The 56,093-nt window shown below is 70.4% G+C and carries 59 protein-coding genes and 1 pseudogene (2 of these 60 running past the window's edge); 49 read left to right on the forward strand and 11 right to left on the reverse strand.

The genetic code is table 11. From position 1 onward, the window contains the following. From QSK37_RS40500 to QSK37_RS40520, 5 genes are all read left to right on the forward strand, one after another. Positions 1 to 302, forward strand: the final stretch of a protein-coding gene (locus QSK37_RS40500; protein WP_285631943.1) for a lysophospholipid acyltransferase family protein. Its footprint begins 610 nt before the window's first position; only the last 302 of its 912 coding nucleotides appear in the window; its start codon lies off the left edge, out of view; its stop codon occupies positions 300 to 302. A 181-nt stretch (positions 303 to 483) separates the two neighbouring features. Then, positions 484 to 1,170 (forward strand): NAD(P)-dependent oxidoreductase, encoded by a 687-nt coding sequence (locus tag QSK37_RS40505; RefSeq protein ID WP_285631946.1) that lies wholly within the window; start codon positions 484 to 486, stop codon positions 1,168 to 1,170. Further along, positions 1,167 to 2,102 (forward strand): alpha/beta hydrolase, encoded by a 936-nt coding sequence (locus tag QSK37_RS40510; RefSeq protein WP_285631950.1) that lies wholly within the window; start codon positions 1,167 to 1,169, stop codon positions 2,100 to 2,102. Before QSK37_RS40505 ends, QSK37_RS40510 begins: the two co-directional genes overlap by 4 nt. Positions 2,103 to 2,180: 78 nt before the next feature. Beyond that, on the forward strand, positions 2,181 to 2,672 hold the full coding sequence (locus QSK37_RS40515) for a MarR family transcriptional regulator (RefSeq protein ID WP_285631953.1): 492 nt from the start codon (positions 2,181 to 2,183) through the stop codon (positions 2,670 to 2,672). A 107-nt stretch (positions 2,673 to 2,779) separates the two neighbouring features. Then, positions 2,780 to 3,430: a GntR family transcriptional regulator gene (locus QSK37_RS40520; protein WP_285631958.1), complete on the forward strand. Its 651-nt coding sequence runs from the start codon at positions 2,780 to 2,782 to the stop codon at positions 3,428 to 3,430. Positions 3,431 to 3,738: 308 nt separating this feature from the next. Here the strand turns inward: QSK37_RS40520 and QSK37_RS51540 are convergent. From QSK37_RS51540 to QSK37_RS40535, 3 genes and pseudogenes are all read right to left on the reverse strand, one after another. Further along, positions 3,739 to 3,957 (reverse strand): annotated as a pseudogene (locus tag QSK37_RS51540) (FAD-dependent monooxygenase); the annotation flags it as partial. Beyond that, positions 3,851 to 4,207, reverse strand: a complete 357-nt coding sequence (locus QSK37_RS40530; RefSeq protein ID WP_285631961.1) for an FAD-dependent monooxygenase — start codon at positions 4,205 to 4,207, stop codon at positions 3,851 to 3,853. The gene QSK37_RS40530 and the pseudogene QSK37_RS51540, both read right to left, overlap by 107 nt. Next, complete coding sequence (locus tag QSK37_RS40535; protein WP_285631964.1) at positions 4,204 to 4,344, reverse strand: hypothetical protein; 141 nt, start codon at positions 4,342 to 4,344, stop codon at positions 4,204 to 4,206. The genes QSK37_RS40530 and QSK37_RS40535 overlap by 4 nt, the downstream gene beginning before the upstream one ends. 72 nt (positions 4,345 to 4,416) lie before the next feature. Between QSK37_RS40535 and QSK37_RS40540 the strand changes: the two genes are divergently transcribed. From QSK37_RS40540 to QSK37_RS40575, 8 genes are all read left to right on the forward strand, one after another. After that, positions 4,417 to 4,611, forward strand: coding sequence for a hypothetical protein (locus QSK37_RS40540; protein WP_285631967.1), 195 nt, complete (start codon positions 4,417 to 4,419; stop codon positions 4,609 to 4,611). Between the two features lie 143 nt (positions 4,612 to 4,754). Further along, entirely contained in the window at positions 4,755 to 6,608 is a 1,854-nt protein-coding gene (locus QSK37_RS40545; protein ID WP_285631970.1) for a hypothetical protein, read from the forward strand. Between the two features lies 1 nt (position 6,609). Then, positions 6,610 to 9,027, forward strand: coding sequence for a glycosyl hydrolase family 95 catalytic domain-containing protein (locus QSK37_RS40550; protein ID WP_285631973.1), 2,418 nt, complete (start codon positions 6,610 to 6,612; stop codon positions 9,025 to 9,027). Between the two features lie 275 nt (positions 9,028 to 9,302). Further along, complete coding sequence (locus QSK37_RS40555) at positions 9,303 to 9,671, forward strand: VOC family protein (protein WP_285631976.1); 369 nt, start codon at positions 9,303 to 9,305, stop codon at positions 9,669 to 9,671. 189 nt (positions 9,672 to 9,860) lie between these two features. Then, a complete protein-coding gene (locus QSK37_RS40560; protein ID WP_285631978.1) occupies positions 9,861 to 10,415 on the forward strand; it encodes an RNA polymerase sigma factor in 555 nt (184 codons plus the stop codon). Next, positions 10,408 to 11,319 (forward strand): CU044_5270 family protein, encoded by a 912-nt coding sequence (locus QSK37_RS40565; RefSeq protein ID WP_285631981.1) that lies wholly within the window; start codon positions 10,408 to 10,410, stop codon positions 11,317 to 11,319. The genes QSK37_RS40560 and QSK37_RS40565 overlap by 8 nt, the downstream gene beginning before the upstream one ends. Next, on the forward strand, positions 11,316 to 12,473 hold the full coding sequence (locus QSK37_RS40570; protein WP_285631983.1) for a L,D-transpeptidase: 1,158 nt from the start codon (positions 11,316 to 11,318) through the stop codon (positions 12,471 to 12,473). The genes QSK37_RS40565 and QSK37_RS40570 overlap by 4 nt, the downstream gene beginning before the upstream one ends. A gap of 34 nt (positions 12,474 to 12,507) precedes the next feature. After that, on the forward strand, positions 12,508 to 13,482 hold the full coding sequence (locus QSK37_RS40575) for an aldo/keto reductase (protein WP_285631986.1): 975 nt from the start codon (positions 12,508 to 12,510) through the stop codon (positions 13,480 to 13,482). Between the two features lie 44 nt (positions 13,483 to 13,526). On the opposite strand, the gene QSK37_RS40580 is transcribed toward QSK37_RS40575, so the two are convergent. Together QSK37_RS40580 and QSK37_RS40585 are read right to left on the reverse strand one after the other, a co-directional pair. Then, entirely contained in the window at positions 13,527 to 14,408 is an 882-nt protein-coding gene (locus QSK37_RS40580; RefSeq protein WP_285631989.1) for an HAD family hydrolase, read from the reverse strand. A gap of 114 nt (positions 14,409 to 14,522) precedes the next feature. After that, positions 14,523 to 15,116, reverse strand: a complete 594-nt coding sequence (locus QSK37_RS40585; RefSeq protein ID WP_285578357.1) for a sigma-70 family RNA polymerase sigma factor — start codon at positions 15,114 to 15,116, stop codon at positions 14,523 to 14,525. Positions 15,117 to 15,291: 175 nt separating this feature from the next. Between QSK37_RS40585 and QSK37_RS40590 the strand changes: the two genes are divergently transcribed. The 10 genes from QSK37_RS40590 to QSK37_RS40635 all read left to right on the forward strand — a co-directional run bounded on the left by QSK37_RS40590 (position 15,292) and on the right by QSK37_RS40635 (position 26,247). Continuing rightward, on the forward strand, positions 15,292 to 17,043 hold the full coding sequence (locus QSK37_RS40590; protein WP_285631992.1) for a putative quinol monooxygenase: 1,752 nt from the start codon (positions 15,292 to 15,294) through the stop codon (positions 17,041 to 17,043). 174 nt (positions 17,044 to 17,217) lie between these two features. Then, positions 17,218 to 17,463, forward strand: coding sequence for a glutaredoxin family protein (locus QSK37_RS40595; RefSeq protein ID WP_285631995.1), 246 nt, complete (start codon positions 17,218 to 17,220; stop codon positions 17,461 to 17,463). 276 nt (positions 17,464 to 17,739) lie between these two features. Next, complete coding sequence (locus QSK37_RS40600; RefSeq protein WP_285578360.1) at positions 17,740 to 18,444, forward strand: redox-sensing transcriptional repressor Rex; 705 nt, start codon at positions 17,740 to 17,742, stop codon at positions 18,442 to 18,444. A 70-nt stretch (positions 18,445 to 18,514) separates the two neighbouring features. After that, on the forward strand, positions 18,515 to 19,783 hold the full coding sequence (locus tag QSK37_RS40605) for a glutamyl-tRNA reductase (protein WP_285631998.1): 1,269 nt from the start codon (positions 18,515 to 18,517) through the stop codon (positions 19,781 to 19,783). Continuing rightward, complete coding sequence (hemC, locus tag QSK37_RS40610; protein WP_285632008.1) at positions 19,780 to 20,688, forward strand: hydroxymethylbilane synthase; 909 nt, start codon at positions 19,780 to 19,782, stop codon at positions 20,686 to 20,688. The genes QSK37_RS40605 and hemC overlap by 4 nt, the downstream gene beginning before the upstream one ends. A 77-nt stretch (positions 20,689 to 20,765) precedes the next feature. Further along, a complete protein-coding gene (locus QSK37_RS40615) occupies positions 20,766 to 22,283 on the forward strand; it encodes a bifunctional uroporphyrinogen-III C-methyltransferase/uroporphyrinogen-III synthase (RefSeq protein ID WP_285578422.1) in 1,518 nt (505 codons plus the stop codon). 20 nt (positions 22,284 to 22,303) lie between these two features. After that, a complete protein-coding gene (hemB, locus tag QSK37_RS40620) occupies positions 22,304 to 23,293 on the forward strand; it encodes a porphobilinogen synthase (RefSeq protein ID WP_285632009.1) in 990 nt (329 codons plus the stop codon). 324 nt (positions 23,294 to 23,617) lie between these two features. Then, positions 23,618 to 24,208, forward strand: a complete 591-nt coding sequence (locus tag QSK37_RS40625; RefSeq protein WP_285632010.1) for a bifunctional DNA primase/polymerase — start codon at positions 23,618 to 23,620, stop codon at positions 24,206 to 24,208. Positions 24,209 to 24,279: 71 nt separating this feature from the next. After that, positions 24,280 to 25,569 carry a glutamate-1-semialdehyde 2,1-aminomutase gene (gene hemL, locus QSK37_RS40630; protein WP_285632014.1) on the forward strand — a complete coding sequence of 430 codons (1,290 nt, stop codon included), beginning with the start codon at positions 24,280 to 24,282 and terminating at the stop codon, positions 25,567 to 25,569. Between the two features lie 492 nt (positions 25,570 to 26,061). Then, the gene (locus tag QSK37_RS40635; RefSeq protein ID WP_285632015.1) at positions 26,062 to 26,247 is read left to right on the forward strand and encodes a hypothetical protein; all 186 of its coding nucleotides are present in this window, start codon (positions 26,062 to 26,064) and stop codon (positions 26,245 to 26,247) included. Positions 26,248 to 26,257: 10 nt separating this feature from the next. Here QSK37_RS40635 and QSK37_RS40640 read toward each other — a convergent pair whose 3' ends face one another. From QSK37_RS40640 to QSK37_RS40650, 3 genes are read right to left on the reverse strand one after another with little or no spacing between them, the layout of a single operon-like run. After that, positions 26,258 to 27,175 carry a TIGR03619 family F420-dependent LLM class oxidoreductase gene (locus QSK37_RS40640; RefSeq protein WP_285632017.1) on the reverse strand — a complete coding sequence of 306 codons (918 nt, stop codon included), beginning with the start codon at positions 27,173 to 27,175 and terminating at the stop codon, positions 26,258 to 26,260. Further along, a complete protein-coding gene (gene dapA / locus QSK37_RS40645; RefSeq protein ID WP_285632019.1) occupies positions 27,172 to 28,050 on the reverse strand; it encodes a 4-hydroxy-tetrahydrodipicolinate synthase in 879 nt (292 codons plus the stop codon). Before dapA ends, QSK37_RS40640 begins: the two co-directional genes overlap by 4 nt. After that, entirely contained in the window at positions 28,047 to 28,946 is a 900-nt protein-coding gene (locus tag QSK37_RS40650) for an EamA family transporter (RefSeq protein ID WP_285632029.1), read from the reverse strand. Before QSK37_RS40650 ends, dapA begins: the two co-directional genes overlap by 4 nt. Positions 28,947 to 29,019: 73 nt before the next feature. On the opposite strand from QSK37_RS40650, the gene QSK37_RS40655 reads away from it, so the two are divergent. The 7 genes from QSK37_RS40655 (at position 29,020) to QSK37_RS40685 (ending at position 35,911) form a co-directional block, all read left to right on the forward strand. Continuing rightward, positions 29,020 to 29,949 carry a LysR family transcriptional regulator gene (locus tag QSK37_RS40655; protein WP_285632031.1) on the forward strand — a complete coding sequence of 310 codons (930 nt, stop codon included), beginning with the start codon at positions 29,020 to 29,022 and terminating at the stop codon, positions 29,947 to 29,949. Positions 29,950 to 30,075: 126 nt separating this feature from the next. Then, on the forward strand, positions 30,076 to 30,708 hold the full coding sequence (locus QSK37_RS40660; RefSeq protein WP_285632034.1) for a histidine phosphatase family protein: 633 nt from the start codon (positions 30,076 to 30,078) through the stop codon (positions 30,706 to 30,708). 49 nt (positions 30,709 to 30,757) lie between these two features. Continuing rightward, the gene (locus tag QSK37_RS40665) at positions 30,758 to 31,333 is read left to right on the forward strand and encodes a TlpA family protein disulfide reductase (protein ID WP_285632037.1); all 576 of its coding nucleotides are present in this window, start codon (positions 30,758 to 30,760) and stop codon (positions 31,331 to 31,333) included. A 10-nt stretch (positions 31,334 to 31,343) separates the two neighbouring features. After that, the gene (locus tag QSK37_RS40670; RefSeq protein WP_285632040.1) at positions 31,344 to 32,075 is read left to right on the forward strand and encodes a cytochrome c biogenesis CcdA family protein; all 732 of its coding nucleotides are present in this window, start codon (positions 31,344 to 31,346) and stop codon (positions 32,073 to 32,075) included. Next, positions 32,076 to 33,659 (forward strand): cytochrome c biogenesis protein ResB, encoded by a 1,584-nt coding sequence (gene resB, locus QSK37_RS40675; protein WP_285632043.1) that lies wholly within the window; start codon positions 32,076 to 32,078, stop codon positions 33,657 to 33,659. A gap of 5 nt (positions 33,660 to 33,664) precedes the next feature. Then, positions 33,665 to 34,657: a c-type cytochrome biogenesis protein CcsB gene (ccsB, locus tag QSK37_RS40680; RefSeq protein ID WP_285632046.1), complete on the forward strand. Its 993-nt coding sequence runs from the start codon at positions 33,665 to 33,667 to the stop codon at positions 34,655 to 34,657. Positions 34,658 to 34,756: 99 nt separating this feature from the next. Then, on the forward strand, positions 34,757 to 35,911 hold the full coding sequence (locus QSK37_RS40685; protein WP_285632049.1) for a L,D-transpeptidase: 1,155 nt from the start codon (positions 34,757 to 34,759) through the stop codon (positions 35,909 to 35,911). Between the two features lie 63 nt (positions 35,912 to 35,974). Here QSK37_RS40685 and QSK37_RS40690 read toward each other — a convergent pair whose 3' ends face one another. Then, positions 35,975 to 36,319 carry a PLD nuclease N-terminal domain-containing protein gene (locus tag QSK37_RS40690; protein WP_285632052.1) on the reverse strand — a complete coding sequence of 115 codons (345 nt, stop codon included), beginning with the start codon at positions 36,317 to 36,319 and terminating at the stop codon, positions 35,975 to 35,977. A 222-nt stretch (positions 36,320 to 36,541) separates the two neighbouring features. On the opposite strand from QSK37_RS40690, the gene QSK37_RS40695 reads away from it, so the two are divergent. Further along, a complete protein-coding gene (locus QSK37_RS40695) occupies positions 36,542 to 37,486 on the forward strand; it encodes a hypothetical protein (RefSeq protein WP_285632056.1) in 945 nt (314 codons plus the stop codon). A 10-nt stretch (positions 37,487 to 37,496) separates the two neighbouring features. After that, complete coding sequence (locus QSK37_RS40700; protein ID WP_285632059.1) at positions 37,497 to 37,769, forward strand: hypothetical protein; 273 nt, start codon at positions 37,497 to 37,499, stop codon at positions 37,767 to 37,769. A gap of 45 nt (positions 37,770 to 37,814) precedes the next feature. Here QSK37_RS40700 and QSK37_RS40705 read toward each other — a convergent pair whose 3' ends face one another. Next, positions 37,815 to 38,021, reverse strand: a complete 207-nt coding sequence (locus QSK37_RS40705) for a BldC family transcriptional regulator (RefSeq protein ID WP_285578380.1) — start codon at positions 38,019 to 38,021, stop codon at positions 37,815 to 37,817. A gap of 188 nt (positions 38,022 to 38,209) precedes the next feature. Between QSK37_RS40705 and QSK37_RS40710 the strand changes: the two genes are divergently transcribed. Together QSK37_RS40710 and QSK37_RS40715 are read left to right on the forward strand one after the other, a co-directional pair. Continuing rightward, entirely contained in the window at positions 38,210 to 39,193 is a 984-nt protein-coding gene (locus tag QSK37_RS40710; RefSeq protein ID WP_285632062.1) for a threonine ammonia-lyase, read from the forward strand. 62 nt (positions 39,194 to 39,255) lie between these two features. Then, a complete protein-coding gene (locus tag QSK37_RS40715) occupies positions 39,256 to 39,498 on the forward strand; it encodes a DUF4229 domain-containing protein (RefSeq protein WP_285578382.1) in 243 nt (80 codons plus the stop codon). A gap of 12 nt (positions 39,499 to 39,510) precedes the next feature. On the opposite strand, the gene QSK37_RS40720 is transcribed toward QSK37_RS40715, so the two are convergent. Further along, entirely contained in the window at positions 39,511 to 40,215 is a 705-nt protein-coding gene (locus QSK37_RS40720; protein ID WP_285632065.1) for a class I SAM-dependent methyltransferase, read from the reverse strand. A 279-nt stretch (positions 40,216 to 40,494) separates the two neighbouring features. Between QSK37_RS40720 and QSK37_RS40725 the strand changes: the two genes are divergently transcribed. The 15 genes from QSK37_RS40725 to nuoN all read left to right on the forward strand — a co-directional run. Beyond that, a complete protein-coding gene (locus QSK37_RS40725; protein ID WP_432705646.1) occupies positions 40,495 to 41,775 on the forward strand; it encodes a geranylgeranyl reductase family protein in 1,281 nt (426 codons plus the stop codon). 119 nt (positions 41,776 to 41,894) lie between these two features. Then, positions 41,895 to 42,254 (forward strand): NADH-quinone oxidoreductase subunit A, encoded by a 360-nt coding sequence (locus tag QSK37_RS40730; RefSeq protein WP_285578384.1) that lies wholly within the window; start codon positions 41,895 to 41,897, stop codon positions 42,252 to 42,254. Between the two features lies 1 nt (position 42,255). Next, positions 42,256 to 42,813: a NuoB/complex I 20 kDa subunit family protein gene (locus tag QSK37_RS40735; RefSeq protein WP_285578385.1), complete on the forward strand. Its 558-nt coding sequence runs from the start codon at positions 42,256 to 42,258 to the stop codon at positions 42,811 to 42,813. Between the two features lie 67 nt (positions 42,814 to 42,880). Further along, entirely contained in the window at positions 42,881 to 43,627 is a 747-nt protein-coding gene (locus tag QSK37_RS40740; protein WP_285632068.1) for an NADH-quinone oxidoreductase subunit C, read from the forward strand. Further along, positions 43,624 to 44,973 (forward strand): NADH-quinone oxidoreductase subunit D, encoded by a 1,350-nt coding sequence (locus tag QSK37_RS40745; RefSeq protein WP_285578387.1) that lies wholly within the window; start codon positions 43,624 to 43,626, stop codon positions 44,971 to 44,973. The genes QSK37_RS40740 and QSK37_RS40745 overlap by 4 nt, the downstream gene beginning before the upstream one ends. Continuing rightward, a complete protein-coding gene (gene nuoE / locus QSK37_RS40750; protein WP_285578388.1) occupies positions 44,970 to 45,641 on the forward strand; it encodes an NADH-quinone oxidoreductase subunit NuoE in 672 nt (223 codons plus the stop codon). The genes QSK37_RS40745 and nuoE overlap by 4 nt, the downstream gene beginning before the upstream one ends. Beyond that, positions 45,638 to 46,939 (forward strand): NADH-quinone oxidoreductase subunit NuoF, encoded by a 1,302-nt coding sequence (gene nuoF, locus QSK37_RS40755; protein WP_285632071.1) that lies wholly within the window; start codon positions 45,638 to 45,640, stop codon positions 46,937 to 46,939. The genes nuoE and nuoF overlap by 4 nt, the downstream gene beginning before the upstream one ends. Beyond that, positions 46,936 to 49,404, forward strand: coding sequence for an NADH-quinone oxidoreductase subunit G (locus QSK37_RS40760; protein WP_285632074.1), 2,469 nt, complete (start codon positions 46,936 to 46,938; stop codon positions 49,402 to 49,404). Before nuoF ends, QSK37_RS40760 begins: the two co-directional genes overlap by 4 nt. Further along, positions 49,401 to 50,795 (forward strand): NADH-quinone oxidoreductase subunit NuoH, encoded by a 1,395-nt coding sequence (gene nuoH, locus QSK37_RS40765; RefSeq protein ID WP_285632077.1) that lies wholly within the window; start codon positions 49,401 to 49,403, stop codon positions 50,793 to 50,795. Before QSK37_RS40760 ends, nuoH begins: the two co-directional genes overlap by 4 nt. Next, positions 50,788 to 51,312, forward strand: a complete 525-nt coding sequence (nuoI, locus tag QSK37_RS40770; protein WP_285632080.1) for an NADH-quinone oxidoreductase subunit NuoI — start codon at positions 50,788 to 50,790, stop codon at positions 51,310 to 51,312. The genes nuoH and nuoI overlap by 8 nt, the downstream gene beginning before the upstream one ends. Further along, complete coding sequence (locus QSK37_RS40775; RefSeq protein WP_285632083.1) at positions 51,309 to 52,238, forward strand: NADH-quinone oxidoreductase subunit J; 930 nt, start codon at positions 51,309 to 51,311, stop codon at positions 52,236 to 52,238. Before nuoI ends, QSK37_RS40775 begins: the two co-directional genes overlap by 4 nt. Continuing rightward, a complete protein-coding gene (gene nuoK / locus QSK37_RS40780; protein WP_285578394.1) occupies positions 52,235 to 52,531 on the forward strand; it encodes an NADH-quinone oxidoreductase subunit NuoK in 297 nt (98 codons plus the stop codon). Before QSK37_RS40775 ends, nuoK begins: the two co-directional genes overlap by 4 nt. A gap of 10 nt (positions 52,532 to 52,541) precedes the next feature. Next, positions 52,542 to 54,473 (forward strand): NADH-quinone oxidoreductase subunit L, encoded by a 1,932-nt coding sequence (gene nuoL, locus QSK37_RS40785; protein ID WP_285578395.1) that lies wholly within the window; start codon positions 52,542 to 52,544, stop codon positions 54,471 to 54,473. A gap of 1 nt (position 54,474) precedes the next feature. Then, positions 54,475 to 56,010 carry an NADH-quinone oxidoreductase subunit M gene (locus QSK37_RS40790; protein ID WP_285632086.1) on the forward strand — a complete coding sequence of 512 codons (1,536 nt, stop codon included), beginning with the start codon at positions 54,475 to 54,477 and terminating at the stop codon, positions 56,008 to 56,010. Then, on the forward strand, positions 56,007 to 56,093 hold the 5' end (the start) of the coding sequence (gene nuoN / locus QSK37_RS40795; protein WP_285632089.1) for an NADH-quinone oxidoreductase subunit NuoN. 1,476 nt of this gene lie beyond the right edge of the window; only the first 87 of its 1,563 coding nucleotides appear in the window; its start codon is at positions 56,007 to 56,009; its stop codon lies beyond the right edge, outside the window. The genes QSK37_RS40790 and nuoN overlap by 4 nt, the downstream gene beginning before the upstream one ends.

Below are 56,093 nucleotides of genomic sequence, written 5' to 3' on the forward strand. Positions count from 1 at the left end.
TCGTCGGGGCCGAGGAGATCTATCCCAAGATCGCCGACCTGAAGCCGCTGGCCCGGCTGCTCGGGTTCCCGTACTTCCCGGTGACGCCGACCTGGCCGCTGTTCGGCCTGCTCGGCCTGGTGCCGCTGCCCTCGAAGTGGATGATCGCCTTCGGCGAGCCGATCCGCACGGACCGGTACGACCCGGCGCAGGCGGACGACCACATGACGGTCTTCAACCTGACCGACCAGGTGCGCGAGACGATCCAGAACATGCTCTTCGACGTCCTCCGCCAGCGCGGCCCCGCGTTCCTCCGCGCCTGAGCCACAGAGACCCTGCGGGCGTCTCGATCAGCTGAAGCCTGCCCTCCCGGGCGCGTCGACGCCATGGATGTGACCAGCGTCATGTCGTATGCGGTGAAGATAATATGAATCTCATATAGTCTCCATTAGAGAAACAGTGTGCGGCCGTCGATGTCGGACGGCCGGAGGGAGGCCACGAGCAATGAAGCTGACGATCTTCGCGGCGACCGGTGGTATCGGGCGGCAGATCTTCGAACAGGCCGTCGCCGCGGGCCATGAGGTCACCGCGGTCGCACGCGACCCGCGGAGCCTGGCCGGAGAGGCTCGCCTCGTCGCCGCCGACCTCACCGCGGCGGACCCGGCGGTGCTCGCGTCCGCCGTCGCCAAAAGTGACGCCGTCCTCTCCGGGCTCGGGCCGCGCAAGCCGAGGACCGAGGCGGGGATCACCTCGCGGGGCACGAAGGCCATCCTCACCGCGATGCGGACCGCCGGTGTACGGCGACTCGTCGTGGTGAGCGCCGCGCCGGTCGGCACCGTGCCATCGCCCGGCCGCCCGAACCCGCCGAAGCACGACCCGGGCGACGGGTTCTTCATGCGGCATCTGGGCAGCCGGTTCGCCCACGCCATGCTCGGCGCGCACTTCGCCGACCTGGCGGTGATGGAGGACCTCGTTCGCGAGAGCGGCCTCGACTGGACCATCTCACGACCACCACAGTTGACCGACGGGCCTCTGACCGGCGACTACCGGACGGCGTACGGGCGCAACATCCGCGGCGGTACGCGCGTCTCACGCGCCAACGTCGCCCACCACATGCTCGCGGTCATCGACCAGCCCTCGACCATCAACAAGATCATCGGCATCGCCGACCAGCGGGGAGGCGCACGATGACGGAGCGGAAGAAGGTTCGGTTCCTCAGCGGTGAGCACGAGTGCGCCGCCTGGCATTATCCGGGCACGAACAACGCCTGTCTGATCATGGCCGGCGGTACCGCCGTGACCAAGGAACCGGGAACCGACCTGTTCGCGGCACGATTCCAGGACGCCGGCTTTCACGTGCTCGCCTTCGACCATCGACGTTTCGGGGAGAGCGGCGGCCGGCCCCGGCAGGTCGTCCGCATCGGCGAGCAACTGGCCGACTGGCGCGCCGCCATCGCGTTCGCCGCCACGCTGGAGGGCGTCGACGCGGACCGGCTCGCGGCGTGGGGCTTCTCCCTGGCGGGCGGCCACATGTTCCCGGTCGCCGAACAGAACCCGCGGCTGGCCGCGGCGATCGCGCAGACCCCGCTCGCCGACGGCCTCGCGGCCGCGAGAGCGGCGGCGCGTCACCAGCGACCGGCGGCGATGCTCCGCTTCACCGTCAGAGGCCTGCTGGACGCCGCCGGTGCCCTGATCGGGCGATCACCCCTGCTGGTGCCCCTCGACGGCGAACCGGGTACGGTCGCGATGCTCACCACTCCGGACAGCCGCGACGGCGACCGGGCGCTGAACCCGGGGAACCGTCACCGGGACTGGCAGCAGGCGGTCGCGGCCCGTGCCGGGCTCAGGATCACGATGTACCGCCCGGGCCGCCGCGCGTCCCGCGTAGCGTGTCCGATCCTCGTCGTCGCCTGCGAGCAGGATCAGTCCGTCCTCTTCGAGACCGGGGCCCGGGCGGCGGAACGGGCGCCGCACGGGGAACTGGTCCGCCTGCCGGGCGGACACTACGCCCCGTTCCTGGCAGCGCACGAACAGGCCGTCGACGCCGAGGTGGCGTTCCTGCGCCGCCACCTGCTGGACCAGCCGCTCGACAGGTCCTTGTCGCGGTCCGGCCGGCGTTCGTGAGTCGATGACCGGTCTGCCTCTCATACAATATCCGGGACATATCACATCCGGGACGGGAGGCGGACCCGCATGACGTCCATGACGCCTGATGAGGATGCGAACCGGGCGCGGCGTCGGCGGCGAGGGGTCGTCACGATCAAAGAGTCTCTACGTGAGCTCAGCATCCAGATGTCCCTGCTCAACCACCAGGTCGGCACGCACGCCGGCCTGAAGGACATCGACCTTTACTGCCTCGATCTCGTCAACCGGCACGGCCCGCTCAGCCCCAGCGCCCTCGCCCGCCGCGCCGGCCTGCACCCGGCCACCATGACCGGCGTCCTCGATCGGCTCGAACGCGGCGGCTGGGTCGCCCGCCGGCGCGATCCGGACGCCCTCGACCGCCGTGCCGTCGCCGTACACCCCCTGCTCACCCGAAACCCCGAGCTGTTCGAGCTGTATTCGGGGATGAACACCTCCATGGACCAGATCTGCGCCGATTACACCGATGAGGAGCTGGACCTGCTCGCCGACTTCCTGCACCGCACGATCGAGGCCGGGCAGGGCGCCACCGGAGAGTTGGCGAACGACTGACGCGGGCGTCCCGGCGGCTCGATCGATAGTCGATGTGCCCGGCTAGACTGCGCCATGGGATGCACCCCCTCTTGGGTCAGGTCGTCGCGAAGGAAGGCGGCAACAGCGTGACCGATGTCGCTCCGCTGCGGACCGGTTTGCTCTCCGACCAGGTCTACGACCGCCTGCGTCAGGCGATCATCGACGGCAGCCTCGGGCCCAACACCCGCCTGGTCGAGTCGGACCTGGCGCGCCGATACGGCATCAGCCAGGCGCCCGTACGCGACGCGATCCGCCGCCTGGCGCACGAGGGGCTCGTCAGCCACGTTCAGCGCCGGGGCAGCTACGTGGCGGAGATCTCGGCCGAGGACGCCGCGCGGGCGCGGGAGATCCGGGTCGTGCTCGAAGGGATCGCCGCTCGTGAGCTCGCCACCGCCTGGACGCCAGAGGCCGAGCAGGCGCTCACCGAGGAGGTGGAGCGCATGCGGGCCGCGGCGCGGTCGGGCAGCCAGTCCAAGCTGCGCCAGGCCGACCTGGCCTTCCATCGCCGGCTGTGCGCGCTCGGCGGCGACACGCTCGTACAGCGCCTGTGGGGCGTGCTCGAACCCAGCCTGAACCTCCTGCAGGTCGTGGGCGACCCGTTCTACAAGGGTGACCTGGACGAACTGCCCGAGTGGCACGCCCGTCTGGTCATCGTCCTGGCCTCCGGAGACGCGGAGCGCGCCGAAGCGGCGGTCCGCGACCACGCGGCCGGCAAGTCACACGGCCTGATCACCTGAGTCCGCGGCCCAGGTCGCGGAGCGCTTCCCGCAGGGACTCCTCCGTCGCTCCCCGCCAGGCCACGAAGCCGTCGGGTCGGCTCGCCACCGGCGGTCGCCCGGGCCGGTGAACAGGGTCCAGCGTGAGCCGGCCAGGTCCACAGTGGAGATCCTGCCGGCTCCGGCGGAGGGCACCCACCGGTGCGGGAACAGGTAGCCGACGGCGATCTTGTCGTACAGAGCGTTCGGGTCTCCGTCCAGCGACTGGTAGCCCTGGTGCGTTCCCCGTGAGAGGGCCAGGGACGCCTGGGCGGCGGCGCGCGGCGCTCGGTCTCGTACGTGTCCAGCAGCGCCGGGGTGAACGATCCGTCGAGAATGGCGGCGATCTTCCAGGCGAGGTTGTGGCCGTCCTGGATGCCGGTGTTCATGCCGAGTCCGCCCTTACACCGCGTCGTTGCGCACGAAGCACATGTGCGTCCCCCACTCCCGCAGGACGGGTCCGAGATCGGCACGGAAGAACGCGGTACTGAGGTGCCCGATGACCTCACGGCCGGGCATGGTGACACCGAGGGCCGCCCGAACGTCGCTGCTCGCCCCGTCCGCGCCGACGACGTGGGACGCCCTGACCCGCCGTTCCTCGCCCGTGGCGACATCGATGACCTGAGCCCGCACGTGATCGGCCTCGGGGACGAGGCCGGCCAGCCGTACGCCGAACCGCACGTGACCACCACGGCGTCGCAGCTCATCAAGCGCGAGGCGCTGCACCTGGTCATGCGTCAGGACGAGACGGGGATTCACCGGGCTGCAGGTCTGGAGTATCGCGCCGGCAGCCCACCTCGGTTCAGGGTGACACCGAGCGCCCGGTCCTTGAACACCGTCCGCATCGGCAGGCCGCCCTCCCAGCCGACCTGCTCCAGCGCGGACATCAGCCCCACCGAGCGGAACACCTCGAGCGTGCGCAGGCTGTTTCACGGTGATCGGCGTCAACCGTGCACGCTCAAGCCGACTTGAGCGCAACATTCTCAATCGAGGCGATCAAGAGCCGGATCGATGACCTCCAGGCCGCCCAGGAGCTCCTCGAACACCTGCTGACCTGCCCGACGGCGGATCCAGTCCGCGAACGCGCCCATCTGCGGACCGAACTCGGCCAGGCGGTCGACGACGCGCTCGCGGAGCGCGGTTCCCGGCCGGGCGGCGCCTAGCCGGGCACCGGCATCGGGGCATCAAGGCCGAAACCGGCACATCGCGGAATATTGACCGAGCGCCCTCCGCTCGTTACGGTCCGGCTAATCGATCGAATCCAATCGATTAGCGTTTATCCTTCGCCGCCGGAGGAGTCTCCTGCATGGTTTCCCTCACGCACCGCCTCGCGCTGGTCGCCGTCGCCGCGCTCGGGTCGCTCGCCGCCGCCCCCGCGGCCGCTTCGGGTGCCGCCGCCCAGACCGCGCCGTGTCACCCCACCGAGTTCTACGTCTCACCGGACGGTGCCGACTCCGCCGGCGGCACCGCCCGCAGCCCGTGGCGCACGGTCCAGCACGCCCGCGACCACATCGCCGGCCACGGCCTGAACCGCCACATGCACTGCGACATCGACGTCAACCTTCGCGCCGGTGACTACCCCGTCGACCAGACGATCGCGTTCACCGGCGCCGACTCCGGCAGCAACGGGCACCGCGTCGTCTACCGCAGCTCCGACGGTCCCGGGAAGGCGCGCCTGCTGGGCGCCAAGCCGGTCACCGGCTGGCAGCCGTACAAGGACAAGATCTTCCGGACGCAGATCGGCACCGGCCACCCCATCCACACGCTGTACGAGGGCGACCGGCGCGCGACCACCGCGCGCTACCCCAACCGCGGCACCGACGAGACGTGGGCGCCCTACCTGCGCGCCACGCTCGACCCGGAACGGCGCAACAGCCAGACCTGGCTCACCTTCAAGCCCGGGGTCTGGGACCAGAACTGGGACCTGCACGACGCCCAGGTGGTGACCTGGTCGGGCGGGAAGTGGAGCTGGTTCACCGACACCGATCCGATCAAGAACATGTCGTGGAACAAGAATCTCGCCACGCTGCTGTACCCGACGCGGTACTCCATTCAGACCGACGACCCGGGCTCGCGCTACTTCATCCAGAACTCGCTGGACTTCCTCGACCAGGCGGGCGAGTACTACTACGACTCGGCCACCGGCTGGCTGTACTACTGGCCTCGCGACGGGAAGATCGACACCACGGTCTGGGCCCCGACCGTCCAGACGATCGTGTCGGTCACGGGCGGCTCGGCCAGTGCGCCCGCGCACGACCTGACCTTCGACGGGCTGGCGTTCGAGTACTCGGACTTCGTCGACTGGTACCGCTTCGCGTGGAACTCCGCCGGCGACTCCGGCACCGCGCACAAGTACCAGGACTACGACCGGCAGATCGAACTGCCCCGTAACCGCTTCGGCGCGATCACGCTGACTCACACGACCGGTGTCGACCTGCACGCCCTGCACGTCACCAACACCGGGTGGGAGGGCGTCTACCTGACCGGGCGCGCCGACCACGACACGATCTCCGACGGCTACTTCGCCCACATCGGCGGCGACGGCGTCAAGATCGAGGGTCCGTACCCGGGCGAGGGCGATATCGCCAACCACAACGTGATCACCGATGACTACTTCGACTACTACGGCGAGCTGGTGCCGGGCGACGCCTCGGCGGTCGAGCTGCTCGACAGCGGGTCGAACGTGGTCAGCCACAGCGTCATGCAGCACAGCGCCCGGTACGCGGTGAGCATGCGCGCGGTCACGACCGCCGCCAACGCCGACGACTACGCCCAGGGCAACGCGCTGTCCTACCTGAAGATCGCGCACGTCGGCGAGGACAGCGGCGACACCGGCGCCATCTACGCGTACGGCGTGCAGAACTTCGATCCGCACATCACGAACAGCTCCGTGGACCAGGTGACGATCGACGACGTACGGGCCGACCCGTCCATGGTGGACGCCCCGCCGCGCGGCGTGCACATGGACTTCGGCGGCTGCGGATTCAACTTCTCCAACATCCAGGTGACGAACGTCCAGGGCGACCAGTACCACGGGCCGTCGGCGGCGGAGTGCAACGAGTTCGCCAACGACAGCTGGCGGGACGGTTTCGACACCTCGAAGATGCGCTACGACCAGATCGGCCTCACCGCGCAGTTCCCCTACCCGGTGGGGCAGTGACATGCGTCTGCTAGCCCTCGTCGCGGCCGGCGCGATCGTCCTTCCGATGGCGCCGGCGGCCGCCGACAGCACGACGACGACCGCCTGGGCGCACGGCTCGTTCCACGTGGACGTGCCCGGCGTGGTGAGCCGCTCCGACGTCGTCCTGGGCCGGCCGAACACCGACCCCAAGCAGGCGATGCCGCTCGGCAACGGCACGCTCGGCGTCGCCGCGTGGGCGGCGGACGGCTTCACCGCCCAGCTCAACCGCGCCGACACGCTGCCCGACCGGCTCTCTCCCGGCCAGGTCCTGATCCCGGGCCTGGCGAAGCTCACCGGCGCGGCCGACTTCCGCGGCCGGCTGAACCTCTACGACGGGACGCTGGTCGAATCCGGCGGCGGCATGACGGCCACCGCGTACGTCCGCGCCGGCACCGACCAGCTGGTCGTCGACGTGACCGGCGCAGACCCGGCGGCCGCGCAGACGGCCCGGCTCGCGCTGTGGGCGCCGCGCACCCCGGACGCGCAGGCCGCGGGCGGTGTGGGCGCACTGGCGCAGACCTGGACCGACAGCGGGCGGCCCGGTTCCACCGGAAGGACCTTCGGGTCCCTCGCCGCGGTGACCGCGGGCGGTCGCGACGTGGACGCCCGCGTCGTCGACACGCGGACCGTCGAGGTGGGCTTCCGGCCGCGCCCGGACGGCTCGTACCGCGTCGTGGTGGACTCTCCGCACTGGACCGGCGGCGACGCCCTCGCCGCCGTACGCGGCCGGCTCGCCGGCGCCGCCGGTCCTCCCGCGGCGACGCTGCGCGCGGCGCACCTCGCCTGGTGGCACGGGTACTGGCGGCGGGCCGGGCTGATGCGCCTGTCGTCCGCGGACGGGACCGCCCAGTACCTGGAGAACCTGCGGCTGATCAACCTGTACGCGGACGCCGCGGAGCGCGGGGACGTACGGCCCGGTTCGCAGGCCGGAGTGGCCGACCTGTTCGACTCCACGCAGGACACGCACACCTGGGACCCGTCCGCGTACTGGGGCTGGAACCTGCGCATGCTCGTCACCGCGTCACTGGGCGCCGGAACGTACGGCGACAACGACGGCTACTTCGCCATGTACCGTGACGACCTGGCGACGATCGAGGACTGGACGGCGAGCCGGTTCCCCGGCAAGGCCGGCGCCTGCGTCCCGGAGACGATGCGGTTCAACGGCATCGGCTACCAGACGCACAACGACGGGGCGGGCTGGGGCGCCCGGCCGTTCCTCGACTGCAGCGGGCAGGGCCCGGCGAACTACAACACCCGGACGCTCACGACGGGCGGCGAGGTCTCGCTGTTCGCCTGGCAGCAGTACCTGCAGACCGACGACCTGGCGTTCCTGCGGAAGAACTACCCGGTGATGAGGGCCTGGGCGCGATTCATGCTCTCGTACGCCACCGTGGGTGAGGACGGCAGGCTGCACACCGGCCCGTCCAACGCGCATGAGACGCAGTGGGACGTCACCGACCCGACGACGGACATCGCCGCGATGCGGGCGGTGTTCCCGGCCATCGCCCAGGCGTCGCGTCTGCTGCACCGCGACGCCGACCTGGCGGCCCGGCTCGACGCCGCGGTCGCGAAGCTGATGCCTTACCCGCGCACCGACCAGGCCACGCGCACCCAGCAGCTACCGCCGTCCGCCGACGCCGCCGGTCAGGACGTGATCGGCATGTCGTGGCAGCAGTCGGCGGCCACGCACAACGTGGAGAACATCGGCCTGGAGCCGGTCTGGCCGTACGGCCTGATCGGTGACGACGGGCCCTCGCACGACCTGGCCGCGCGGACCTTCGCCCGCCGGCCGTACGTCGAGGACAACGACTGGAGCTTCGACCCGATCGACGCGGCGCGGCTCGGCCTCGCCGACGACATGGCCAAGACCCTGGTCGACCTCACCGAGCGGTTCCAGGACCGGCCGTCCGGCCTGGCCTCCTTCGGCGTGACGGTGCGCCAGCCCGAGCCGTACATCGAGCAGGGCGGCGTGGTCGCCACCGCCCTGCAGGACGCGCTGGCGCAGGACTACGACGGCACGTTGCGCGTCGCGCCCGCCTGGCCCGCGTCGTGGGACGCCGACGGCACCGTCTACATCCAGCATCGCGACAAGGTGGACGTGCAGGTCCGCGGCGGTGTGCCGGTGACCGTCGGCATCGAGGCGGGGTCGGACGCGCCGATCCGGGTGCGCAGTCCCTGGCCCGGCCGACCGGTACGGGTCGTGACGGGCGACGACCGGCACGCGGTCGTGCTGGCGCCGACCACGGCGTCGACGTTCACGGTGCCGGCGCGCGCGGGTGGCACCTACCTGATCGAACCTGTCGGCGCGTCGCAGCCGTCCTTCGCGCCGGTGACGGGCCGGCCCGCCACCGCGAGCCGGCGGCTCGGCCCGGTGGTGATCGGCCTGCCCGGCTCCTGATCGACAGGCCATTTCAGAAATGACAGAAAGGTTTCACTTACCCGTCCGAACAGATCATCAAGGGCGGGGGCACCGGAAACGTCTTCCGCGGCAACACCATCGACCTGTCCGGCGCCGACGGCGTCGGAATCAACGACACGGTCGGCGGCAACACCATCGCCTGCGACAACAAGGTCATCGGCGGCCGGCTCCTGGAAAAGGGCGACTGCTCGGGCTGACGGTCCGTACGCCGCACGGCCCCTGAACCGTCACCACCGGCGCCTAGTGTCCCGATCATGTTTCTTGGACTCCGCACGGTCGTCTACCCCGTCCGCGACCTGGACACCGCCAAGCGCTGGTGGTCGACGGTTCTGGGCATCGCTCCCTACTTCGACGAGCCTTACTACGCGGGCTTCAACGTCGGCGGCTACGAGCTGGCGCTGGACCCCCACGGCCACACCGAAAGCGGCACGGGCCCGATCGTCTACTGGGGCGTCGAGGACGTCGAGCAGGCAGCGGCCACCTTGATGCGGACCGGAGCGACCACCCATGCCCCCCTGACCGACCACGGCGGCGGGATCCGCACCACCACCCTCACCACCCCGGACGGAACCCTGCTCGGACTGATCGAGAACCCACACTTCTCCGCCACAGAGCCGACATGAGGAAACACCGCGTCAGTGCGTCGAAGTGATGACCTTCACCTCGGCGCAGGAGCCGTTCTGAGGGCGACTGCTCGGGCTGAGGCCTCACGCGCCCGCGAAAAAACTGGGAACAAGGCGCCCGCGTCCGGACAAGTACAGACGGACGTATCCCTCACCGCGGAAGAGCGCCATGACGAACACGAGCCAGTGGTGATCGCGGAAGCGTGTCATGACGCCGACGTGATCATCGCCTCCCTCGCCGAACCCGAGCGGTTCACGACGCTGTACCAGCGCTATGCCGGCGAGATCTACCGCTACATCGCCGGCCGCCTCGGGCCGGACGTGGCCGACGACCTGATGGCCGACACGTTTCTGGAGGCGTTCCGGCACCGCGCGCGCTACGACCCGGAGCGCGCGGGCGTCCGGCCCTGGCTCTACGGAATCGCCACCAACCTCATCGGCCGGCAGCGTCGCTCAGAGCTCCGCTTCTACCGGGCCATCGCACGGACGGGCGTGGACCCCGCGGTCGAGCCGATGGAGCCGGTGATCGACCGGCTCTCCGCCGAGGGGATGCGCCGGCCGCTCGCGGACGCGATGGCCCGTCTCAACCAGGGCGAGCGCGACGTGCTGATCCTGGTCGCGGGGAGCGGCCTCGCCTATGAGGAGGTCGCACAGGCGCTGGGTGTCTCGGTCGGGACCGTCTCGTCCCGCCTGTTCCGGGCCCGCAGGAAGATGCGCGCCACGCTGGAGGCACACCGTGGATGAGCTCGAACTGGTCGGACGCAGGTACGAGCGGATCGCCGCACCCCACCCACAGGTGATCGAATCCGGTCACGCCCGGCTGCTCGACGCGATCAGGCCGACGCCGCGGCGTTCCGCGAAGGGAAGGATCGCATTGCGCCTCGCGGTGGCCGCGACCGCCGTCGTGGCACTGGTCGCCGCGCTCACGACGGTGCGGGAACCGGACCCGACGACGGCACCGGCCGCGCCGGCGGGCAGCCCTGCGGTACGTCTCGCCGAACGCGCCCGGACCGTGGCGCGAAGCGAGCCGCTCGTCACGATGGGACCGCATCAGTGGATCTACGTGCGGAGCATGCAGCGGGACACGAAGGCGCGGTCCGGGCGGCGCGTCGTCGAGTCCTGGATCCGCATGGACGGTCGGCGACACCCGGCGGATCGGCTGCCGCTCGCGGTACACGGCACCGTGCTGACCGGCCTTCCCGAAGCGCCGGAAGCGGCCCTCGCCCGGCTCTACGCGGAGGTGGACCGCATCCGGGCGAGACCTCAGCCGAAGGGACGCGTGACGGAGTACGCCGCCGGGATCATCGGTGTGCCTCGCGACGCGGCGGTGTTCGACTTCGTCACCAGGCTGCTCGACGCCTATGACGTCACGCCGCGTTCCCAGGCAACGCTGTACGGCGCGCTGTCCCGGCTGCCCGGCGTCGAGGTGCTGCCGGACGTGCCCGACACCGCGGGGCGTCACGGAGTCGCCTTCTCCATCGCCACGAGCGACGCCTCGCGGCTCGAACTGATTCTGGATCCGCGTACCTACCGCTACCTGGGGTTGCGCGACGTCATCACGCGCGACCACGGCCGGAACGAAGAAATCATCTACGGGGTCGCGCGGCTGTCCGCGCGGCCCGTCGCACGCCCTGGAGAACGTCCTTGAAGATCAGATATCCGGCTCTGGCTCTGGCACTCGCCCTGGCAGCGGGCTGCACGAACGGCCAGGCCGCTTCGTCCGGGCGTACCGCCGCCGACGCGTCGGCGCCGACCCTGAGGATCAGCGCCTCCGGGCAGAGCGTACGTCCCGACGAGGGCGTCACGGTGACGGTGTCGGGCGGCACGCTGGAGACCGTCACCGGCGCCGCCGGCGGTTTCAACGCCGGCCGCACGTCGTGGCGCACCACCTGGGCCCTGCGGCCCGGTCACGCGTACACGGTGACGGCCACCGCGAAGAACGCCAAGGGCAGGGTCAGCACGGTCACCCGGGCCTTCCGCACGCAGAAGGCGCCCCGGACGATCGGCATCGCGGACGTGACACCGGCGGCGGGGGAGACGGTCGGCGTCGGAATGCCGATCATCGTCGACTTCACCGGGCCCGTGGCGAACCGCGCGAACGTGGAGCGGGCGTTGGAGGTCACCTCGGCCCACGGGGACACGGGGGCCTGGAGCTGGATCTCCGACCGCCGGGTCGTGTACCGCACCGAGAAGTACTGGAACCCGCATCAGAAGGTCGCCTTCACCGCGCACCTGGCCGGCGTGCGAGCCGCCCGTGACACGTACGGCGTGCGCGATGTGACCCGGTCCTTCGCCATCGGAGCCTCGAACATCACCGTGGCGGACGCCAGGTCCCACTCCATGACCGTCGACCACGACGGCACGAAGAGACGATTCAAGGTCAGTATGGGCGCGGGCACGCGACCGGACACGATCACGACCAGCGGAGTCCACCTGACCCGCGAGAAGCGGCGTTCGGTGACCATGACGGCGACCTGCCCGAAGGGCAGTTCGGGCTGTGACTACTACAAGGAGCGCGTCGAGCTGGCGGTGCGGATCACCTTGGGCGGCGAGTACGTGCACAAGAGCGTCGGCGAGTACTACTACCTGGGGCGGCAGAACGCCAGTCACGGGTGCGTCCGGACGTCCCCGGTCGGCGCCCGCTACTTCTACGACATATCCCAGCGGGGTGACATCGTGGACGTGACCCACACGACGCGACCGTTCGCGGACGAGCCGTACGCCGACGACTGGACGTTCTGGACCCGGTCGTGGTCGCGCTGGCTGGCGGGCAGCGCGCTCCATCAGGGTTCACGCGCTTGACTTAGACCGCGCTCTAAGGGGCAGCCTGGTGCGCATGGAAAAGAGAGCACTGGGACGACAGGGCCTGCGCACCTCGGCACTCGGCCTGGGGTGCATGGGCATGAGCTGGGCGTACGGCGCGCCCGACGACGACGAGTCCATCGCCACGATCCACCGCGCGATCGAGCTCGGCTGCGACTTCTTCGACACCGCCGAGGCGTACGGACCGTGGACCAACGAGAGGCTGCTCGGCCGCGCGCTGAAGGGGCGCCGCGACGAGGTCGTGATCGCGACCAAGTTCGGCTGGGAGTACGCCCCCGACGGTGAGCGGCTCGGCCCGAACAGCCGGCCCGAGCACATCCGCGAGGTGGCCGACCAGCAGCTCGAACGGCTCGGCACCGACCACATCGACCTGCTCTACCAGCACCGGGTCGACCCGGAGGTCCCGATCGAGGACGTCGCCGGCGCGGTCGGCGAGCTGGTCGCGGCCGGGAAGGTGCGGTACTTCGGGCTGTCCGAGGCGTCCGCGAGCATCATCCGGCGGGCGCACGCGGTCTTCCCCGTGTCGGCGCTGCAGACCGAGTACTCCCTGTGGGAACGGGGCCTGGAGGAGGAGATCCTGCCGACGCTGCGGGAGCTGGGCATCGGGCTGGTCCCGTACTCCCCGCTGGGCCGCGGATTCCTCACCGGCGACGTCCGGCGCGCGGAGGACTACCCGGCCGACGACTACCGTCGCAACGACCCGCGTTTCCAGGGCGCCAACTTCGACGTGAACATGAAGGCGGCCGAGGCCGTACGCGCGATGGCCGAACGCAAGGGCGTGACGGCGGCGCAGCTCGCGCTGGCGTGGCTGCTCGCCCAGGGCGACGACGTGGCGCCGATCCCGGGCACCAAGAGCCGTAAGCGCCTGGAGGAGAACCTGGCGGCGGCCGACATCAAGCTGACCGGCGCGGAGCTGTCCGAGCTGGAACTGCCGGTCTCGGGCGCGCGCTACCCCGAGGGCATGCTCCGTCTCATCGCGCGGAGCTGACCGCCGTTCCGAGGGCGTCCCGATGCGAGGGGTGCCCTCGGTGGTCAGCGGCCGCGGTGGTGGCGGCGGAGGGCCACGCCGGCCGCGACGCCGCCGACCAGCGCGCCGGTGCCGGCCGCGGCCGGGAGGGCGACCATGGTGACCTTGCGGCCGGTGCGGAAGTCGTGGATCGGCCAGCCGTGTTCGCGTGCGTGGTCGCGCAGGTCGCCGTCCGGGTTGACCGCGTGGGGGTGGCCGACCGTGGTGAGCATCGGCAGGTCGTTGTAGGAGTCGCTGTAGGCCGAGCAGCGGGACAGGTCCAGGCCCTCCTTGCGGGCCAGCGCGCGTACGGCGCCCGCCTTGGCCGGACCGTGCAGCAGGTGCCCGACCAGGCGGCCGGTGTAGACGCCGTTCTCGGTCTCGGCGACCGTGCCGAGCGCGCCGGTCAGGCCCAGGCGGTGGGAGATGATCCGGGCCAGCTCGACCGGGGTCGCGGTGACCAGCCACACCTGCTGGCCCGCGTCGAGGTGCTTGAGAGCGAGTGACCGCGTGCCGTGCCAGATGCGGTCGGCCATCTTGTCGTCGTAGATCTCCTCGCAGAGGCTGACGAGCTCCTCCACGCTCCGCCCGGCGACGAACGCCAGGGCCGCCTCGCGCGCCGTGGAGATGTGCTCGGCGTTCTCCGCGCCGCGTACGCGAAAGGAGACCTGGCCGAGCGCGAACATCGCCAGGTCGCGGAAGGTGAACAGCTTCCGCGCCGCCAGGCCCCGGGCGAAGTGGTAGATCGACGCGCCCCGGATCAGGGTGTTGTCGACGTCGAAGAACGCGGCGGCGTTCGGGTCGGGGACGACCGGCTCGGTCTCGGGCGAGGCGGCCGCGGCCGCGGCCTCGCCCGCTAGCTCGTCGGCTACTTCGTCGTCATCGGTCCATGGCCACAGTCGACGCATGCAGATGAGACTAACCAGCGGCCGTGCGCGGTGATTCGGCAACCCCGTACGCGGCGCGTCGCGGGTCGTCACCGAATGTAATCATGGCTGGAGGTAGCCGACCTCCGTGTCATCTCACCGGATATCGGCGGGAAAGAGGCGGGCCAGGGACCTGGTCGCGCGGTACTGCAACGCCTTGATCGCGCCGGTGTTCTTGCCCATGATCTCGGCGGTCTCGGCGACCGACAGGCCGTGCAGGAAGCGCAGGACCACACACTCGCGCTGCTCGTTGCCCAGTTCCCGTACGGCCGAGAACAGCGCGCGGTGCGTGAAGGAGTCGAGCACCGCGCGTTCGGGGCCCTCCTCCCAGCGGTCGGGCTCCAGGGGGTCGGCCGTGCAGACCTCGAGGCGGTAACGGCTCGACTTGAAGTGGTCCAGCACGAGGTTGCGGGCGATCGTCACGAGCCACGCGCCGAAATCCTTGCCCTGCCAGGTGAACAGGTTGATGCGCCGGAGCGCCCGCAGGAACGTCTCGCTCGTCAGGTCCTCCGCGAGGGCGTGGCCGCCCACGCGGTAGTAGACGAAGCGGTAGATCACGTCGGCGTACCGGTCGTACAGCACGCCGAACGCCTCGGGGTCGCCGGCGCGAGCCCGGAGGACGATGTCGCGCAGGTCGTCGGAGGTTTCGGGGCCGTGGCGCGCAGGGGGATCGAGGGTAAGGCTGCGCATGCAGTGCTCCTCGGGAACGGCGCGACCACGGGGCGTGTCGGAACATGCTAGATACTGGTGAGTAAGCTGGCAATGGTGGTGCCTGAGGAAAACAACGGCCTTTATCCGCTCTTTGCGCTTATGCCGTAGCTCTTCGTTACCCGCGCAGCCGTGTGATCGGGCACCATTGGGGGCGATGGTCAACGTCGCTCTGGCGCTGCTGGCGACCCTTGCGGCCCTCGGAGGCGCCGGGTTGCTCGTTTCGCGCACCCTGCCAGACCGGCGTGTGTACCTGTTCGCGTGGTGCGGCACCCTCGTTGCCCTCGGGATCGCGCTCGCCGCGATGACCATCGGCTACGCGGCGGGCTTCGGGCCGGCGCTGCTGCGGTGCACGGAGCTGTTCGGGTCGCTGATCGCTCCGCTGACCCTGGCGCTGGGCGTCGTCGAACTGATCGCGCGAACGGTACAGGCGCGGTTCGCCGCGCGGCTCATCGCGGCGTCGTACGTGATCGTCGCCGTCGTCATCATCCTGCTCGACCCGATCATCGGCACCTTCGGCAAGAGCATGCCGAAGGTGTCCGGCCACTACTCATCGCTGCCCGGCCTGGTGCTCGACGGAGCGCACCTGTTCGCCGTCGTCTCCCTGGTCTCGTGTGTCGCGGTCACCGCGGTGCGCGGCAACAGACGCGACCGACAGGCGGCCGTGATCATGCCGACCCTCGCCATGGTCGCGCTCGCCGGGGTGCTCACGGTCGCCGCGATGCGCAGTTACCTGCCCGGACCACTGGCGCCGCTGGCGCTCGGCGGATCCGCCGCCCTTGTGTGGTTCGGCGCCACCCGGCTCCCGGGCGGCCCACCCGACCCCGACGACGAAGAACCGGAGCCGTACGAGGAAATGTCGCGCCACCAGCAGCCCTACGACGACGGGCAGTACAACACCGGGCGGCGTCGCGGCAGGCGACGCCAGCAGGCCGGTTATGACGCGGAGGGCTATGACACCGGCGGTTATGACACCGGCGGTTATGACACGGGCGGTTATGACTCGGGTTATGACGCCGGTTATGACAACGGTTATGACACGGGTGGCTATGACACCGGCGGATACGACACCGGCGGTTATGACAGGGGCGGCTATGACACGGGCGGGTACGCACGGCCCCGGCGCGAGGGGCAGCCGTCCTTCGCCCCGCCGGGACGCGCGCCCCAGGCCCCGCCCGGCATCGGCCAGTACGGCCGGATCATGATCTACACGCTCATCGAAGGCCACGCGGACGCCTTCGACCGGCTCGCGGCCGAGGTCGCCCACGCGGTACGCCAGACCGAGCCGGGCACCCTCGTCTACGCCTGCCACACCGTGGACAACTCGCCGAGCCAGCGGCTGTTCTACCAGCTCTTCCGCGACGCGAACGCGGTCGAGGCGCACACCCGCCAGCCCCACGTCCAGCGGTTCGCCCGCGAGGCACGGGCGCACGTCAGCGGCACCAACGTCCTGGAACTGACCGTCAGCGCGGGCAGCCTCGCCGCTCTCGCCGGAGCCGCCGGGCAGGCCGGCCCGGCGGGCCCGGCCGCTCCGGCGATTCCGGCCGGCTCCGGCGGACCCGGCGGGTCGGGAGCGCCCACCGGGCGCGGTGGCCCGAGCGGCCGTGGCCGCGGCGGTCCCGGGGGTCCCGGGGGACCGGGCGGACCCGGAGGACAGGGAGGACGAGGACAGGGCGGCCCGGGAGGGGCCGGTGGACAGGGCGGCTTCGGCGGGCAGGGCACGCCCGGCGGGCGCGGCGGTCCCGGAGGCCGCGGTGGTGGTCCCGGCGGCCGCAGTGGCGGCCCCGGCGGACGGGGCGGCCCCGCCGGGCGCGGCGGACCCGGCGGGAGAAACGGGGGCCCGGGCGGTGGCCCGGAGGGCGGGTCGGGCGGTCCGTCGCGACCCGTACGTTGGCCCCGCGGCCGATAACGCGGGCACATGCGCGGTTGCCCCGGTGGACCGGGCGGGGCCTGCCGGGCGCGGTGGCCCGGGCGGACCTGGCGGCGGCCCGGCGGTACCGGCGGGCGTGGCGGTACCGGCGGGGATCGGGCGTTGGCCCGGAGGGCGGGGCGGGCGGTTCGTCGTGGACCGTACGCTGGCGTCATGGCCGATGACGCGCGCATTCTCCTGCTCGGCAAGCCCGGCTGTCACCTGTGTGACGACGCCCGGGCGGTGATCGCGAAGGTCGCCGGCGAACTCGGCGTCGCCTGGGAAGAACGCGACATCACCGCGTCCGAGGAGGACACCCGGCTCTACTGGGACCAGATCCCGGTGACGTTCGTCGACGGGGTCCAGCACGACTTCTGGCGGGTGGACGAGCGCCGGCTGCGTGCGGCCCTCGCGGACTGACCGCGGTGGCCGGATTCGGCCTGGTGGATGTCTGTTCGGTCACATCGTCACACGTGGCGGGGGTGACTCCGAAGGTGCGGGGGTTCGTCGCGAGACCCCCGTGAGCTGGGCAATCCGCACCCAGTACGACCTCTCCGGCGTCCGTACGCTCGGTCTCCGACTTTGTGCGCGTGTTCACAAGGGCTTAATCTGGAGAAAGTCCAGGCGGTTCGTTCGCCGTGTGGCGCAGGCACCATACGGGATCGGCCGCGTGTCGAACCCCGGAAAAGCAGGCCTGTGACCCGTCGATCCACCCTCGGTGAACGGAACCGCGGCATCCCAGAGGCGACCGTGGCCCGGCTTCCGGTCTACCTTCGCGCGCTGCACGTCCTGGCCGAACGCGGTGTCGCCACCGTCTCCTCCGAAGAGCTGGCCGCCGCCGCCGGCGTCAACTCCGCCAAGCTTCGCAAGGACCTGTCCCACCTGGGTTCCTACGGCACGCGCGGTGTCGGGTACGAGGTGGAGTACCTCGTCTACCAGATCTCCCGCGAGCTCGGCCTGACCCAGGACTGGGCGGTCGCCATCGTCGGCCTCGGTAACCTGGGCCGTGCCCTGGCCGGGTACGGTGGCTTCGCCTCGCGCGGGTTTCGCATGGCGGCGCTGCTGGACGCCCAGCCGGGGATCGTCGGAGAGGTGATCGCCGACCTGACCGTCGAGCACATCGACGATCTTGAGACGGTCATCAAGGACAATGGGATATCCATCGCCGTCCTGGCCGTCCCCGCGGCCGCGGCGCAGCCGGTGTGCGACAGAGTGGTGGCGTCGGGAGTGACGAGCATTCTCAATTTCGCCCCTGTCGTGCTTTCTGTACCCGACGGTGTCGATGTGCGTAAGGTCGACCTGTCGATTGAGCTACAGATCCTCGCGTTCCACGAACAGCGCAAGGCCGGTGGCCCGAGCGGCGTGGAAGAGGAGTATCTCGAGGCGGTAGAGGGCCAATGAGCCGTACCAGCACGTCAGCAACCGCTAACGCACGGCCCGCCGGAGCGCACCGGACGGTCGAGGAGGATTCATGAGCAGCATCCTCGTCGTCGGGTTGAGTCACCGCAGCGCCCCCGTGACGCTGCTGGAGCGGGCCGCGGTCAGCGGTGACCGGCTGGACAAGCTCCTGCACGACGTGCAGCAGGTCACGAACGTGGACGGTGCCGTCGTCGTCTCGACGTGCAACCGGATCGAGGTGTACGCCGACGTCGAGAAGTTCCACGCCGGTGTCTCCTCGATCTCCGAGCTGCTCTCGCGCCACTCAGACGTGCCGCTGGAAGAGCTGTCCAAGCACCTTTACGTCCACTACGAAGAACGCGCGGTCCAGCACATATTCTCCGTGGCCTGCGGGCTCGACTCGATGGTCGTCGGCGAGGGTCAGATCCTCGGTCAGCTGCGCACCGCGCTCAAGGTCGCCCAGGCGAACGACACCGTCGACCGGGCCCTCAACGAGCTCGTGCAGCAGGCGCTGCGGGTGGGCAAGCGGGCGCGCAACGAGACCGGCATCGACCGGGCCGGCGCCTCCCTGGTCAGCGTGGGACTGAGCCGGGCCGGTTCACTCGAGGGCCGGCGTGCGCTCGTCGTGGGCGCCGGGTCGATGAGCGGCCTGGCGGTCGCCACCCTCGCCCGCGGGGGCATCGGCGAGATCGTCATCGCGAACCGCACCTACGAGCGCGGCGCGCACCTGGCGCGTTCGGCCGACGTGCCGGCGCGGGCGATCGAGCTCTCCGACCTGCGGCAGGCGATGGCCGAGGCCGACATCGTCGTCTCCTGCACGGGCGCCACCGGCCTGGTGATCACCCCGGACATGATCGACGGACCGGCGTTCCTGCTGGACCTGGCGTTGCCGCACGACGTGGACCCGGCCGTACGCGACCTGCCGGGGGTCACCCTCGTCGCCCTGAGCGACCTGCGCGACGCCGACGACGCCCCGGCCGCGGGCGACATCGAGGCGGTACGCCGGATCGTCTGCGAGGAGGTCCAGGCGTTCCAGCTCGGACTGATCGCGGCGACCGTCGCGCCGACCGTGGTGGCGCTGCGCAGCAAGGCGGCCGAGGTGGTCGACGCCGAGCTGGGCCGGCTGGGCGGGCGCCTGCCGGGCCTGGACGACAAGGCGCGTGAGGAGATCGCCCAGACCGTGCGTCGCGTCGTCGACAAGCTGCTGCACGCGCCGACCGTACGCGTCAAAGAACTGGCCGCCTCCCCGGGCGGCGACACCTACACCGAGGCCCTGCGCGAGCTCTTCGATCTCGACCCCAAGACGCCGGAGGCCGTGATCCGGGCGGAGGACGTCCTATGAAGCTCACCTTGGGGACGCGCCGCAGCCTGATGGCGATGACGCAGTCGGGTCTGGTCGCCGACGCCCTGACCGCGCGCACCGGCCATGAGGTCGCGCTCGTGGGCGTCACGACCGAGGGCGACGTCTCCACGGCCGACGTGGCGCAGATGGGCGGCACCGGCGTGTTCGTCAGCGCGCTGCGCCAGAAGGTGCTCGACGGCGAGGTCGACTTCGCCGTCCACTCCCTGAAGGACCTGCCGACGGCGCCCGCCGAGGGCATCGCCCTGGCCGCCGTACCGCCCCGTGACGACCCTCGCGACGCCCTCTGCGGCGAGGCCAAGCTGGCCGACCTGCCGCGTGGCGCGCGGATCGGCACCGGGGCACCGCGCCGCATGGCGCAGTTGCGCGCCCTCCGGCACGACCTGAAGGTCGTGCCGATCCGCGGCAACGCCGACACACGCCTGCGCAAGGTGACCACCGGAGAGTGCGACGCGGTCGTGCTCGCCTACGCCGGCCTGACGAGGATCAACCGGCTGGACGCCGTGTCGGAGATCTTCGACCCGGCCCAGATGCTGCCGTCGCCCGGCCAGGGCGCCCTGGCGGTCGAGTGCCGGGCCGACCGGACCGATCTGCTGGAGATCCTGGCGACCCTCGACGATTACGCGAGCCGCGCGGCGGTCGCCGCCGAGCGCGCCCTGCTCGCGGCGCTCGAGGGGGGCTGTTCCGCCCCGGTGGGCGCATACGCTGCTGTGGAAGACCGAACACTGTTGCATCTGATCGGAGTCGTCACCGGGTACGACGGTGAACGACAGGTCCGATTGTCCGAAAGCGGCCACCCTGACCTGGCCGAGCGGCTGGGACGCGACCTCGCGGCCCGGATGATCGCCAAGGGGGCCGACCAGTTGATGGGGGAGCGCACATCTTGAGCCCCGCGAGCAAGAGCCCGGCCGCCGCGAGCGGCGCATCCCGTACCGGCAGGAGGCCGGCCGGGGAGCCGGGCAGAGTGGCCTTTGTCGGTGTCGGCCCGGGAGACCCGGAGCTACTAACGCTGCGGGCCACGCGACTGCTCGGCGCGGCCGACGTCATCGTGGTGCACGAGGCGACGGCCTCGCTGTTCCGCGAGTACTTCAACCCGGCCGCGGAGATCGTCGAGCCCGGCACGGTGAACCCGGTCACCCTGGCCCGGTCGGCCGGCCTGGTGGCACGGATCTTCCTCGGCGATCCGGGCGTCGGGTCGGTGCTGGCCGATGAGGCCAAGGCCTGCGTCCGGGCGAACGTCCCGTTCGAGATCGTGCCCGGAATCTCGGCGATCACCGGTGTGCCCGCCTACACCGGCATCCCGCTGACCGACGGCAAGCACCGCGACGTCACCGTCGTCGACGCGCAGGAGGGCGGCGTCGACTGGACCGCCTACTCCGGCGCCGCGACCCTGGTCATCCTCGGCGCGGAGAACACCATCGGCGAGGTGGCCAAGGGCCTGATCGCCGCCGGCCGGTCCGACACCACGCCGGTCGCGGTCACCTCCATGGGCACCACGACCGAGCAGTACACCGTCGCCTCCACGCTCGCCCGCGTCGCCTCCGCCGCCAAGAACCTCGACGAGCCCGCCCTGATCGTGGTCGGCGACGTCGTCGGCTGGCGCGACAAGCTGTCCTGGTTCGAGACCAAACCGCTGTTCGGCTGGCGGGTGCTCGTGCCGCGGACCAAGGAGCAGGCCGCCTCGCTGTCGGAGCAGCTCCGCTCGTACGGCGCGGTGCCCGAGGAGGTGCCGACGATCTCCGTCGAGCCGCCGCGCACTCCGCAACAAATGGAACGTGCCGTCAAGGGGCTCGTCACCGGGCGTTACGAGTGGGTCGTGTTCACCTCGGCCAACGCCGTGCGCGCCGTACGCGAGCGGTTCGAGCAGTACGGCCTGGACGCCCGCGCGTTCGCCGGCCTCAAGGTCGCGGCGGTCGGCGAGCAGACCGCGGCGTCGCTGGTGGAGTTCGGCATCCGGCCGGACCTGATGCCGGGTAGTCAGCAGTCCTCCGAGGGGCTCCTGGAGGTCTGGCCGCCGTACGACAAGGACCTGGACCCGATCAACCGGGTGCTGCTGCCGCGCGCCGACATCGCCACCGAGACGCTCGTGGCCGGCCTGACCGAGCTGGGCTGGGAGTGCGACGACGTCACGGCCTACCGCACCGTACGCGCCGCGCCGCCGCCGCAGCCGATCCGCGAGTCGATCAAGGGCGGCGGGTTCGACGCCGTGCTGTTCACCTCCTCCTCGACGGTCCGCAACCTCATCGGCATCGCCGGCAAGCCGCACAACGTGACCGTCATCGCCGTGATCGGCCCGCAGACGGCCAAGACGGCGGAGGAGTACGGCCTGCGCGTCGACGTGACCGCGGACAAACCGTCGGCCAGCGCCCTCGCCGAGGCCCTGGCGGAGTACGGTGCCAAGCGCCGGGCCGCCCAGGTCGAGGCCGGCGACCCGTTGCGCAAGCCCAGTGAGATGCGGCGCGGAGCGCGTCGCCGAAAGTAGCCGCTCGAGAGAAGGTCGCAGTGTCCGCGCAGTTCCCCGTCGTACGTCCCCGACGGCTTCGCCGTACCCCCGCCATGCGCCGGCTGGTCGCCGAGACCCAGGTACGGCCGAGCGACCTCGTACAGCCGCTGTTCGTCAAGGAGGGAATCACCGAGCCGCTGCCGATCGGCTCGATGCCGGGCGTGGTGCAGCACACGCGGGACACCCTGCGCAAGGCCGCACACGACGCGGCGGAGGCCGGGGTCGGAGGGCTGATCCTGTTCGGCATCCCGGCGGTCAAGGACGGCCGGGGCTCGGGCGCGGACGACCCGGCGGGCATCGTGCAGAAGGCCCTGCGCGACCTGTCCTCGGAGGTCGGCGACGCGACCGTGGTGATGGCCGACCTGTGCCTCGACGAGTACACCGACCACGGGCACTGCGGCATCCTCACCTCCTCCGGCGAGGTGGACAACGACGCGACGCTGGAGCGGTACGCCTCGATCGCCGAGGCGCAGGCCGCGGCGGGCGCGGAGGTCGTCGCGCCCAGCGGCATGATGGACGGGCAGGTCGGGGCGATCCGCGCCGCCCTGGACAAGGCCGGCTACTCCGGCGTGTCGATCATGGCGTACGCCGCGAAGTACGCCTCGGCCTTCTACGGCCCGTTCCGCGAGGCGGCCGAGTGCGCGCCGCAGTTCGGTGACCGCGCGGCGTACCAGCAGGACCCCGCCAACGCCGAGGAGTCCCTGCGCGAGGTGTTGCTCGACCTCGACGAGGGCGCCGACATGGTCATGGTCAAGCCCGCCATGACCTACCTCGACATCATCCACCGGGTCCGCGAGTCGGTCCGCGTTCCGGTCGCGGCGTACCAGGTCAGCGGCGAGTACGCCATGATCGAGGCGGCCGCGGCCCAGGGCTGGATCGATCGTGGGCGGATCATCGACGAGACGCTGACCTCGATCCGCCGCGCCGGCGCGGACATCATCCTGACCTACTGGGCCACCGAGGTCGCCCGATCGCTCATCCGGCGCTGACGGTCGCCGGGCGTACGCCGCATCACCGGGTCGTCAGCCGCTGAGAGGCCGGGTCGGCCTCCGTGACGACCCGAGCCCATCGCGTCCTCTCATCCTTCCGCGCGGCTCTATCACGCCGCTCTCAACCGGCTATGCGGCACGACGTTGAGGTCACGTGTTCGCGGCTATCCCGGGGTTGTCGCGATCCCCCGAACCCCGGCAGGTCATCATCGAAGGTAAGAGGGTGGAGGGGGAGCGATGTTGGACACATCCGTCAAGAAGTCCGTCGCGCGATCTGGTGGCAGGAATTCCGGCAAACAGTCGGGGAAGCGACAAAAAGTGCACATGGGGGCCGCGGCCCAGCAGTACGCGGCCCTCGGCTGGCCCTGTTGTCCCGGCGCGCAGCCGGCCACCGACCGGACGCGCGCCTGCTCGTGCGACCGGATCGGCTGCCCGTCGCCGGGCGCTCATCCGGCGTCGCAGGTATGGAAGCTGCAGGCCACGGTCGACACCGACCGCGTCGGCCAGTGGTGGAACGCCGCGCCCGAGGCGAACATCATCCTGCCGACCGGCCGGGTCTTCGACGTCTTCGACGTGCCCGCGGAGGCCGGGCGGCTCGCGCTGGCCCGCATGGAGCGCGACCAGGCGCCGGTCGGGCCGGTCGCGGCGATGGGCGACGAGCGCTACCTGTTCTTCGTCGCGACCAGGGGAGCGCCGGAGGACGAGGACGAGTGGTGGTCCTGCCACCTCGACACCGTGCCCGAGAGCGTCGAGGCCACCCCGGGCATGCGCTGGCACTGCCGTGACAGCTACGTCGTGGCGCCGCCGTCGACGCTGCCGTTCGGCCGCGAGGTGAGCTGGGTGGCCTTCCCCGAGAACGCCGCGCTGCCCGATCCCCTGCGCGTTCTGGAGATCCTCGCGGACGTCTGCGAGTAACGCCGGGAGCCGCCTGGGCCGCCGGGCGGGTCCCGTCAGGCGCCGGAATCCGGTCTGGAAGACTCGACGGCGTGACTTCGGACCGGATTTCGCAGGAACTCTTCACGCGGGCGGGCGCGGTCGTGCCGGGCGGCGTCAACTCGCCGGTGCGCGCCTTCCGTGCCGTCGGCGGGACGCCGCGCTTCATCGCGTCCGCTCGCGGGCCGTACCTCACCGACGCCGACGGCAACGAGTACGTCGACCTCATCTGCTCGTGGGGGCCGATGATCCTCGGCCACGCGCACCCGGCCGTGGTGGAGGCCGTGCAGCGCGCCGCCGCGCTCGGCACGTCGTACGGCGCGCCCACCCGGGGCGAGGTCGAGCTGGCCGAAGAGATCGTCGAGCGGACGCCGGTCGAGCAGGTCCGGCTCGTGAGCTCGGGCACCGAGGCCACCATGTCGGCGATCCGGCTGGCACGCGGCTTCACCGGCCGATCCAAGATCGTGAAGTTCTCCGGCTGTTACCACGGCCACTCCGACGGCCTGCTGGCCTCGGCCGGCTCAGGCGTGGCGACGTTCGGCCTGCCCGACTCGCCGGGCGTCACCGGCGCGGCGACCGCGGACACCATCGTGCTCGGCTACAACGACCTGCCCGCGGTCGAGGAGGCCTTCGCCGCGAACGGCGACGAGATCGCCTGCGTCATCACCGAGGCCTGCCCGGCGAACATGGGCATCGTGCCGCCGCTCGACGACTTCAACCTGCGGCTCAAGGCCATCTGCGCGCAGTACGGCGCGCTGCTGATCATGGACGAGGTGCTGACCGGCTTCCGCGTGTCGCGGTCGGGCTGGTACGGCATCGACGGTGTGGCCGGCGACCTGGTGACGTTCGGGAAGGTCATGGGCGGCGGACTGCCCGCGGCGGCGTTCGGCGGCCGGGCCGACATCATGGCGAAGCTGGCCCCGGCCGGCCCGGTGTACCAGGCCGGCACGCTGTCGGGTAACCCGCTGGCCACGGCCGCCGGCCTGGCCACGCTGCGCGGCGCGACCGACGAGGTCTACGCCCGCGTCGGCCACGCGGCGGAGACGGTGGCGGCCCTCGCGACCGCCGCGCTGGCCAAGGAGGGCGTGCCACACCGGCTCCAGACCGCGGGCAACCTGTTCTCGATCTTCTTCGCCGACGGCGAGGTGCGCGACTTCGCCGCCGCCCAGCGCCAGGACGTCAAGCGGTACGCGGCGTTCTTCCACGCCGCGCTGGAGCACGGCGTCCACCTGCCCCCGTCGTCGTACGAAGCGTGGTTCCTGTCGGCCGCGCACGACGACGCGGCACTGGAACGCGTCGCCGAGGCCCTGCCCCACGCGGCCCGCGCCGCCGCCGAGGCCTGAGTGTGAGGCCGGTGGTTTCTACGCCCGGCACAGCACCGTACGCAGTGCGGCTTCCAGACCGGTCGCGTCGGCTTAAGTCCCGGCCTCGGTAGGCGATGACGCCGTCCGGGCGCACGAGTACCCCGCCCGACGGGGTGAGGCCGTAGGCGGCCGGCCAGGCGTCCTTCGGGGCCTGGAGATCCCCGTCGGGGCCGATGCGGAAGCCGTCCAGCCCGACGCCGAGCCGCCCGGCCGCCGTTCGGCCCGCCTCCTGCCACGCCGTGCCTTCGCTCAGCAGCACGAAGGCGCGGCCGAACAGCAGGGTGGCCGGGTCCAAGGGCTCGGCCACGGACTCGTCTCGCAGGCCGGGCGCGTGGCGCTGGATCATGTTCGCGTACTGCTGTTCGGCGTAGGCGTCGGCGAGCGGCCGTCGCTCGGCGTCGTGTAAGTCGAGGAGCCGTGGCCCGGCGCCGCCGTTCAGTGCCACCGCCGGTGGTGGCGCGATCGGGGACGGTGACGGCGAGATCGCTCACCTCGACGGCGGTACGGATGAGCCCCACGCACCGTGCGTCGGTCGCGTCCTGTTCGTCCCCCCGCGACTACGACGAGGAGGCGCTCGCGTTGTTCGTTGAGCTGTACACCAGGCTCAACGCCGGAGCCAGGGAACTGACGGGCGAGATCGGCGCCATGGACGACTGAGATCCGGGGCTCAGGGGGCGAGGGCCTCGAGGATCTCCTTGGCGCGTGCCGTGGCCGACTCGGGAGCGATGTCCGGATTGCCGACGAGCGGGTCCCAGTTGAGGTCGTAGAACAGTTCGGTGACGCCCTGCTCACCGAGCCATTCGACGTCCTCGCGGATCTGCTCGTACGTGCCGGTCAGGCGGACGCGTCCGCCCGCCTCGTCCCGCTGTTCCTCGCCGGCTCGTACGACGCCGCGGACCACGACGCGCACGGAGTCCGGGTCCCGGCCGGCCTCCGCGGCGGCGTTCCGTACGACGGCGATCTGCTCGTGGATCCTGGTCAGGTCGGTGGCGCTGCGGCTGATCCAGCCCGCGCCGAGGCGCCCGGCGCGTTTCAGGGCGGCTTCGACGGTGCCGCCGAGGAGCACCGGCGGGCCCGGCCGCTGCACCGGCTTGGGGGCCATCCGGCTCGGCGGGATCGTGTAGAACTCGCCTTCGTACGAGCTGACCTCGTCCGCCCAGAGCGTGTGCAGCGCGGCCACGTACTCCTCGGCGCGGGCGCCACGGCGTTCCATCGACGCGCCGCTGGCGATGAACTCCTCGCGCTGCCAGCCGGTGCCCAGGCCCAGGTCGAACCGTCCACCGGACAGGACGTCCAGCGTGGCCGCCTGCTTGGCGAGATAGGCCGGCGACACGAACGGAAGGTTCAGCACGGCGACGCCGAGCCGGATCCGGGAGGAACGGGCGGCGGCGAAGGTCAGCGCGCCGAGCGGGTCCAGAACGCTGCGGTAGACCGGCGCCATCGCGTCCTTGTCGGCCGGCGTCAGCAGGCGGTGGAACGACCACAGCTCGTGGTACCCGAGTTCCTCGGCCCGGCCGGCGAAGTAACCGAGGTTGTCCGGGCCGGCCCATGCGCCCGCGACCGGGGCGCCGAATCCGATCTTCATAGGGTCCATCCTGCGTCCAACGCGGCCAGCGCGTCCATCGCCGCGTCGAGCGAGTCGGCGGCCGGAGCACGCAGCGGCGCCCGTACGGCCGGGCGGGCGATCAGGCCCTGCCGGGCCAGCACCGCCTTGATGACACTCGGCGACGGCTCGGCGAACAGCGCGCGGGTCAGCGGCAGCAGCGAACGGTGCAGCGAACGCCCCCGCTCGGCGTCCCCGGCGCGTACGGCCGAGATCATCGCGGCGAACGCGGCCGGGGCGACGTTCCCGGACGCCGCGATCCCGCCGGCCGCGCCCAGCGCGAGCATCGGGTACAGGAAGGCGTCGTCGCCGCACAGCACGTCGCGGCTGCCGGCCAGCAGGGTCAGTGTGTCGGCGTCCACGGATCCGGGGCAGTGCTTGACGCCCGCGACGTGATCGGCGGCCAGCAGCGCGAGCAGGGTCTCGGCACGCAGCGTCTTCCCGGTGCGGTACGGGACGTTGTAGACGACGAGCGGGACGCCGGTCGCGGCGCCGACCGCGGCGAAGTGCTCGACCACGCCCTCGTCGGTGGGACGCAGGTAGTACGGCACGACCGCGAGGAGCAGGTCGGCCGCCTCGGCGCGTTCCTTCGCCTGGCGTACGGAGTCGTCCGTGCCGGCCGTTCCCGCGCCGACGGTCAGCGGTGTGCCGTACGCGTCGCTGACCCGGCGGCAGACCTCGACGACGGTGCGGCATTCGGCCTCGGTCAGCATCGGCGCCTCGCCGGTCGTGCCCAGTGCGACCAGGCCGGCCGCGCCGTGGTCGAGGATGTGGTGCGCGAGCCGTTCCAGCGAGGGCACGTCGACCGCCCCGTCGTCGGTGAACGGGGTGACGAGCGGCACGTGCACGCCGTTCATCGGACGCCCACCGGCTGCGGGACGTTCTCCGGGCCTCCGACGCGGCGGCGCCGGACGCTGCCGAGCGCCACGCCGCCGACGATGAGCACGGCCGCGACCATGTCCGTGACGGTGATCCGCTCGCCCAGGAACAGCGCCGCCGAGGACATGCCGAACGGCGGCACGAGCAGGGAGTACATCGCGACCTGCCCGGCGTCGTACCGGCGCATCAACCGGCCCCAGAGCCCGAAGCCGACCAGCGTCGAGATGTAGGCGATGTAGAACAGCGAGCCCAGGGCACCGAGAGAGAGGTGGGCGAGCGCGTGCGCGTCCGCGCGTGGCCCCTCGAAGATCAGGGACAGGCCCAGCAGGGGGAGGGGCGGCACGAGGCTGACCCAGACCATGAACGCCAACGCGTCCGGCGGACCGGCCGTGCGCAGGCCGATGTTGGCGAGCCCCCACATGCCGGCCGCCACGACGCACAGCACGAACGCGAGAAGCGGGCTGCCCTGGCCGAGCGACAGGCCGATCAGCCCGATCCCGGCGAAGGCGACGACCATGCCGGCCACCTGCGTCCGGCGCGGGCGCTCACGCAGCATCACGGCCGCGAGCAGCGCGGTGAACAGGGCCTGCATCTGGAGTACCAGTGAGGACAGGCCGGCCGGCATTCCCATGTGCATGCCGATGAACAGCAGCCCGAACTGCCCGACTCCCAACGGCAGCCCGACGAGGACGAACCAGCGCCAGGGGATCGCCGGGCGCCGGACGAACAGGACGGCGGGGAAGGCGGCGGCGACGAACCGCAGACCGGCGAAGAGCAACGGCGGCAGCGAGGCGAGCCCGACGTCGATGACGACGAAGTTGACGCCCCAGATCACCGCGATCAGCACCGCGACCGCGACGTGGCGAGGTTTCATAAGGCCGATGCTGCGCCCGACCAATATTTAGGACAAGCGACTATTTATTAAGACATATATGTAGTATTGCTTCATGCTCGATCTCGACCGTCTGCGCGCTCTCAGCGCGGTTGCCACGTACGGGTCGGTGAGCGCCGCCGCCGACGTCCTGCACGTCACGACCTCCGCCGTCTCCCAGCAGGTCGCCAAGCTCGAACGGGAGACCGGACAGAAACTGCTCGAACGCTACGGGCGCGGCGTGCGCCTGACCGACGCCGCCGAGCTGCTGGCGGCGCACGCGGAGCGCATCCTCGCGATGGTCGAGGCGGCCGAGTCGGACCTGGAGGCCCAGCGCGGACAGGTGGTCGGAGAGCTGGCCGTGGCGGCGTTCCCCACGGCCGCGCGCGGCCTGCTGCCGCCGACGCTGCGCGCGCTGGGCCGCGAACACCCGCGCCTGCGCGTGTGCCTGCGCGAGCAGGAACCCCACTCGGCCGTGCCGCTGGTCGTCCGCGGCGAGGTCGACCTGGCGGTCGTGCAGGACTGGTTCAACGTGCCGCTCGCCATTCCGGACGGGCTGCTCAAGGCGGCGGTCGTCGACGACGTCGCGGACGTGGCACTGCCCGGCGACCACCCGTTCGCCGCGCGTTCGGTGATCGATCTCGGTGATCTGCACGAGGACTCCTGGATCGCCCAGTCCCCGGGCGCCATCTGCCGCGACTGGCTGGTCCACACGCTGCGCTCGGTGGACCTCGAACCCCGCATCGACCACACCGCCGACGAGTACGCGACCCAGCTGGCGCTGGTCGAGGCCGGACTCGGCGTCGCCGTCCTTCCCCGCCTGGGCCGCTGCGACGTCCCCGCGGGCGTCCGGATCATCCCTGTCCGGCCGGCCCTGACCCGGCACGTGTACGCGATCTGGCGCGCCGAGGCCGCCCGCCGCCCGGCCATCCGAGCCGCGGTCTCCGCCCTCCGCGCCTGCGCCCCGGCGCTGGTCGGCACCACCGCCGAGGACCCGGCGGCCTGAGAGGCCCGTGCGGAACCCGCCGGCTCGCGGTTTCCAAAGGTGGGCGGCGGGGTCAGGAAGACTTCACCAAGGCGCGCCACCCGGCTGGTCCGTGAGCGCCCGCCGGCCGGTAGTGTGGGGCGCGCCATGAAGACGATCGTCCATCTGCTGCGCCACGGTGAGGTGTACAACCCCGAAGGGGTGCTGTACGGGCGCCTGCCGGGCTACCACCTCAGCGACGACGGTCGGCTCATGGCCGAGGCGGCCGCCAAGTGGCTCGACGGGCGTGACATCACCGTGCTGTGCTCCTCGCCCATGGAGCGCGCGCAGGAGACCGCGGAGCCGATCGCCGAGACGCTTCGCCTTCCGGTCGGCATCGACGAGCGGCTGATCGAGGCCGGTAACCACTTCGAGGGCCACACGTTCGGGGTCGGCGACGGGTCGCTGCGCCGCCCCCAGCACTGGCCGTACCTCTGGAATCCCTTTCGTCCCTCCTGGGGCGAGCCCTACGAGCAGATCGCCCGGCGCATGCTGGCCGCCATGGCCGACGTGCGCGACGCGGCCGAAGGGCACGAAGCGGTCTGCGTCAGTCACCAACTGCCCGTCTGGGTGACCCGCCGCAAGGTCGAGGGCCGCTCGCTGTGGCACCACCCGGCCCGGCGCCAGTGCGGTCTGGCCAGCGTCACGAGCTTCACGTACGACGACGGCCGCATCGTCAAGGTGGACTACGCCGAACCGGCGGGGGCGCTGTCGCGGCGCCCCAATGTGCCCGGCGCCTGACCCCTCGGGCACAATAAGTACTACGCCCTGTAGTAGTAGGAGTCTCACCGTGATCCGACGTGTGTTCACCGTGCCGGCCGTCGTCCTCCTCGGCGGTGTTCTCGCGGGCTGCGCGGGTGCCTCGGCCGTGCAGAGCGGCGCGGGCGCGGGCGACTCGCGCTATGTCGCCGGCGACAACGTCAGCGAGATCGTCAAGGACCGCAAGCCCGCGCCCGCGGTCCAGGGCACCACGCTCGACGGCAAGCCGTTCAAGCTGTCCGACTACACCGGCAAGATCGTCGTGGTGAACTTCTGGGCGTCGTGGTGCGCGCCCTGCCGTGCCGAGGCGCCCACGATGCAGAAGATCTCCGACGAGAACAAGGACTCCGGCGTGCAGTTCGTCGGCGTGGACATCAAGGACGGCAAGGACAACGCCCAGGCGTTTCTGCGCACGTACAAGATCACTTATCCCAGCCTGTTCGACCAGGCGGGGCAGATCGCGCTGGCGTTCCGCGACATCCCGCCCAACGCCGTGCCCTCCACGCTCATCGTCGACCGCAAGGGCCAGATCGCGGCCCGCGCCATCGGCAGCGTCTCCTACACCTCGCTGCGCGACATCGTCACGCGTCTGGCGGCGGAGAAGTGAGCCGGGCGACGTGAGTACGGTCACCAGCGGCTCTCTCGTCCTGGCCTTCCCCGTAGCGGCGGCGGCCGGGCTGGTCTCGTTCCTGTCCCCGTGCGTGCTGCCGCTGGTGCCGGGTTACCTGTCCTACGTCACCGGGATGACCGGCGCCGACCTGGCCGCGCAGCGGCGTGGGCGGCTGTTGCTGGGCGTGGGCCTGTTCGTGCTGGGGTTCACGGTGGTGTTCGTCAGCGCCGGGCTGGCCTTCGGCGGCTTCGGCGCGCTGCTCCAGCGGCACGCGACCGTGCTCACCCGGGTCCTCGGCGCGGTCACGGTCGTGCTCGGCCTGGCGTTCATGGGGTTCATCCCGGGCCTGCAGCGCACGGTGAAGTCCAGCCGCCTGCCCGCCGCCGGTGTGGCGGGCGCGCCGCTGCTCGGCATGCTGTTCGGGCTCGGCTGGACGCCCTGCATCGGGCCGACCCTGGCGGCGGTCCAGGCCATGGCCTACAGCGAGGCGAGCGCCACGCGCGGAGCGCTGCTGTCCTTCGCGTACTGTCTGGGGCTGGGCGTGCCGTTCCTGCTGACCGCGCTGGCCTACCGCCGGGCGCTGGGCGCGTTCGGCTTCGTCAAGCGGCACTACCAGGCCGTGATGCGCGTCGGCGGGGGGATGCTCGTCGCGATCGGGCTGCTCCTGGTCACCGGTGCCTGGGCCGACCTGACGATCAAAATGCAAGGCTGGGTATCCGGCTTCAAGACGGTGATCTGATTGACGACGAGCACGGACGCCCCCGAGGCGCAGACCTCGCCCCAGGCCCCACGCGAACGCCCCGTGGGCATCGGCCTGCTCGGCTGGCTGCGCTGGGGATGGCGGCAGCTGACCTCGATGCGTACGGCCCTCGTGCTGCTGTTCCTGGTCGCGCTCGGCACGGTGCCTGGATCGTTCCTGCCCCAGCGCGGGCTGGCGCCCGAGAAGGTCAGCCAGTTCTTCCAGGACCACAAGACCCTCGCGCCGTGGATGAACCGGCTGTCGCTGTTCGACGTCTTCTCGGCGCCGTGGTTCGCGGCGATCTACATCCTGCTGTTCATCTCGCTCGCCGGCTGCGTGCTGCCGCGGTCCTGGCAGCACTACCAGCACATCCGGTCCCGGCCGCCGAAGGCGCCGCGCAACCTCGCCCGGCTGCCGCAGACCGCCACGTACGAGACCGAGGCGGCGCCGGACGAGGTGCTGGCCGAGGCGGCGAAGGTGCTGAAGGACCGGCGGTTCCGCGTCGACTCCCATGACGACCACGTCGCGGGCGAGAAGGGGTACCTGAGGGAGACCGGCAACCTGGTCTTCCACCTGGCGCTGCTGGTGCTGCTGTTCGCGGTGGGCTCCGGGGCGGCGTTCGGCTACAAGGGCAACGTCATCGTCACCGAGGGCGAGGGCTTCTCGAACGCGCTGACCTCCTACGACGCCTTCAAGGGCGGGAAGGCCTTCTCGTCCTCCCACCTGCCGCCGTTCACCGTCTGGCTCGACTCGTTCAAGGCCGCCTACCTGCCCGACGGCCCCGACCGCGGGCAGCCGACCGCGTTCTCCGCCAAGATCCGCTACCAGAAGGACCTGAAGACGTCCGTACGGCCGTACGACCTGCAGGTCAACCACCCGCTCAACATCGACGGCGCCCGCGTCTACCTGCTCGGCCACGGCTACGCGCCGCAGTTCACCGTGCGCGACGGCAAGGGGCAGATCGCCTTCCAGGGCGCGGTGCCGTTCCTGCCGATGAACGAGGCGACGTACGCCTCCGAGGGCGTCGTCAAGGTGCCCGACGCCCAGCCGGACCAGCTGGGCTTCATCGGGCTGTTCTGGCCCACCGCCGTCCCCGACGCGCAGGGCAAGGTCACCTCGGCGTTCCCGGCGGCCTGGAACCCCCAGGTGGCGCTGTTCGCCTTCAAGGGCGACCTGGGCCTGTCCAACGGCGCCCCGCAGTCGGTGTACCGGCTCGACACGGCCAAGCTCAAGCCGCTGCTGATGGGCAACAAGGTCAAGCCGCTCGCGGTCGGCAACACCGAGACCCTGCCCGGCGGCGCCGGTTCGATCACCTTCAACGGCTACCGGCAGTACATCACCCTCCAGGTCAACCACGACCCCGGCCGCGTGCCCGCGCTCGCCGCCGGCATCGTCGCGATCCTCGGCATCGTCACCTCCTTCCTCGTACGGCGCCGCAGGGTGTGGGTCCGTGCACGGGCCGACGAGGGCGGGCGTACGGTGGTCGAGGTCGGCGGCCTGACTCTCGGTGGCGCCACGCCCGAGTTCGACGCGATCGCCGAGCGGCTCCGCGAGGCCGCTCCCCCAACCCCTGACGAGGAGTGACGACCATGGTCGACACCCATCTGGCGAGCCTGAGCAACCAGCTGATGCTCGGTGCCGTGCTGGTCTACGTCGTGACCATGGTCGCGTACGCCGGTGAGCTCGCGTTCGCGCGGCGCCGGGCCGACGCCGAGGTGCCCGCCGACCGCCCGCGCGTGCTGGTCGGGGCGGGCGGACCGGAGACCGACGAGGCCGCCGAGACCGACGACGCCGAGACCACCGAGGCCGAGGCCGAGGAGACAGACGAGCCCGCGAGCGGGCGGCGCCAGCTCGACTGGGGCCGGTTCGCCATCCTCATGAACGTCGTCGGCTGGGGCCTGCACGGCGCGGAGATCGTCACGCGGGGCATGGCGGCGGACCGGGTGCCCTGGGGCAACATGTACGAGTTCGTGTCCGCGATCTCGTTCGCCGCAGTCACCGTCTACCTCGTGATGCTCTGGCGCTACAAGGTCAACTGGCTGGGCCCGTTCCTCATGGTCGCCGTCGTGATCGCGCTCGGCATCGCCACGATCTGGCTCTACAACGACCCGGGTCCGCTCCGGCCGGCCCTGCACTCGTACTGGATCGCCATCCACGTGACCGCCGCGGTGACCGCCACGGGGACGTTCACGGTGGCGGGCGTCGCGACCGCCCTGTACCTGATCAAGTCCTTCGTCACGGTGCGGCCGGGCGGCATCCTCTCGCGTGTGCCGAGCATGGAGGCGCTGGACACGACCGCGCACCGGGTGATCATGTTCGCGTTCCCGATCTGGACCTTCGCGATCATCGCCGGGGCGATCTGGGCGGACTCCGCTTGGGGCCGCTACTGGGGCTGGGACCCCAAGGAGACCTGGTCGTTCATCACCTGGATCGGGTACGCGGGCTACCTGCACGCCCGCGCGACCGCGGGCTGGCGAGGCCGCAAGGCGGCGGTCGTCTCGCTGATCGCCTTCGGCTGCCTGCTGTTCAACTTCTTTGGAATCAACTACCTGGTGTCGGGGTTGCACTCGTACGCCGGGTGATTTTCTAACCCTGACTGGCAAACATTTTACGCACGTGGTGCGTCTCATCCGCTGTGGGCAAAAGCTGGGAGGACTCGGGTGAGTAATAGGCGGGCGGCCGTGGCATTCGTCATGGCGGCACTGGTGGCGGGTGCGTGCGCGTGCCAGAGCAGTGAAGCGGGCACGAACGGCAAGGACGGCACCAAGGCGCCCGACGCGCAGGTGCGGATTCTGCCGGCCAACGGCGACGGGAAGGCCAGGCCCGACCAGGGCATCACGGTCACCACGTCGGGCGGCAAGCTCGAACAGGTCAACGCGGTGCAGGCGGGCAGGCCGGTCCCCGGCGCCTTCAACACCGACCACACGCAGTGGAAGTCCACGTGGACGCTGAAGCCGGGCGCCGCCTATTCGGTCAACGCCACCGCCAAGAGCGCCAAGGGCAAGACGGTCAGCGCGGCGAGCCAGTTCACGCTGCAGAAGGCCACGCAGACGTTCAGCATCAGCGACGTGACGCCGATGCCGAAGGAGACGGTCGGCGTCGGCATGCCGATCATCGTGACGTTCAACCGGGCGATCGCCAACCGGGCGTTCGTGGAGAAGGCCCTGGAGGTCAAGTCCGACAAGGGTGACGTGGGCGCCTGGCACTGGACCTCGGACACGCAGGTCGTGTACCGCACCCAGAAGTACTGGCAGCCGCACCAGAACGTCACCTTCACCGCCCACCTGGCGGGTGTGCGCGGGCTGAAGGGCGTCTACGGCACGACGGACGTGACCAAGGCCTTCAAGATCGGCGCCTCCAACATCACCGTCGCCAACGGCAAGACCCACTACATGAAGGTCGACCACGACGGCACGGTGAGGAAGTTCCCGATCAGCATGGGCATGGGGACGACCCAGGAGTACACCACCACCAGCGGCGTCCACCTCACCAAGGAGAAGGCGACGATGGTGCACATGGTGTCGCCGGGCCGTAAGCCGGGCGACCCGGGCTACTACGCCGAGGACATCCCGCTGGCCGTCCGCATCAGCGACCGCGGCGAGTACGTCCACCAGAGCCCGGGTGAGTACGGCGCGCTGGGCCACAGCAACGTCAGCCACGGCTGCGTCCGCACCTCGCCGACCGGCGCCCGCTGGTTCTACAACATCGCCCAGCGCGGCGACGTGGTCGACGTCACCGGCACCAACCGCAAGCTCGTCAACGAGCAGGGCAATGGCTGGACCTTCTGGACCCTGTCCTGGAACACCTGGCTGAAGGGCAGCGCGCTGCCTCACTGAGCCGCCTTTTCCCAGCAGAACGCCCCGGCGACGTGTCGCCGGGGCGTTGCCTTTTCTCGGGGTCTAGCTCGGGTCGTCACCGCGGAGCCGGCGATCGAGTTGGCGGAGGAACTCGGGATCGTCGTCGGGTCCGAGCGGGCCGGGGGTGGCCGGTTCGTCTCGTGACCCCTCACCCGAGAGGAGGAAATCCGGCGGCCAGGCGGTCACGTCGGCGGTGACGAAGCCGCGACGTCGCCCGAACAGGAGCCAGGCGACCGCACCGAGCTCGAAACCGAGCAGCACGATGAGGAACCAGGCGAATTTCGGCAGATGGCGCGTGTGGCCCTCATCGGTCGACAGCACCTCGAAGAGGCAGTAGAGCCAGATGCCGAGTGCGACCAGGACGAGCACGGCGGCAAGGGCGAGCATGATTCGCAGACTAGCTTGGGCACGCAAGCGGCGAACCCCCGGTGGCCGCTCCGGGCCGTCCGCTCGGCTCCGCGGTCGCGGCCGAAAATCGGGTGCCGGTGCCCTGGCCTGCCCGCCTCTCCGTCCGTCCGCCGTAGGCGCCGTACGCGGAGATGACGCGGTCATGGGGTCCGGCTTACGCTACGCCTGGGTAGTCCCGGTGAACGGCGGAAAGGGCGTTCGATGCGCTATCGGGGGAGCCGCCGGCAGGCCGAGGTGGCGGCCGCGGACAGCCGCGGGCGGCATCGGCGGTCCAAGGACGCCGGCGGGCCCGACCGTACGTCCCGGGCCGACGGCACGTCAGAGCCCTCCGCCGAGCGTCCCCGGCGGCTCCAGCCGCGCGACGCGCTCGGGCGGTTCCGGAAGATCGAGCCGGCGGACCTCCGCGCGGTCGAGCACCCGGGCGACGTCGCGGCGGACGCGCGGGCCAAGCCGCGCTACACCTGGCGTGACTTCGAGCTCGACGAGGACCTCCCGCGCGCCGCGCCGCACCCGCCCGACGCCGTCGACCTGCGGGACGGGCGGCGCAACTGCGGGACTCTGGAGTCGATCCTCTACCGGCAGTGGGCGGCCGACGGCAGGTCGGCGCCGGCCGACGCCGTGCGCGCCATCGACAGCCTGGCCGAGCTGCCGGACGCGCTCAAGGACAAGCTGGCCGACGGGCTGGACGGCATCTATGTCGGCTCGGGCGGTGTGCCCGACCTGGACGACATGCAGTATCTGCGCGGCGCTCCGCTGCCGGGCGGAAAGGCGACCTGGGACATCTGCGCCGGGGCGTACGGCGACCGGAAGATCGTCGTCGGTGACCAGCCCTCACCCACTCCGGACGTCATGTTGCACGAGGTCGGTCACGCGCTGGACGACATCGACGGAGAGTTCGTCGAAGACGGGTCCCGACAATGGCAGTCTGACAGTCCCGAGTTCCGCGCGCTGTACGAGCAATGTGTGCCGCATTTCGCGAGTGATTTTCACATCACCGGCGACGATCTGGGCCGCCATGAGTTCTTCGCGGACGCCTTCGCGGCGATCGCATCGCGACAGCGGCCCGCGCTTGTGGACATGCTCGGCGGGAACACCCGCGCGGCGCTCAATGTGATGCTTTTCTTCAACCGGAAATACGGAATATAGGGGAGGGGCGATGTACGTCATCAGACTCCCCGACGGGAACCTCCGGGTGCCCGTGGGGGTGATCGGACCCGAGCGTGCGGAAAAGGCGGCGCACGGTGAGACCGGAAACGTGATCGGCCAGGCGTACGTCGAGATCGGGCCCGATGACCCCGACTATCAACGGCTTCTCGAGCAGTCCATCACCGAGGAGGAACTCGCGGACCGGCGCCGGCGATGGCGCGCGGACGACGACGCGCTGCGCCAGGAGTTCGAGGAATTCAAGGCCGAGCAGGCCAAAGAGTGACAAGGGCACCCGGGGAGATGGGGGCTTCGGCCCTGAAAGGGGAGGTCAGCGGCCGAGGTCGGAAGAGTCGACGTTCTCCTCGCCACGCAGTAGTGCATGGACCTCCGATTCCCGGAATCGGCGGTGTCCACCGGGCGTACGGATGCTGCTGATCCGCCCGGCGGCGGCCCAACGAGTCACAGTTTTCGGATCGACCCGGAACAGGGCAGCGACCTCGCCTGGGGTCAGCAGGCGCTCGCTCGTGCTCTCCACGTTTTCTCTCCCCCTTTGTCCCGCTCTCGTCGCGGAAGGACTGTTTCTCAGTGTGCCGGTTGAAGCCCGGTTTCTCCCTTGTTTTCGGAAAACATCACGCTACGTAGTTTTGCGACATGGGGTAATAACGAAATGTAATCGCCCGGTTGCAGTTCCGTGCGGCGTAGGCTGGCCCATAGGGTGCTGGTATGTACGATCTTGTTACGGCGGAGGAGATCGAGGACGCCGCCCGGCGTCTGGCGGGCGTCATCCTCCCCACGCCGCTGGTGGCCTTTCCGCAGGCTTCCGGGGGTCCGTCTCTCCTGCTCAAAGCCGAGTCGCTGCAGCCGGTCGGCTCGTTCAAGCTCCGCGGCGCCTACAACGCGATCGGCGCGCTGCCCGAAGTCGAGCGCAAGAACGGCGTCATCGCGCACTCCAGCGGCAACCACGCCCAGGCCGTCGCGTACGCCGCGAGGGTCGTCGGCGTCCCGGCGGTACTCGTCGTGCCGACCACCATCCCGGCCATCAAGGCCGACGCGTGCCGCCTGCTGGGCGCCGAGATCGTGTACGTCGAGCCGACCATCGAGGCGCGCGTCGAGACCGCCGAGCGGCTGGCGAACGCCCACGGCTACGCGCTGATCCCGCCGTTCGACGACCGCCGGGTCATCGCGGGCCAGGGCACGATCGGCCTGGAGATCCTCGCCGACGCGCCGGACGTGGACACCGTCCTCGTGCCGATCAGCGGCGGCGGCCTGCTCGCGGGCATCGCCACCGCGATCAAGTCCCGGCGGCCCGAGACCAGGGTCATCGGCGTCGAACCCGAGCTGGCCGCCGACGCGCGCGCCTCGTTCCGCGCCGGCCGCCGGATCTCCTGGCCCAGCGCCGACACCCGCCGGACGATCGCGGACGCCCTCCGCATCGAGTGTGTCGGCGAACTCCCGTTCGAGCACCTGAGGTACGTCGACGACATCGTCACCGTGAGCGAGGAGGAGATCCGCGACGCGATGCGGCAGCTCGCCCGGGGCGCCCGTCTCGTCGCCGAACCCGGCGGCGCGGTGGCGACCGCGGCCTGTCTGAGCCGCTTCGGGGTGCCGGGCGACCGGCGCAAGTACGTCGCCGTCGTCTCCGGTGGCAACGCCGACCCCGCCCTGTACGCGGAGGTCCTCGCCGAAGGCGTCGCCCGGCAGGGCTGACCGTCACCTCCGGGGGAGGTGTCGTCCTGACCGGTGCGCCGGCGAGATAGCGTTAGGACGTCATGCGTTCCGTACTCATCTACACCCTGTCGCGGCTCGTGCTGTTCGCCGTGACCGCGGGCGTGCTGTTCCTGGTGGGAGCCCGCGGGTTCCTGCTCCTCGCGCTGGCCATCCTGATCAGCGGCGTCATCAGCTTCGTGCTGCTGTCCCGCCAGCGCGACGCGGTCTCCAACTCGGTCACCGAGCGGGCGGGCCGCATCCGGCAGAACCTCGCCGAGGGCGCCGCCCGCGAAGACGGCGACTAAGGCGCGACTGGATCAAGCCGTCGGGCGGCTGGCGTGGTGCAGGGCCACGGCCCCGAAGGTGAGGTTCCGGTAGCGGACCGACTCCCACCCCGCCTGTCGCAGCAGCGCGGCCAGTGACTCCTGGTCGTGCCAGGCGGCCGTGGACTCGGCCAGGTAGTGGTAGGAGTCCGGGTTCGAGCTGACCTTGGCCATCAGCGGCAGGCCCACCCGCAGGTGCAGGCCGTGCAGCCGGCGCAGCACCGGGTTCGGCGGGCGGCTGACCTCGCAGATCAGCAGGCGTCCGCCCGGCTTGGTCACCCGCAGCATCTCCGCCAGCCCGGCCACCGTGTCATTGACGTTGCGGATGCCGAAGGAGATCGTCACGGCGTCGAACGACGCGTCGGCGAACGGCAGGCGCATCGCGTCGCCCGCCGAGAAGGCCAGACCGCGAACTCCCGCCTGGCGGCGCACGCCCTCGCGCAGCATCCCGAGGGAGAAGTCGCATGCGACGGTCAGCGCTCCGGCCTCGGCGATCGGCACCGACGAGGTCCCGGTGCCGGCCGCCAGGTCCAGCACCACCTCACCGGGGCGCGCGTTCAGCGCGCGGACGGCCTCGCGCCGCCACCGGCGGTCCAGGCCGCCGGTCATCAGGTCGTTCAGCAGGTCATAGCGCGCCGCCGTACGGTCGAACATGGCCGCGACCTCGGTCGGCTGCTTGTCCAGGGATGCCCGCGTCATGGTCGTCGAGCCTACGCAAGAGGCGCCGCGCTCCGGCAGGCGGGCCACGCCGAATGATCGGGAACGATCGGCGCCGCCTCGCGGTTCCCGAGCAGCCCCTGAGAAGGTTTAGACTCAGCGTGTAGCCAAGCTTGTGAAGCGCTTCACAAAAGAACAAGACCCGAAGATGGCACCCCGGGTCGCACCGAGCCTCCTCCAGGGCCGTACGATCCGGCACGGCATCGAGCCCGCCACCCCCAGCAGGCGGCACCACCGACCAATGGCCCACAGAGGATGCTCGTGATCGAGACACCCGCCGCAATTCCGCAGGACACCTCCGCGACGGAGGCCGACGTGATCGTCGTCGGCGCCGGTCCGGCGGGCTCGGCTACCGCGTACCACCTCGCCCAGGCCGGGCTCGACGTTCTCCTGCTGGAGAAGACGGTGTTCCCCCGCGAGAAGGTCTGCGGTGACGGACTCACCCCCCGCGCCACCAAGCAGCTGCTGAAGATGGGCGTCGACCTCGACGCTCCCGGCTGGATCCGCAACAAGGGCCTGCGCATCATCGGCGGCGGCGTCCGCATGGAACTGCCCTGGCCCGACCTTTCCAGCTACCCCGACTACGGCCTGGTCCGTACGCGGATGGACTTCGACCAGATCCTCGCCGAGCGTGCGGTCGCCGCGGGCGCCAAGCTCCGGATGAACACCTCCGTGACCGAGCCGATCCTGGACGACACCGGCCGGATCACCGGCGTGGTGGCCAAGACCCCCGACGGCGAGGTCCGGTTCAGCGCCCCGCTCGTCGTGGCGGCCGACGGCAACTCGACCCGGCTCTCGCTCGCGCTGGGCCTGCGCAAGCGCGACGACCGCCCGATGGGCGTGGCCGTGCGCCGCTACTACACCAGCCCCCGCCACGACGACGACTACCTCGAGTCCTGGCTGGAGCTGTGGGACGGCGAACGCCTGCTGCCCGGCTACGGCTGGGTGTTCGGCGTCGGCGACGGCACCTCCAACGTCGGCCTGGGCCTGCTCAACACCAGCGACGCCTTCAAGAACGTCGACTACCGCGCGCTGCTGCGGAGCTGGCTCGCCGGCATGCCCGAAGAATGGGGCTACGTCGAGGAGAACGCCACCGGCCCGGTGCGCGGCGCCGCGCTCCCGATGGGCTTCAACCGCACGCCCCACTACACGCGCGGCCTGCTGCTCGTCGGCGACGCCGGCGGGATGATCAACCCGTTCAACGGCGAGGGCATCGCGTACGCGATGGAGTCCGCCGAGATGGCGGCGGAGGTCATCGTGCAGGCGCTCGGCCGGCCGACCGCGGCCCAGCGCGAGCGCGCCCTGCACGACTACCCGCAGGTCCTCAAGCAGGCGTACGGCGGCTACTACACGCTCGGGCGGGTCTTCGTGAAGGCGATCGGCGACCCGCGGCTGATGAAGTTCGCGACGCGCCACGGTCTGCCGCACCCCGTGCTGATGAGGTTCACGCTCAAGCTCCTCGCCAACCTCACCGATCCGCGGGGCGGCGACGCGATGGACCGGGTGATCAACGCGATGTCGAAACTCGCGCCGGCGGCGTGACACCCCGAGGAAAGAAGTGATGATCGCCGTGCCTAGGATGGAAATCCCGGTCGTGATCGACGGCCGTGCCGCGTCAGACGCGCGCTCGATGAGTTTCACCGAGAGGGGGGTGTAGAGATTTGAACCTCTACGTTCCGATTGTCGTACTTGGTGTACTAGCACTTGGTTTCGCGGTTGTTTCGGTAGTTATGGGGTCTTTGACCGGCCCGAAACGCTGGAACCGTGCCCGGCTCGAGGCGTACGAATGCGGTATCGAGCCCACCCCGCAGCCCGTCGGCGGTGGTCGATTCCCGGTGAAGTACTACCTGACGGCGATGCTGTTCATCGTTTTCGACATCGAGATCATTTTCCTCTACCCGTGGGCGGTGGCCTTCGACCACCTGGGCCTGTTCGGTCTCGTGGAAATGGTGCTGTTCATCGTCACCGTCCTCATCGCGTACGCCTACGTCTGGCGGCGCGGCGGTCTGGAGTGGGACTGAGATGGGTCTAGAAGAGAAACTCCCCAGCGGGGTCATCCTCACCACGGTCGAGCAGGTCCTCGGGCTGGCGCGCAAGAGTTCGGTCTGGCCGGCGACGTTCGGCCTGGCCTGCTGCGCCATCGAGATGATGGCGACGGGCGACCCGCGCCACGACTTCTCCCGGTGGGGCATGGAGCGCGCGTCGGGCTCGCCGCGCCAGGCCGACCTGATGATCGTCGCGGGCCGGGTCAGCCAGAAGATGGCGCCGGTGCTGCGCCAGATCTACGACCAGATGGCCTCGCCCAAGTGGGTCATCGCCATGGGCGTGTGCGCCTCCTCGGGCGGCATGTTCAACAACTACGCGATCGTCCAGGGCGTCGACCACATCGTGCCGGTCGACGTCTACCTGCCCGGCTGCCCGCCGCGGCCGGAGATGCTCCTGGACGCCATCCTCAAGCTGCACGACAAGATCCAGAACACCAAGATGGGCCCCCATCGCAAGAAGGAGATCGAGGAGCTCGAGCGCGCCCGGCTCCGGCAGCTTCCCCTCCTTGAGCAGCCCCAGCAGGTGACTTCATGAGCGAGCGGAGCGAGCGAATCAACAAGCACAGCGTTCTGATGCTCCCGCTTCCGACGAAGGAGGCCTCATGAGTTCTCAACACCCAGAGCAGCAGGCCGAGCAGGCCGCCGACCAGCTCCCCGCGCACGGCGAGGAGGAGCGGGCCGAGCAGCCCATCGCGCGCCACGGCATGTTCGGCGCCCGGACGACCGGTGACACCTCCGGCTTCGGCCGCCTCGTCGTCCGTCAGTCGCCCAAGGTCAGCGCCGAGCGCCCGTACGGCGGGCCGACGACCACCGGAGCCGAGGGCGAGTTCGACGAGATCGCCGACGCTCTCGAGGCGGCCTACCCCGACTTCGGCGAGGCGATCGAGCGCGTCGTGGTCGACCGGGGCGAGCTGACCTTCGTCGTGCGGCGCACGCACCTCCTCGGCGTCGTCCAGACGCTGCGCGACGACCCGCGGCTGCGCTTCGAGCTGTGCCTCGGAGTCTCCGGCGTGCACTTCCCGGCCGAGACCGGCGCCGAGCTGCACGCGGTCTACCCCTTCCTGTCGATCACGCACAACCGGCGCGTGCGGATCGAGGTGACCTGCCCCGACACCGACCCGCACGTCCCCTCCATCGTCGCGGTCTACCCGACCAACGACTGGCACGAACGCGAGACGTACGACATGTTCGGGCTCGTCTTCGACGGGCACCCGGCGCTCACCCGGATCATGATGCCGGACGACTGGATGGGCCACCCGCAGCGCAAGGACTACCCCCTCGGCGGCATCCCCGTCGAGTACCGCGGGGCCACGGTGCCCCCGCCGGACGAGCGGAGGTCGTACGTATGAGCCCGACCCAGCAGTACGACGCCTACGGGACGGAAGAGGCCACCGAGGGCACCGTCTTCAACGTCGCCGGGCAGGACTGGGACGAGGTCGTCCAGGGCGCCCAGGAGAGCGAGGACGACCGCCTCGTCGTGAACATGGGCCCGCAGCACCCGTCCACGCACGGCGTGCTCCGGCTCATCCTCACCCTCGACGGCGAGACCGTCGACGAGACCCGCGTCGGCATCGGCTACCTCCACACCGGCATCGAGAAGAACATGGAGTACCGGACGTGGACCCAGGGGACCACGTTCTGCACCCGCATGGACTACCTCGCGCCGATCTTCAACGAGACGTCCTACTGCCTGGCCGTGGAGAAGCTGCTCGGCATCACCGATGACGTACCCGAGCGGGCGCAGGTCATCCGGGTCCTGATGATGGAGATCAACCGGATCTCCTCGCACCTGGTCGCGATCGCCACCTTCGGCCTGGAGCTGGGCGCGACCACGGTCATGCTCAACGGCTTCCTCGAGCGCGAGTACGCCCTGGACCTGTTCGAGATGATCGCCGGGCTGCGCATGAACATGGCCTACGTCCGGCCGGGCGGCGTCGCGCAGGACCTGCCTCCGGGCGCCATCGACAAGATCGGTGACTTTGTCAAGCGCGAGCGGTACCGGTTCAAGCAGCTCCGCAAGCTGCTCGACGCCAACCCGGTCTACCTGGCGCGGACCAAGAACATCGCCTACCTCGACCTGGCCGCCTGCATGGCGCTCGGCGTGACCGGCCCGGTGCTGCGCAGCACCGGCCTCCCGTGGGACCTGCGCAAGTCCCAGCCGTACTGCGGCTACGAGACCTACGACTTCGAGGTGGCCACCCAGGACACCTGCGACGTGTACGGCCGCTACCTCGTGCGCATGCAGGAGATGGACGAGTCGCTGAAGATCATCGAGCAGTGCCTCGACCGGCTGAGCTCCGGCTCGGCCAAGTCCGGCCCGGTGATGATCCAGGACAAGAAGATCGGCTGGCCGGCGCAGCTCGCGCTCGGGCCGGACGGCATGGGCAACTCGCCCAACCACATCGCGCACATCATGGGCCAGTCCATGGAGGCGCTGATCCACCACTTCAAGCTGGTGACCGAGGGCTTCCGGGTGCCCGCCGGCCAGGTGTACGCCTCGGTGGAGTCGCCGCGCGGCGAGCTCGGCTGCCACCTGGTGAGCGACGGCGGCACGCGCCCGTACCGCGCGCACTTCCGCGACCCGTCCTTCACCAACCTGCAGGCCATTCCGGCCGCGACCGAAGGATCCATGATCGCCGACGTCATCGCGGCCGTGGCCAGCATCGACCCGGTGATGGGGGGAGTCGACCGATGAGTTTTGCGCCCGAGGTTCTCGAGCGTCTCGAGCGGGACGCGAAGGAGATCATCGCGCGGTACCCCAAGCCGCGCTCGGCGCTGCTGCCGCTGCTGCACCTCGTGCAATCCGAGGAGGGGTACGTCTCCGACGACGGCATCGAGTTCTGCGCCGACGCGGTGGGCATCACCCCGGCGCAGGTGACCGGCGTGGTGACCTTCTACACGCAGTACAAGCAGGAGCCGGTCGGCGACTACCACGTCGGCGTCTGCATCAACAGCCTGTGCGCGATCATGGGCGGCGACCAGATCTGGCGCGAGCTGAGCGAGTACGTCGGCGTCGGCCACGACGAGGCGACCGAGGACGGCAAGGTCAGCCTCGAGCGCATCGAGTGCAACGCCGCCTGCGACTACGCCCCGGTGATGATGGTCAACTGGGAGTTCTTCGACGACATGACTCCGGCCAAGGCCAAGCAGCTCGTCGACGACATCCGGGCCGGCAAGCAGGTCGCCCCGACCCGCGGCGCGGAGTCGGTGTGCACCTGGAAGCAGGCGTCCCGCGTGCTCGCGGGCTTCAACGACGGCCGTGCCGGAGAGGGCACGCAGGCCGGTTACGCGTCGCTGCGCGGCCTCCAGCTCGCCAAGGAGTCCGGCTGGGAGGCCCCTGAGCCCGAAAGAGGTGCCGAGTGACCACCCTCACGCCGATCCTGACCAAGTACTGGGACCGGCCCGACTCCTTCACTCGCTCGGCGTACGAGGCCGACGGCGGCTACCGGGCGCTGCGCACCGCGCTGGGCATGCCGCAGGACGACATCATCCAGGCGGTGAAGGACTCCGGCCTCCGCGGACGCGGTGGCGCCGGCTTCCCCACCGGTATGAAGTGGGGCTTCATCCCGCAGGGTGACGGCAAGCCGCACTACCTGGTGGTGAACGCGGACGAGTCCGAGCCGGGCACGTGCAAGGACATCCCGCTGATGATGGCCAACCCGCACGCGCTGGTCGAGGGCGTGATCATCAGCTCGTACGCCATCCGCGCGAACTTCGCCGTCATCTACGTGCGCGGTGAGGTGCTGCACGTCATCCGCCGCCTCCAGCAGGCGGTCGCCGAGGCGTACGAGGCCGGCTACATCGGCACGGACATCCTCGGCTCCGGCTACGACCTCGAACTCGTCGTGCACAGCGGCGCCGGCGCGTACATCTGCGGTGAGGAGACGGCGCTGCTGGACTCTCTGGAGGGGTTCCGCGGCCAGCCGCGCCTCAAGCCGCCGTTCCCGGCGGTGGCCGGCCTGTACGGCGGGCCGACCGTCATCAACAACGTCGAGTCCATCGCGAGCGTCCCGTCGATCGTCGCCAACGGCGCCGACTGGTTCGCCTCGATGGGCACCGAGAAGTCCAAGGGCTTCGGCATCTTCAGCCTGTCCGGCCACGTCACGCGGCCCGGCCAGTACGAGGCGCCGCTCGGCATCACGCTGCGCGAGCTGCTCGACATGGCCGGCGGCATCCGCGCCGGGCACCGGCTGAAGTTCTGGACCCCGGGCGGCTCCTCCACGCCGATCTTCACCGACGAGCACCTCGACGTGCCGCTCGACTTCGAGTCGGTCGGCGCGGCGGGCTCGATGCTCGGCACCCGGGCGCTGCAGATCTTCGACGAGACGGTCTGCGTCGTCCGCGCGGTGCTGCGCTGGAGCGAGTTCTACGCGCACGAGTCCTGCGGAAAGTGCACGCCGTGCCGTGAGGGCACGTACTGGTACAAGCAGATGCTGAAGCGCCTGGAGGCGGGTCAGGGCACCGAGGAGGACCTCGAGACGCTCCTCGACCTGTCCGACAACATCCTCGGCCGCTCCTTCTGCGCGCTGGGAGACGGTGCCACGAGCCCGGTGACCTCCAGCATCAAGCACTTCCGCGAGGAGTACATCCGGCACTTCGAGACGGGAAGCTGTCCCTTCGACGAGGCGGCTTCCACCGTTTGGGCAGGAGCCAACGCATGACGGTTACCATGAGTGGCGGCTCGGCGGCCTCTCCCCAGCAGCCTGGGGGTGTACCGAAAGAGGACCTGGTCACGCTGACGATCGACGGGTTCGAGATCAGTGTGCCCAAGGGCACGCTGATCATCCGGGCCGCCGAGCTGCTCGGCATCCAGATCCCGCGGTTCTGCGACCACCCGCTGCTGGAGCCGGTGGCCGCCTGCCGGCAGTGCCTGGTGGAGATCCCCGACGCCGGCAACGGCCGCGGGATGCCCAAGCCGCAGCCGTCCTGCGCGGTCACGGTCATGCCGGGCATGGTGGTCAAGACCCAGCTCACCTCCGAGGTCGCCGACAAGGCCCAGCACGGTGTGATGGAGCTGCTGCTCATCAACCACCCGCTGGACTGCCCGGTCTGCGACAAGGGCGGCGAGTGCCCGCTGCAGAACCAGGCGATGTCCAACGGCCGCGGCGAGTCGCGGTTCGTGGAGAAGAAGCGCACCTTCCCCAAGCCGATCGCGCTGTCCACGCAGGTGCTGCTTGACCGTGAGCGGTGCGTCCAGTGCGCCCGCTGCACCCGGTTCTCCGACGAGATCGCCGGCGACGCGTTCATCGACCTGCTGGAGCGGGGCGCCAAGGAGCAGGTCGGCCTCGCGCCCGGCCACGAGTTCCAGTCCTACTTCTCCGGCAACACCGTGCAGATCTGCCCGGTCGGCGCGCTCACCGGCGCGGCGTACCGCTTCCGCTCCCGGCCGTTCGACCTGGTCTCGACGCCGAGCGTCTGCGAGCACTGCGCGTCCGGCTGCGCCCAGCGCACCGACCACCGCCGCGGCAAGGTGACGCGGCGGCTGGCCGGCGACGACCCGCAGGTCAACGAAGAGTGGAACTGCGACAAGGGCCGCTGGGCGTTCACCTACACCACGACGCCGGACCGGCTGACCCACCCGCTGGTGCGCAACGAGGACGGCGTGCTGGAGCCCGCCTCCTGGAACGAGGCGCTGACCATCGCGGCCGAGGGGCTGGCGAAGGCCCGCGGCAAGGCCGGCGTGCTGACCGGCGGCCGGGTCACGCTGGAGGACGCCTACGCGTACGCCAAGTTCGCCCGGGTCGCCCTCGGCACCAACGACGTGGACTTCCGCGCCCGCGCGCACTCGCGCGAGGAGGCCGACTTCCTCGCGGCGACCGTCGCGGGCAGCCCCATCTCGGTCACCTACGACCAGCTGGAGAAGGCGCCCGTCGTGCTCCTGGCCGGCTTCGAGCCGGAGGAGGAGTCGCCGATCGTCTTCCTGCGGCTCCGCAAGGCTGCCCGCAAGCACGGCCTGAAGACGTACTCGATCGCGCCGTTCGCGTCCCGCGGCCTGGCCAAGCTCGGTGGCACGCTGGTGGCCACCGCCCCCGGCTCCGAGGCCGAGACGCTCGGCAATCTGATCACCGGCATCGGGCTGGACACCGAGGGCAAGGCCGCCGCGGAGCTGCTCAAGAGCGAAGGCGCGATCATCCTCGTCGGCGAGCGGCTCGGCGCGGTGCCGGGCGCGCTGTCCGCCGTCGGACGGCTCGTCGCGGCCACCGGCGCGCGGCTCGCCTGGGTGCCCCGCCGGGCCGGTGAGCGCGGCGCCATCGAGGCGGGCGCGCTGCCCGGCCTGCTGCCGATCGGCCGCCCGGTCACCGACGCGGCCGCCCGCGCCGAGGTCGCGCGGGCCTGGGGCGTCGCCGCCCTGCCCGAGGCGCAGGGGCGCGACACCGAGGGCATTCTCGCCGCCGCGCTCGACGAGAAGATCGACGCCCTGCTCGTCGGCGGCGTCGACCCGTACGACCTGCCCGACCCGTCGGGCGTGCTGGCCGCACTGGAGGCCACGCCGTTCATCGTCAGCCTGGAGCAGCGCGTGACCGCGGTCACCGACCGGGCCGACGTGGTGCTGCCGGTGGCGGCCGTGACCGAGAAGGCCGGCACGTTCGTCAACTGGGAGGGCCGCGGCCGTCCGTTCGAGGCCGTGCTGAAGGTGCGGCAGGCCATGCCGGACCTCAAGGTGCTCGCCACGATCGCCGACCTGATGGACGTCCACCTCGGCCTGCCCGACTCCGCGTCGGCCCGCCGCGAGCTGGCCACGCTGGGCGGCTTCCGGGGCACGCGGCCGGGTCTGCCGAGCGTCGCCGCCAAGGTTCCGGGTGAGCCCGCCGCGGGCGAGGCGGTCCTGGCGACCTGGCGGATGCTGCTCGACGCGGGCCGCCTGCAGGACGGCGAGCCGTACCTCGCCGGCACCGCCAAGACCCCGGTCGCGCGGCTGAGCGCGGCCACCGCGGAGGAGATCGGAGCGGACGGGAAGGTCACCGTGGCCACGGCGCACGGCGAGATCACCCTGCCGCTGGAGGTCACCGACATGCCGGACCGCGTGGTCTGGGTGCCCGCCAACTCACCGGGTTCGGCGGTCTACCGCGATCTCGGCGTCCAGGCCGGAGGAGTCGTGAAGATCCAGAACGGGAGTGGGGCATGATTGCCACACACGTCCTCGCGGAGGCGGTGGCCTCCGCCACGCCGCGGACCGAACAGTGCACCGGCAAGCCGTACGGGCTCGGCTCGTTCGGCTGCGACCCGTGGTGGCTGATCGGCGCCAAGGCGCTGGTGATCTTCGTGTTCCTGCTGCTGACGGTGCTCATGGCCGTCTGGGCGGAGCGCCGGATCATCGGCCGCATGCAGCTGCGCCCCGGCCCCAACCGCGCCGGACCGTTCGGCCTGCTGCAGTCGCTGCTCGACGGCGTCAAGGGCGCGACCAAGGAGGACATCGTCCCGCGCGGCGTGGACAAGATCGTCTTCTTCCTCGCCCCGGTGATGGCCGCGGCGCCCGCGCTGGTGTCGTTCTCGATCATCCCGTTCGGCGGCATCGTCTCGATCGGCGGTCACAAGACGCCGCTGCAGCTCACCGACCTGCCCGTCGCCGTGCTGCTGGTCCTGGCGATGTCCTCGATGGGCGTGTACGGCTTCGTGCTGGCCGGCTGGTCGTCGATGTCGCCGTACTCCCTGCTCGGCGGCATGCGCTCCAGCGCGCAGGTGATCTCCTATGAGATCGCGATGGGCCTGTCGTTCGTGGCGGTGTTCCTGTTCGCCGGGTCGCTGTCGACGTCGGAGATCGTCGACGCCCAGGCGCACGGCGGCACGTACCACTTCCTCGGCATGACCGGCCACTACCCGTCGTGGTACGTCGTCCTGCTGTTCCCCTCGTTCGTGATCTACCTGTTCACGATGCTGGGGGAGTCGGGCCGCATCCCGTTCGACCTTCCCGAGGGCGAGGGCGAACTGGTCGCGGGCTACCACACCGAGTACTCCTCGCTGAAGTTCCTGATGTTCTACCTCGCCGAGTACATCAACATGGCGACGCTGTCCGCGCTGGCCACGACGCTGTTCCTCGGCGGTTACCGCGCCCCGTGGCCGATCACCGGCATCTGGGCCGGCGCCAACTCCGGCTGGTGGCCGATCCTGTGGTTCCTGGTCAAGATGTGGCTGTTCATCTTCGGCTTCGTCTGGGTCCGGGCCTCGCTGCCGCGCGTCCGCTACGACCAGCTGATGCGGCTGGGCTGGAAGGTCCTCATCCCGGTGTCGCTGGGCTGGATCCTCTTCGTGTCGACGGTGCGCGCGCTGCGCAACCAGCAGCACGACATGCGCCCGGTGATGCTCATCGCGGCGGCCGTGATCATCGTCCTGCTCATCGTCTCGGTGGTCTGGGAACGGGCCTCCGGCTCGGGGAAGGCCGAGACGGCGGAGGAGACGGCCGAGCCGGAGCCGGATCCGATGGCGGGCGGGTTCCCGGTGCCCCCGCTCGACGCGCCGCACTACCACGGTGCCGGGAACGCCCGTGCGAACAAATCCACGGAGGCCACCCGTGCTTGATTTCCTGAACCCGGTCAAGGGGTTCGGTGTCACCTTCCACCAGATGTTCATGAAGGTGGAGACGGTCGAATACCCCGAGGTGAAGAAGCCCACCGCGCCGCGCTTCCACGGCCGGCACCAGCTCAACCGCTGGCCCGACGGCCTGGAGAAGTGCGTGGGCTGCGAGCTCTGCGCCTGGGCCTGCCCCGCGGACGCGATCTACGTGGAGGGCGCCGACAACACCGAGGAGGCGCGCTACTCCCCGGGTGAGCGCTACGGCCGGACGTACCAGATCAACTATCTGCGCTGCATCCTCTGCGGCCTGTGCATCGAGGCGTGCCCGACGCGGGCGCTCACGATGACCAACGAGTACGAACTCGCCGACGACAGCCGCGAGAGCCTCATCTACACCAAGGAGATGCTGCTCGCGCCGCTGACCGAGGGCATGGAGCTCCCGCCGCACGACATGCGGCTCGGGGAGACCGAAGAGGACTACTACCTCCTCGGCGCCTCCAAGGAACACGAGGAGGGCTCATGAATGCGATCGCGGCAGGGGCGCATCAGACCGGTGAGTCGGGGATCTTCTGGGTCCTGGCCATCGTGTCCGTCGCCGCGGCGCTCGGCATGATCTTCATGCGGAAGGTCGTGTACTCCGCGCTGCTGCTCGCCGTGGTGATGCTGTCCCTCGCGGTGTTCTACGCCGTGAACGAGGCTCCGTTCCTGGCGTTCGTGCAGGTGATCGTCTACACCGGCGCGGTGCTGATGCTCTTCCTGTTCGTCATCATGGTCGTCGGGGTCAGCTCGACCGAGTCCATGGTCGAGACGATCAGGGGCCAGCGGGTCGCCGCGGCGATCGCCGGCATCGGCTTCGGCGTGCTGCTGATCCTCGGCATCGGTGACGCGACGCTCCCGACGAGCGCCGGCCTGTCGAAGGCCAATTCCAACGGCGGCAACGTCATGGGCCTGGCCCGGCTGTTGTTCGGCAACAACGCCAACGACGGCAGCGACACCGCCAACGCCCTGCGGGTGAGCAACAACATCCAGGGCTACATCTTCGCCTTCGAGGTGACCAGCGCCCTGCTGATCACCGCGGCGCTGGGCGCGATGGTGCTGGCCCACCGCGAGCGCCTCAAGCCCAAGCCGACGCAGCGCGAGCTGTCCCAGGCGCGGATCAAGAGCGACCAGGTCTCGCCGCTGCCGCCGCCCGGCACGTACGCCCGGCACAACGCGGTCGACATGCCGGCGCTGCTGCCGGACGGGTCGGTGTCGGAGCTGTCGGTCAGCCCGGTCATCGCCCGCCGCCGCGGCGGTTCGCACGACGACCTGCACGGCGAGGGGCCCGAGTCGGCGCTCCGCCACGGCACCGCGACGGTCAAGGCGGTGCTGGAAGGCCAGGTCGAAGGCCAGGTCGAGGTCGAGCGCGCCGAGTCCGAGACCTCCGAATCAAAGGAGGAGAAGAAGTGACCGGGCATTACCTGGCGCTCTCCGCCATTCTGTTCACGATCGGCGCGGTCGGGGTGCTCATCCGCCGCAACGCCATTGTGATCTTCATGTGCGTCGAGCTCATGCTGAACGCCACCAACCTCGCGTTCGTGGCCTTCTCCCGCATGCACGGCGCCCTCGACGGGCAGATCATCGCGTTCTTCGTGATGGTGGTGGCCGCGGCCGAGGTCGTCGTCGGGCTGGCGATCATCATGGCGATCTTCCGGAGCCGCAAGTCCTCGTCGGTCGACGACGCGAACCTGCTGAAGTACTGAGGACCACTCGATGACGAACCTTCTCGCCGAAGCCGGCCCGCAACTGCACACGCAGGCGGCCACCGGGATGCAGTCCGCCGCGTGGCTGCTGATCGCGTTCCCGCTCGTGGGCGCCGCGATCCTGCTGCTCGGCGGCCGCCGTACCGACAAGTGGGGCCACCTGCTCGGCGTCGCGATGTCGCTCGCGTCCTTCGTGGTGGGCGTCCTCGCGTTCGTGCAGATGCTCGGCCAGCCCGGGGACGGCCGGACCCGGCTGGTCCACGTGTACCAGTGGGTCTCGGTCGGGTCGTTCAAGGCCGATGTGAACCTCCTGCTCGACCCGCTGTCGATCAGCTTCGTCCTGCTGATCACCGGGGTCGGCTCGCTGATCCACATCTACTCGATCGGCTACATGTCCCACGACCCGGATCGGCGGAGGTTCTTCGCGTACCTCAACCTGTTCGTGGCGTCCATGCTCCTGCTCGTGCTCGCCGACAACTACCTCGGCCTGTACGTCGGCTGGGAGGGCGTGGGTCTCGCCTCGTACCTGCTGATCGGGTTCTGGCAGCACAAGCCGAGCGCGGCCACGGCGGCCAAGAAGGCGTTCATCGTCAACCGGGTCGGTGACTTCGGCCTCTCGGTGGCGATCATGCTGATGTTCGTCACGTTCGGCTCGATCAGCTTCACCGACGTCTTCGGGCACGCCTCGGAGGCCTCCCACGGCACGATCACCGCGATCGGCCTGCTGCTCCTGCTCGGCGCCTGCGGTAAGTCGGCCCAGCTCCCGCTCCAGTCCTGGCTGCTGGACGCGATGGAGGGCCCGACCCCGGTGTCGGCGCTCATCCACGCCGCGACCATGGTGACCGCGGGCGTCTACCTGGTCGTCCGCTCGCACGCGATCTTCGAGCTGTCGTCGCAGGCACGCCTGCTGGTGACGATCGTCGGCGCGGCCACGCTGATCGCCGGTGCGCTCATCGGTTGCGCCAAGGACGACATCAAGAAGGCCCTCGCGGGCTCGACGATGTCGCAGATCGGCTACATGATGCTGGCCGCCGGCATCGGCAAGGCGGGCTACGTCTTCGCGATCGCGCACCTCATCGCGCACGGCTTCTTCAAGGCCGGGCTCTTCCTCGGCGCCGGTTCGATCATGCACGGCATGAACGACGACGTCGACATGCGAAAGTACGGCGGCCTGCGCAAGGTCATGCCGATCACCTTCGCGACGTTCGGCCTCGGCTACCTGGCCATCATCGGCTTCCCCTTCCTGTCCGGCTGGTGGACCAAGGACGGCATCATCGACTCGGCCTTCGAGAAGGGCGGCACGTCCGGCCAGATCCTCGGCTGGGCGGCGCTGATCGGCGCCGGCATCACCGCGTACTACATGTCCCGCGTGATGTTCATGACGTTCTTCGGCGAGAAGCGCTGGGAAGAGGACGTCCACCCGCACGAGTCGCCGTCGGTCATGACGATCCCGCTGATCCTGCTGGCCGTCGGCTCGGTCGCGGGCGGCGCCTTCCTGATCGCGGGCGACCGGTTCGCGAACTTCCTCGCCCCGGTCGTCGGCGCGCCCGAGGCGGCGCACAAGCTGTTCACCCCGTACACCATCGTGGTGTTCGTGCTGATGGTCGTCGGGGTCGGTATCGCGTACCTGCAGTACCTGCGGCGCCCCGTGCCACGCACGGCGCCGGCCGGGAGCTTCCCGGTCGTGGCGGCCCGCAAGGACCTGTACGGCGACGCGCTGAACGAGTCGCTGTTCATGCGGCCCGGCCAGTGGCTGACCCGCCTGACCGTCTACTTCGACGGGCGTGGCGTCGACGGCCTCGTCAACGGCATCGCCGCCTTCGTGGGCGGCACGTCCGGCCGGGTGCGACGGGTGCAGACGGGCTTCGTCCGCTCGTACGCACTGTCCATGTTCTTCGGTGCCGCCCTCATCGTCGGCGCCCTGCTCCTGGTGAGGATCTGACATGCTGACGGCGCTCATCGCGATCCCCGCACTCGGGGCGCTGCTGGTGGCGTTCCTGCCGAAGGGCCGGGACGAGCTCGCCAAGCTCACCGCGCTCGTCGTCACGCTGGTCGTCGCCGTCCTCGCCATCGCGATGGCGATCGGCTTCGACAACGGCGGGCCGCGCTTCCAGTTCACCGAGAAGTACTGGTGGATCAAGCAGTTCGGCGTGCACTACGCGGTCGGGGTCGACGGCGTCGCGCTGGTGCTGATCCTGCTGTCGGTGATCCTCGTGCCGCTGGTCGTGCTCGCCTCCTGGAACGACGCGGAGCGCTCCGGCGGCGTGGAGGCGCCGCCGAAGCGCTCGGTCAAGACGTACTTCGCGCTGCTGCTGGCCCTCGAGGCCATGATGATCGGTGTCTTCGCGGCGACCGACATCTTCCTGTTCTACGTGTTCTTCGAGGCCATGCTCATCCCGATGTACTTCATCATCGGGTCCTACGGCGGCGCGCAGCGCTCGTACGCCGCGGTGAAGTTCCTGCTGTACTCCCTGTTCGGCGGGCTGCTCATGCTCGCCGCGGTGATCACCCTGTACGTCCAGTCGGCCAACGCCGGCCACGGCACCTTCCTGTTCGACGAGCTGCGGAACCTTCACATCGAGCCGACCACGGCCAAGTGGCTGTTCCTCGGCTTCTTCGTCGCCTTCGCGATCAAGGCGCCGCTCGTGCCGTTCCACACGTGGCTGCCCGACGCCGCGGGACAGGCGCCGGCCGGCGCCGCCGTGCTGCTCGTCGGCGTGCTGGACAAGGTCGGCACGTACGGCATGCTGCGGTTCTGCCTGGAGCTGTTCCCCGGCGCGGCCAAGTGGTTCACGCCGGTGGTGCTGACGCTGTCGGTCATCGGCATCGTGTACGGCGCGGTGCTGGCGATCGGCCAGATCGACATCAAGCGGCTGATCGCCTACACCTCGATCTCGCACTTCGGCTTCATCACGCTGGGCATCTTCGCGATGACCACGCAGGGCCAGACCGGTGCGACGCTCTACATGGTCAACCACGGCTTCTCGACCGGCGCGCTGTTCCTCGTCGCGGGCTTCCTCATCGCCCGCCGCGGCTCGTCCCGGATCGACGCCTTCGGCGGCGTGCAGAAGGTCGCTCCGCTGCTCGCCGGCACGTTCCTCGTCGCGGGCCTGTCCGGCCTCTCACTGCCGGGGCTTTCCACGTTCGTGTCGGAGTTCCTGGTCCTCGTGGGTACGTTCACGCGCTACAAGGTGCCGGCGATCATCGCCACGAGCGGCATCGTCCTGGCCGCCGTCTACATCCTGTGGATGTACCAGCGCACGATGAGCGGCCCGCCGACCGAGAAGGTGGCCGGCATGCGGGATCTGTCCAAGCGTGAGCTGGTCGTCATCGCGCCGGTGCTGGTGCTCCTCGTCGTCCTCGGCTTCTACCCGAAGCCCGCGCTGAACATGATCAACCCGTCCGTGAAGCAGACGATGGTCAAGGTCGAGAAGCACGACCCCCAGCCGACCATCGCGGAGAAGGGAATCCGCCCGTGAGTCAGGTCAGTGTCGCGGCCGGGAGCATCACCCCGCCGCACATCGAGTACGGGCAGCTGGCCCCGATCCTGATCGTGCTCGGC

It is taken from the genome of Actinoallomurus iriomotensis (genome assembly GCF_030269445.1).
GTDB classification, from domain to species: domain Bacteria; phylum Actinomycetota; class Actinomycetes; order Streptosporangiales; family Streptosporangiaceae; genus Actinoallomurus; species Actinoallomurus iriomotensis.

Excerpts from the sequence above, each read along its gene's own strand:
- QSK37_RS40505 (WP_285631946.1), top strand. The coding sequence starts at position 484 with ATGAAGCTGACGATCTTCGCGGCGACCGGTGGTATCGGGCGGCAGATC.
- QSK37_RS40510 (WP_285631950.1), top strand. The coding sequence starts at position 1,167 with ATGACGGAGCGGAAGAAGGTTCGGTTCCTCAGCGGTGAGCACGAGTGC.
- QSK37_RS40515 (WP_285631953.1), top strand. The coding sequence starts at position 2,181 with ATGACGCCTGATGAGGATGCGAACCGGGCGCGGCGTCGGCGGCGAGGG.
- QSK37_RS40545 (WP_285631970.1), top strand. The coding sequence starts at position 4,755 with ATGGTTTCCCTCACGCACCGCCTCGCGCTGGTCGCCGTCGCCGCGCTC.
- QSK37_RS40550 (WP_285631973.1), top strand. The coding sequence starts at position 6,610 with ATGCGTCTGCTAGCCCTCGTCGCGGCCGGCGCGATCGTCCTTCCGATG.
- QSK37_RS40555 (WP_285631976.1), top strand. The coding sequence starts at position 9,303 with ATGTTTCTTGGACTCCGCACGGTCGTCTACCCCGTCCGCGACCTGGAC.
- QSK37_RS40575 (WP_285631986.1), top strand. The coding sequence starts at position 12,508 with ATGGAAAAGAGAGCACTGGGACGACAGGGCCTGCGCACCTCGGCACTC.
- QSK37_RS40580 (WP_285631989.1), bottom strand. The coding sequence starts at position 14,408 with ATGCGTCGACTGTGGCCATGGACCGATGACGACGAAGTAGCCGACGAG.
- QSK37_RS40585 (WP_285578357.1), bottom strand. The coding sequence starts at position 15,116 with ATGCGCAGCCTTACCCTCGATCCCCCTGCGCGCCACGGCCCCGAAACC.
- QSK37_RS40590 (WP_285631992.1), top strand. The coding sequence starts at position 15,292 with ATGGTCAACGTCGCTCTGGCGCTGCTGGCGACCCTTGCGGCCCTCGGA.
- QSK37_RS40595 (WP_285631995.1), top strand. The coding sequence starts at position 17,218 with ATGGCCGATGACGCGCGCATTCTCCTGCTCGGCAAGCCCGGCTGTCAC.
- QSK37_RS40605 (WP_285631998.1), top strand. The coding sequence starts at position 18,515 with ATGAGCAGCATCCTCGTCGTCGGGTTGAGTCACCGCAGCGCCCCCGTG.
- hemC (WP_285632008.1), top strand. The coding sequence starts at position 19,780 with ATGAAGCTCACCTTGGGGACGCGCCGCAGCCTGATGGCGATGACGCAG.
- QSK37_RS40625 (WP_285632010.1), top strand. The coding sequence starts at position 23,618 with ATGGGGGCCGCGGCCCAGCAGTACGCGGCCCTCGGCTGGCCCTGTTGT.
- QSK37_RS40640 (WP_285632017.1), bottom strand. The coding sequence starts at position 27,175 with ATGAAGATCGGATTCGGCGCCCCGGTCGCGGGCGCATGGGCCGGCCCG.
- dapA (WP_285632019.1), bottom strand. The coding sequence starts at position 28,050 with ATGAACGGCGTGCACGTGCCGCTCGTCACCCCGTTCACCGACGACGGG.
- QSK37_RS40650 (WP_285632029.1), bottom strand. The coding sequence starts at position 28,946 with ATGAAACCTCGCCACGTCGCGGTCGCGGTGCTGATCGCGGTGATCTGG.
- QSK37_RS40655 (WP_285632031.1), top strand. The coding sequence starts at position 29,020 with ATGCTCGATCTCGACCGTCTGCGCGCTCTCAGCGCGGTTGCCACGTAC.
- QSK37_RS40660 (WP_285632034.1), top strand. The coding sequence starts at position 30,076 with ATGAAGACGATCGTCCATCTGCTGCGCCACGGTGAGGTGTACAACCCC.
- ccsB (WP_285632046.1), top strand. The coding sequence starts at position 33,665 with ATGGTCGACACCCATCTGGCGAGCCTGAGCAACCAGCTGATGCTCGGT.
- QSK37_RS40690 (WP_285632052.1), bottom strand. The coding sequence starts at position 36,319 with ATGCTCGCCCTTGCCGCCGTGCTCGTCCTGGTCGCACTCGGCATCTGG.
- QSK37_RS40695 (WP_285632056.1), top strand. The coding sequence starts at position 36,542 with ATGCGCTATCGGGGGAGCCGCCGGCAGGCCGAGGTGGCGGCCGCGGAC.
- QSK37_RS40700 (WP_285632059.1), top strand. The coding sequence starts at position 37,497 with ATGTACGTCATCAGACTCCCCGACGGGAACCTCCGGGTGCCCGTGGGG.
- QSK37_RS40710 (WP_285632062.1), top strand. The coding sequence starts at position 38,210 with ATGTACGATCTTGTTACGGCGGAGGAGATCGAGGACGCCGCCCGGCGT.
- QSK37_RS40715 (WP_285578382.1), top strand. The coding sequence starts at position 39,256 with ATGCGTTCCGTACTCATCTACACCCTGTCGCGGCTCGTGCTGTTCGCC.
- QSK37_RS40720 (WP_285632065.1), bottom strand. The coding sequence starts at position 40,215 with ATGACGCGGGCATCCCTGGACAAGCAGCCGACCGAGGTCGCGGCCATG.
- QSK37_RS40735 (WP_285578385.1), top strand. The coding sequence starts at position 42,256 with ATGGGTCTAGAAGAGAAACTCCCCAGCGGGGTCATCCTCACCACGGTC.
- QSK37_RS40740 (WP_285632068.1), top strand. The coding sequence starts at position 42,881 with ATGAGTTCTCAACACCCAGAGCAGCAGGCCGAGCAGGCCGCCGACCAG.
- QSK37_RS40745 (WP_285578387.1), top strand. The coding sequence starts at position 43,624 with ATGAGCCCGACCCAGCAGTACGACGCCTACGGGACGGAAGAGGCCACC.
- nuoE (WP_285578388.1), top strand. The coding sequence starts at position 44,970 with ATGAGTTTTGCGCCCGAGGTTCTCGAGCGTCTCGAGCGGGACGCGAAG.
- QSK37_RS40760 (WP_285632074.1), top strand. The coding sequence starts at position 46,936 with ATGACGGTTACCATGAGTGGCGGCTCGGCGGCCTCTCCCCAGCAGCCT.
- nuoH (WP_285632077.1), top strand. The coding sequence starts at position 49,401 with ATGATTGCCACACACGTCCTCGCGGAGGCGGTGGCCTCCGCCACGCCG.
- QSK37_RS40775 (WP_285632083.1), top strand. The coding sequence starts at position 51,309 with ATGAATGCGATCGCGGCAGGGGCGCATCAGACCGGTGAGTCGGGGATC.
- nuoL (WP_285578395.1), top strand. The coding sequence starts at position 52,542 with ATGACGAACCTTCTCGCCGAAGCCGGCCCGCAACTGCACACGCAGGCG.
- QSK37_RS40790 (WP_285632086.1), top strand. The coding sequence starts at position 54,475 with ATGCTGACGGCGCTCATCGCGATCCCCGCACTCGGGGCGCTGCTGGTG.